The following is a 57,671-nucleotide window of genomic DNA, read 5'->3' on the forward strand; positions in this document are numbered from 1 at the left end:
TTTTGCTTCTGCCTTATTCAGGACTGGCAAATGTTGAACTGTTCTCCGCTTTCAACACGTTCGGGCGGGACTCGCGAAATTCCGAAGGAATGAGCAATTCCCGTCGCTACCCTTTTTGCTTCTGCCTTATTCAGGACTGGCAAATGTTGAACTGTTCTCCGCTTTCAACACGTTCGGGCGGGACTCGCGAGGCTGCAAGCCGAGCAATTCCCGTCACACCATCAAAACCTGGATATTCCTTTTCAACTACGGGCGGTACTCACAGAGTCGCAGGTAAGGTAATTCCCGTCGCTGCCCTTTTTGCTTCTGCCTTACTCAGGACTGGTAAATGTTGAACTGTTCTCCGCTTTCAACACGTTCGGGCGGGACTCGCGAGGCTGCAAGCCGAGCAATTCCCGTAACACCACCCCACAGCGCGTCTACTGCTGGCTTTTCAGGTACTCCTGATACCGTTGGCGCATCTCATCCGGGGGCAGCTTCCAATATTCGATGAGGGGATTGGATTTGACCCGCGCCTTGTAATCCTCAATGTAATGCTCGTTTAGCGCATCATTGTCTTCGTATTTTACCCGCAACGCCTCAAGTTCCGTGTGCAGTTCTTCCTGTATGGCCGCGTATGCCTGTTCTCCGTATATGTTATGAAGTTCGCTCGGGTCCTTCTCCAGGTCGTACAACTCCCATCTATCCAAGTCGTAATAAAAGTGAATGAGCTTATACCTGGCCGTGGTAATTCCATAATGCCGGCGCACGTCGTGCTCCGAAGGGTGTTCGTAATAGTGGTAATAATGTGCCTGACGCCAATCTTCCGGCGTATGGCCTTCCAAAACAGGGACCAGGCTTTTCCCCTGCATATCCCTGGGGATTTCCGTTTGGGCCAAATCCAGGAAGGTTTCTGCAAAATCCAGGTTGGAAACCAAGTCGTTATTGACCGTTCCGGGCTTTATTTTCCCAGGCCACTTCACAATAAGGGGGGTCCGCAAGGATTCCTTATACATCCACCGTTTATCGAACCACCCGTGCTCACCTAAATAAAAGCCCTGGTCGGAGGTATAAATCACAATGGTATTTTCATCGAGGCCTGCTTCCTTTAAATAATCCAACACTTTTCCAACCCCTTTATCCACCCCGGCAATACAGGCCAGATAGTCCCGCATATACCGCTGGTACTTAAAGCGCGTGAGGTCGTCTCCTGAAAGATTAGATGCTTTGAATTCTTCGTAAATCGGTCCGTAAACCGAGTCCCAGCGCCTTTGTTGCTCCCCGGTAAACCCGGCTTGCGGCTGGTCCGTCATTTTCAGGTCCTGTGCCATCCTCATGGCATCCGAAATGGACATATAGTTCATGGCGGCCACCTCCCGGTTTCCCGAATAATCGTCAAACAACGTTTCCGGTTCGGGAATTTCCACGCCTTCGTACATGCCCAGTTCATCCGGACCGGGCTGCCAGGCCCTGTGGGGAGATTTATGCCCCAGAAACAACATAAAGGGTTGCTCCCCGGTTTTAACCGAATCTACCCAGGCAATGGCTTTATCCGTAATGATATCGGTGGTATAACCCTCCATCTGATATTGCCCTTCCCTATTGATAAACGTAGGATTGTAGTATGCCCCCTGGCCGGGGAGAATATCCACATAGTCAAAGCCTTTGGTAGGGGTCTGACCCAGGTGGAGTTTGCCCAAAACCCCGGTAGTGTAGCCTGCCTGTTGCAGGAGTTCCCCAAAGGTTTGCTGGTCAAAATTAAATTTGGAGCCGAAGGTGTTGTCTATAAACCCGTTTTTATGGCTGTACTTCCCGGTAAGGATTGCCGCCCGGGACGGCCCGCAAATGGAATTGGTTACCAGGCAATGATTGAACAGCATGCCTTCCGCAGCCAGCCTGTCGATATTGGGCGTAGGCGCCACCTCAGCCAACCTCCCCCCATACGCGCTAATGGCCTGATAGGCATGATCATCACTGATAATAAAAAGGATATTCGGCCTTTTTTGGCTGGTTTGCCCCGGCTGAACCTGTTCCTGGACGACCCTCTCCCCGCAGGAAGCCAGCAGGCAACCCGCAATAAGGGTATAAATTAGATATTTCATATTGGGTCGGTTTGACGGGGCCCTCTTAACCGCTCTAAGTCGGTTTAACCTGGCCAGGAAACGATACGGGTCCTCACAACCCAATGCTGCGAATTACGCTCCCCCGAAGCGTTTCCTCTGATTTAAAATGATTTATTAGTTCTAAATATAACCATAATTGATTCTTATCCTTCATCACGTTTAACCCAGGTGGGCGGGATTCGTGGGGCACCCAAATAACACGCCTTTCCAGCCCGGTTTTGAATACCTGGCTTATCTGCATTTTAAAACGTTCCAACAACTCCCTGCCTTTAAGGAAGCTTGTTTTCCAACGCATTAAAAAATTCCCTAACTTCCCTGAAAACCAACCCACCAAGTAACCATGGATATCAAAAAATCCCTGATCAAACTCGCAATCTCCCTGATCGCTTCTCCGATTGTAGTCTATATTATTTTGCTCCTTGCAGGGGCCGCCGGATCCAGCTATGAAATGAGCCACGGTGAAACCTGGATCATCTGGCTGCTGATGGCCATTGTCATCAACCTTTCCCTGACGCCCAAAAAATAAAGTCTCAGGCAGGCTGCGCTTTCAGGCAGCCAAGGCCCAGGAAACCGGAGACGTTGTTTTCGAATCATAAGGCAACCCAACCGGAACGGTTCAGTGCGGCAAGGCCCGATGCCTGAGATGCCCTTCCGAAATTCATTCAAGCCGCACTCGGAAAAGATCAATAATAAACCGATGCGCTCCTTATTAGGCCCGATTCCCATTTGTATTGCCGCCCTTTCGCAGAAAAACAGGTATGGATTGATCTCCCTTACCCTTCTGATATCGCAATTCGCATGCGCCCAACTGGTCAACATCGAAACCCGAAGAATGCAGACGGATTCCGTTCGCGTGGCTGCTGTGGCAGACACCTGGTTCAACTACTCCAAACAAAATGAGGACTACGTAGTCTCGGCCAGCCTTAATGGCACGGTACAGCTAAAATCCCGGGACCTGAAAAGCATCTTCTTCCTGCTGGGGAATTACAGCCTGGTGAGCACCCAAAACCAGGATTACCGGAATGCCTGGCTCGTACATTTGCGGTTCAATCGGAAACTCAGCCAGCTGTTGCGCGCCGAAGCTTTTTTACAACACCAGCGCAACAAACTCCTGGTTATTGATACCCGCTTTCTGGCGGGGGCCGGGATCCGGCTCAAGGTGCTGGATGGATCATATTTGAGTGCGTACCTCGGGCAATCCGCCATGTACGAGATCGAAAGCAGTACGGATTTTGACCAGCAATCCCATAACTGGCGGCACAACGCCTATGCCTCCCTTTCCTTTAGCCCTGCCGGCGGGAAGGTGGTATTGACCAACACCTTGTACTTTCAGCCCTTGTACCGGGCTCTGGGCAACCACCGCATCCTGGAGCAGTTCAAACTGGAGGTGCCTGTCTCCAGGGTCATCAGCCTGTCGGGCTCTTACGACTATTACCTGCTAAGCGTTACCCCTTCGGGCGCTCGGGATATGGCCTCCAACCTGTATTTTGGGCTGAGTTTTTCGCTCTAGGCTCCTGCCGCCTGGGGCCGCCCCACCCCCACCCAACTACAAGTTAACACCTAATCCTGCACCTCCCCATCAGTCCAAACCGCCAGCCAGGGCTGGATTCCAGGCGTCGCTCTAAATGACTTCGCGCGCGTACACCAACCCGAAAACCATACTACTGCCAGCAACCTGTTTTGGTTGCCGTATTTCGCGATAAAGTTCAATTGTAGGAATTTTCATAATTATTAACAATTCCTTAAGATTGTTAGAATTTTAACTATATTCCCGAACAATTGTTTAATTCTAATCATTAATTACAACTGATTCCTATGAGAAAAACACTGAGAACAGGCCTGGGTATCTCCGCAATGGCGGCCCTGGCGTTTATGGCATCCTGTGAAAATGGCGGTAACGACGCCGTTTTTGAAACCCTCGAAAACCAGAATGCCCTGTTGGTGGAACTCAATTACCAGGTGATTCCCGGCCAGTACGTAGTGACCTTCGAGCCCGGGACCCTTAATTCCCCCAAAACCTCAAAAGGCGCCACTGCTTACAAGGGCGTCCTGCAAACCAGTAAAAACCAGATCCTCTCCGAATTTTCGAAGGCTGCCCTGAGTGCAGAAGCCATTGAAGCGGTTTACGCCTATTCGGTAGAAGGCTTCAGCGGCCGGCTGACCGACGAGCAGCTGGTTACCCTCAGCAACGACCCCAGGGTGAAAAGCATCGAGCAGGATTACCTGATCATCCTGGCGCCTCCCCCCGGAAAAGGCCCCGGAGGCGGTGGCGGTGGAACGGCTACCGAGGAAATTCCCTATGGCATTACCCGCGTTGGTGGCGGGCAGACCTACACCGGAACCGGGAAAGCCTATATCCTGGATACCGGGATAGACCTGGACCACGAAGATCTGAATGTAGACGCAGGTGCAGGCTTTAACGCGTTCACCAGCGGAAAAGACGGGCGCGACCTGGACGACGGCAACGGACATGGCACCCACGTGGCCGGAACCGTAGCGGCAATTGACAATGAAGTGGGCGTGGTAGGTGTAGCTGCCGGTGCTACTGTAGTTCCCGTTAAAGTTCTGGGCGCCCGTGGCAGCGGATCCTATTCCGGGGTAATCTCCGGGGTGGACTTTGTAGGCGCTAGTGCCGGCAACGGCGATGTAGCCAACATGAGTCTGGGCGGGCCCATTTCCACGGCCCTGGATGCAGCTGTTGAAGCCGCTGCCCAGGGAGGGGTGAAATTTGCTCTGGCTGCCGGGAATGAGAGCGACGATGCCAATAACCATTCCCCGGCACGTGCCAACGGCAACAACATCTATACGGTTTCCGCCATGGACAGCAACGATAATTTTGCATCCTTCTCCAACTACGGCAACCCGCCCGTAGATTACTGCGCCCCGGGCGTAGCCATCAAGTCTACCTGGAAGGATGGCGGATACAACACCATTTCCGGAACCTCCATGGCCTCGCCCCACGTATGCGGGCTGCTGCTGTGGGGGAACATCCAGACCAGCGGAACGGTAAACGGAGATCCGGACGGCAATGCCGACCCGATCGCTTCCCGTTAATCCACAAGGCTTAACACGACTAAAACCGGGACCCCACGGGTTCCGGTTTTTTTTATTTCATCCCTGCGCCAGAGCCCGTTTTTTCGATGATTTTTGTCATAGGTTGGTCCTGGTTGCGGCGGTACCTTTCGGGCACAATCAACACCCTCGATTTCCTTCGGACAGGTTGGGCCCACCCTAGCTTGCAATCTGAAAAACTGTATATCATGAAAATCCTGAGCACATTTCTATTCATCTTTTGTTGCGTTCCCTGGGCCTATTCGCAGGCCGGGCATATCATGCAGGGGGTTGGCGCAGTAAACATGTCGATGGGGGGCGCAGCCACGGCCCAGCCCCTGGACATTTCCGGCGCCCTCCACTGGAACCCCGCCACCCTCACCACTTTTGACCAGGGAGCTGTAGGGTTGGATATTGGCCTGTTCTTCTCTTCTCCCGAATTGCGTTCCACCGTCCCGGAAGTGGATGGCAATGGACAGCCTACCGGCAACTTCATCAGCGGGCTTACCGAAGACGACCGCGGGGTATCTCCCTTGCCGGCACTATCCTATGTGCCTGCAGCCGGGGAAAGCAAGCACCACTTTGGCTTCTCGGCCTTCGGGATCAGCGGCTTTGGCGTTACCTTTCCCGAGAGCAACTCCAACCCCATAAACATGCCGCAGAACATGGGCGGTTTTGGCCGGATTGAATCCGACTACAGCCTACTGCAGTTTGGTGTGGCCTGGGCCTATGAGCTTTCCGAAACCTTCTCCATAGGTATCCAGCCCAACCTGAATTACGCCAGCCTGGAACTCCTGCCCAACCCTACGGGCAACCCTACCGGGGCAGGCTACCCAAGGTCTGACCGCGCCAGCGCCATGGGTTTTGGCGCCCAGATCGGAATTTTTTACGACAGTGGTTCCGGGTTCAAAGCCGGCACCTCCTATAAAACCAAACAGCATTTCGGGGCTTTTGAATTCAACAACACCTATCTGGACAATTCGGAAGGCACCAACGAGTTTACCCTGGACTACCCGGCTATCTGGTCCCTGGGGCTTGGATACTCCCTAGGAAACCTGGACCTGGCCCTGGATTATCGCCTGGTGAATTATGAAAACACCGAAAGTTTTGACACCACCGGCTGGAGCCCCACCTTTACCATTTCCGGGTTTGGGTGGAAGAATGTAAACATTATATCCGCAGGCCTGCAGTATAAGGGCATCCACAAAATGCCTATCCGGCTGGGATATACCTACAGTTCCAACCCTATAACTTCGGAAACCGCCTTCTTTAACATCCCCGCCACAGCTATCATCAAGAATGCTTTCCAACTCGGGCTGGGGCTGAAAGCCAGTGACCATTTTGAGCTTAACGGCGTATTCCATTATGGCTTTAGTGGCGATGCCACAGCAGGGCCCATGTACAATCCCCAATTCATACAGGACAACCCACCCTACGGAGCCGTTCCGGGAAGTGAGGTCTCTTATGAAATGACTACCTCCATGCTTATGTTTGGCGCCCGGTACAGCTGGTAATTCCAGCCCGGTTGCCGGCATTGAGGAATCCCCTGCTCCCCACAGGGGATTCCCTCTTTTAAGGGGGTTCGTGAACCCGAAATGTGTACCTTTATAGCATAGCAACCGCCGCTATGAAAAGGAAATGGATCAAACGCCTGGGCTTGCTGGCCCTGGTTCCCCTGGCCGTAATTACCACCTGCCACCTGCTGATTGAATGGCACGCCCGGGGGAAGACCTATTCGGACCCCGGAGAAATCTCCTACCAGAAGGTTGGGCTGGTGCTGGGCACGGCCCGCCACCGGCCGGAAGGCGGCATTAACCCCTATTACCAGTATCGTATTGACGCCGCCCTGGCCTTGTATAAAGCTGGCAAAATTGCCTTTGTGCTGGTAAGCGGGGACAACGGCAGCATCTACTACAACGAACCGGATACCATGAAAAAGGACCTGGTGGCCGGCGGCATTCCCGAAAACCGGATATACCTGGACTACGCAGGTTTCCGCACCCTGGACTCCATGGTGCGGGCCAAGATCGTTTTTGGCCTGGATTCCGTGACGGTGATTTCCCAGGAATTCCACAACGAAAGGGCCCTGTATATTGCCGGCAAGAAAGGCCTGCACGCCATTGGCTTCAATGCCCGGGCGGTAGAGGGCTCGGAAGGGGTAAAGGTGCAGTTGCGGGAATACCTGGCCCGGGTAAAAGTATTCCTGGACCTCACCTTTAACACCCAACCCCGTTTTTACGGGAATCACATCTCCATAGAATAGTGCAGGCAGAATTCGTATTTTAGGGCGAATTCCAACCTATGAACCGACTAAGAACCCTGCTGATTAACCTGGGGCCGGGACTCCTCTTTGCGAGTATGGCCATCGGGACCTCCCACCTGGTGCTTTCCACCAAGGCCGGGGCCACCTACGGGTGGGTCATGATTGTACCCATCCTGCTGGCCAACCTCCTGAAATACCCCTTTTTTGAATTCGGGATCCGGTACACCAACGTTACGGGCCGTAGCCTGATTGAGGGGTATTCCCGCCGGGGCAAAGCCTATATGTGGGTTTATGCCGGCATAACCCTGGTCACCACCTTTACCATCCTGGCGGCCCTCTATATCGTAACGGCAGGGTTGCTGGCCAACCTCTTTAACCTCTCCGACATCCCGGTGAGCTGGATTGCCCTGGGGCTTTTTGCTTTTATCAGTGGTGCGCTCATCATTGGCCGGTACAGCCTGCTGGAAACCACCCTTAAATTTGTGGTCACCATCCTGTTTGCCGCCTTGCTGGTGACCACCCTGCTGGTCCTTTTCAAGCCAGCCGTTACTGCGCAGCCCGGATTTGTGCGCCCACCCCTGCTGGATTCGGTTGGGGTGCTGTTCCTGATCAGCCTGATCGGGTGGATGCCCACAGCCGTGGAAGCCAGCAGCTGGATCAGTCTCTGGAGCCTGGAAAAGTACAAGCGACTGGGTCGGAAACCCTCTCTGAAGGAAGCCCTTGACGAATTCAACAGCGGCTACATCACCACGGCCCTGCTGGCTGTATTTTTCCTGGTAATCGGGATCCGTACCCTGTACGGCACGGGTACGGAACTCAGCGGGAATGCGGTTACCTTTGCAGACCAGGTGGTACAGCTCTTTACCACCCATATTGGGGATTGGGCCTATATTTTTATCGCCGTTTCGGCCTTTGCCACCATGTTCAGCACCTGTATGACCGCCCACGACGCCATTGCCCGGGTGAGTATAGACGTTTTGGAATACCTGCAGCCCAAACGCAAGCGATATACCCAAAAATGGCATTATGCAGCTGCCATCCTCCTGCTAACGGGCGTAAATTATCTGGTACTTACCGCCCTGAGTGCTAACATGGGGCACTTGGTAGCCCTGGCCACTTTCATCTCCTTTGTCCTGGCCCCACTGGTGGGGTATATGAACCTGAAAAACGTGCAGAGCGAAGACCTACCGGAAGAAGCGCGCCCGGGGCCTGCCCTGCGGTGGCTCACCTATGCGGGGATTCTTTTCCTCTCCCTGTTTGCGGGGTATTACATGTGGCTTATGCTCTAGATTACACCGGGGGGGAGGGGGGCAGGGGTGCCCTAACAAAGGTTTAACACGCTAAACTTGACATTGGGCCCTGTATTTAGGAGCTTTGCACCCTTATGAAAACCATGAAGTTGATCCGCGTTTCGCGCAGCACCAAACAAGAAGTACGATTCCACAAGAACATGGGAAGCCTGCAAACCAGGGTGACCTACATCCGAAAACTCCTCTTCGGTATTCCCATTAAAACCCTGCATAAATACCGGGACACCTACTACGGCGAGGTAAAGGCCTGCGCAGATTGTGAGCTGAGGGCTTAGATTTCCGTTTATTTTCCCGGGGCATTCAGCACGATCAGCAGATAGCGTTCGTTCTGCTTGTGCAGTACCTCCAGGCAATACACCCCATCCGTACAATTATTAAGGATACGGCTTTCGCCTAACCCTTCTACTTCCACAATCTGTTCCGGGAGAGCCCCCTGAGACACCAGGTAATCCCGGATGGCCCGGGCCCGCCGTTCGGATAAACTCTGATTGAGGGCTTTGCTGCCGCGGCTGTCCGTATGGGCTTCAATGCGGATGCGCAGGTCCGGGAAGGCGCGCAAGGCCTCCACGGCCTGGCGAAGCCCGGAGGTGATGTCAGTGCCCATGCGCACACCACCCCGGGGGAAGTAAAAGCGGTCGCTTTTCAGGAAGGTACGCCCCTCCCTTTCCACCAGGAAGTCACTTATTGGGGTCAGGCCTACCGAGAGCGGTTTTCCGGCCTGTACGGCGCCGTTACCGCCCCCAAGAGAGCCGAGATCAACGGCGGTGAACTCTGGCTTATCCACCTGTACATGAACCCCATCCTGCCAGGGAATTTCCAGGAAGAAGGTCCCGTCTTCGCGGCTATAGCCTTCTTTCAAGACCTGCCCGCCTGCATCCATCAACCGCACCCGGGCCTTTTCCAGGCCCCGGGTATTGCGCTCGTTAAATACCGTACCCCGCACCACCAGGGTGCGCAGGCCCGGCAGGCGGCTTACGCGAAAACCGTAAAGGTCGTCGCTCCCCATACCGCCCGGGCGGTTGGAGGTAAAGTAACCGCTGTAGGCACCTGTAGCGCCCTGCCTCAGGATAAACCCGAATTCGTCGTGTGAGGTATTGAGTTCCGGCCCCAGGTTAACCGGGCTGCTGAACTGCCCGTCCTCAAATTCCGTAGCTTTATAAATGTCCATTCCCCCTAGGCCGTAGAATACATCGGAGGCAAAATACAACTGGTCCCCCACAATAAATGGGGCTATTTCATTTCCGGGCGTATTGATACGCGGGCCCAGGTTTATGGGAGCAGACATAATCTGCCCGTCGTTGGTCACTACATAATAAATATCCGTACCCCCATAACCCTGCGGAAAATCTGCGGCAAAATAGAGGCGCCCGCGCGGGGCGTCGTAAAAGGGGTAATAAAACGAAGTGCTGGGGTCGCGAAGCAGATAGGCATCCTGCCCGTTGCGGCCGGCCAGGGCAACAGCAAGGGCATTCTTGCCCCGGGCATCGAATAGCATCTCCCCGTTTTCTTCATTGCTGCGCACATAGAGGATCCCATTCAGGGCTTCGCTGTAAAATGGGGTGGACTGGTGGTAGTCCGACTCGGGCAGCCAGTTGATGGGTTCCGGGTTACGCACCTGCCCGTCCGGGTCCATGACCCCGACAAAAACAGAGAGGTAGGCCTCCCCGGAGGGAAAATAGTCTTCCTTTTCGGACGGCCTGGAGGAGCTGAACAGCAAGCGGTCTTCCCCATAGAAACTGGGCGACAGGTCCATCTGTACACTGTTGGAATTCAACCGGAAGATGGCATAATCCGCACTGTCGCGGATGGATTGTTCCAGCAGCTCGAAATTGAAATCGGCGTTTTCCACCAACTCATTGGAGAGGGCATTGCTGCGGGTCCTGAGGAAGGCCTTCACCCGCTCCTGCCCGGAAATCTTGCCCAGGGCCTGCAACAGGTTGTTAAAATGGGTATTAGCCATCAGGCTGTCTTCCCGGAAGAGCTCCAGGTACTGGTCCTGGGCCTTTACATATTGACGGGTCTTAAAATAGGATTCGGCCAGGTTCAGGCGCTGCTGCAGACTTAAGGCCCCCGCCCGACCCAGGATTTCATATTCGGAAATGGCCCCCGGATAGTCGTATTCAAAAAAAAGGCGGTCCGCACGGGGGGTTTTCTGCGCCCCGGCCGAGAGGCCCATGCACATCAAACAAACACAAATTAACCGCTGCCATGCCATATCAGAAAAATCTTGGACTGTCGATCTGTTTTCCCTTGGGTTTATCTTCGTCCCGGTCCGAATCCGAAGGGCGCCGAAACCCGCCGCGGCCCAGGTAGAATTTCAATACCACCTCATGAGAGCCACTGTTGTAGCCCCCTAGGCCATTGGTGTTGTAATCGTAGGCATACCCCAGGTACAGGGATGGGGTAACCTGGAAGCCGGCCAGGGTGCTTACGGCATTGTCAAAGCGGTAGGCCATCCCTAACGTAAGGACATCATTCCAGAGAAAATTCGCCGACCCGTTAACCGTGGCCGGTGCCCCGCTGATGTAATTTACCAAAAATGCCGGTTTGAAACGCAGCTTCTGGGAGAGGTTAAAAACATACCCCCCGATGAAATTGAATTGAAGCCGGTCTTCCACAATCTGGGCTACCTCGTTGCTGTATAGGGCATCGGTCAGGAAGTTGGGCACGGATGCCCCCAGGTACCAGTGTTCCTGGTACATAAATATCCCAGCGCCCACGGTGGGGTAAAAGGCATTAACCGTTTGCTGGTCCAGAATGGGCTCCCCCGGGTTTTCAAAAGATCCCTTGGAAAAATCCGTATTCAGGAAACTCCCCCCGGCATCCAGGCCAAAGGAAAGGTAGGCGTCCTCGCTCAGGTTCACCTGGAAGGAATAGGAAACATCCACAAAGGCCTGGGTGGTCGGGCCCAGCTGGTCGCTCACCGCGTTAAAGCCCAACCCGTGCTGTTCCCCCACCGGCATATTGATCCCGAAACGCAGGGTGCGCGGCGCCCCGGGCAGGTCAATCCACTGGGCGCGGTAGAGCAGGGAAATATCCGTGTTTTCCACGCTGCCCACATAGGCCGGGTTAAAGCTCCCGATATTGTACATATACTGGGTGTAGAGGGGTTCCCGCTGGGCCAAAGCCCCGAGCACCCAAAAGCAAAAGCCCAGCAACAGTATGCTTTTTAGGCGTGCAGCAGCCCGCACCTGATTATGTGCGTGTTTCCCCTTCATCGAATAATCTGTATCCATCCTTTAAGGGGTTCCCCCTGGGCTTCCAGGGTCAGGAGATAAAAATACGTGCCTGCCGGAACGGCTTCCCCTTTGTAGGTACCGTCCCAGACATTGTCGTCCGTCATGTTTTCATCCCGGAATACCAATTGGCCGTACCGGTTGTAGATTTCCAGGGTAGTATTGGCAAACCCGGCAACGTTGCGGATTACCAAGTAATCGTTCGTCCCGTCCCCATTAGGGGAAAACTGGTTGAAGACAAAGCCGTCGTCCACCTCGGAGCGTTCGCTCACCACCACCAGGACTTCATCCTCATTATTTCCGGGATTTCCATCTATGGGCCCGGAGCCCAGGTAACGGGCTATATTGGTGTAGCGGCCGGGGTTGGGCACCAGCACGGTGATTTCCAGCTCCGCTTGTGCCCCCAGGGCCAGTTGGGGAATCCGCCAGAGGCCGGTGGACAGGTCATAGCTGCCGGCGGTAGCCACATGCTCCAGGTACCGGAAGCCGGTTTGTATCCAGGGTTCCAGCTGGTCTTCAATCCGGACGTTGCCCAGGTCGTTTTCCCGGGACGCATTGGTGACACGCAGCAAAAAGGTAACCTGCTGGTCTTCAAAGGGCGAAATCCGGTCGCGCTGGTAGGCACCATCTTCCACCCGGGCGAATTTTTCAAGGACCAGGTCTACCCCTTCGGCAAAGAGGGGGGTGATTTCCACCACGGCGGTGTTATTGTCCGGGGTATTGTCTTCCGGGAAGGAATCAAAGAGCTCTGCCGTATTGGAATACGGGCCTACGGCCTGCACTTCCGTGACAATTTCAAGGCGTGCGCCGGCCCGGGCCGCCAGGGCAGGCACCGTCCATACCCCGAGCAAGGGGTCGTATTCCCCAAGAGAAGGGTTATCCGAGAGGTAGGCAAAGCCGTCCTCCAAAAGGTCGCCCACCCGGATATCACTGGCCGGGCGGTTGCTCAGGTTGTTCAGCAGGATGGTAAAAACCACCTCTCCCCCAACGTAGGCCTCGCCCACATTGGCGCTTTTCAGGATTTCCAGGTCTATGGGTGCTGTCTCACAGTCCGGGGTCAGGAAGGGGTCGCAGGCATCAAAAGGGTCGGAGCCATTGGCAATCTCCTCCGCATCGCTCAGGCCATCCCCATCCGAATCGCAGAAGTTGTTGTTGTTTTCCGGGATACAGGGGTTGTCATTGGCCGGGTCCTGCTGGTCATTAACCCCATCCTGGTCCGTATCCAGGGTGTTGGAGTCCAAGGCATCTATGATGCCGTCCCCGTCCTCGTCCAGGGGGCTGTCCGGGCTCCCCACCTCGGTGCCGTCGTCAATGCCGTCCCCATCCGTATCTGTATTGTTCGGGTCCGTGCCCAGGGAGGCCTCTACCCCATCCAGCAAGCCATCCCCATCCGTATCCGAATCGCAGGTGGTCACATCAATATCCAGGGTAACCGATGCATTGGTACAGGGGGCTTCGGCATTGGTGGTGGTATAGCGGAAGGTATAGATGCCGGAAGGCAGGCCGTCAAAATTCACCAGGTTGCCGGGCTCTATGCTCAGGATACCCTGGGACGGATCGGTTTCCACCGTCCATACCCCCGGGTCGGCATTGGCCAGCAGGTCATCCAGATCACGCAGGCTGGGACCGTTGGCCGGTACGGAACAGGCAAACGAATTGGTGGGCGTCCCGGGGTTAACCACAGGAGAAACCGTCAGTACAATTTCTTCCCGGGCCGAAACGCATCCGTTCGCCACGGCCTCCACAAAATAGGAGGTGGTAGCCGAGAGCACCGGGGTTTCGTAATTGGGCAGGGTACTCACCAGGGTCCCCTGGGCGTCATACCAGTTAAAATCGGGCAGGGTGGCGCTATTGGGCACGCTGCCGGTTGCTTCCAGCACAAAGGAGGATGGCCCGCAACTCTCTGCAAAGCCGTCCGTATTTGCTGCGGTTACGCTTTCTACTACCGGGGTGGGGTTGCGGATGATGGTAATTTCCAATAACGGGCTGGCGCAATTGTTGGCCTCGTCGTAAAAGAAGCCGTAATAGGTTCCGGGTACGGGATTGGCAATCTCGGCAGGAGTGAGGTGGCCGCTGGTTACCAGGGGGTCCTGGTTCAAACTCCACACAAAGGTGGTCCCCGCCGGAGGGGTACTGGAGGAATACGCATCCAGGCTTGGGATTACCTCCCCTTCGCAAAACAGCAGGGGGACGTCCGTATTCAGAACAGGGGCCTCAGTCCCGGCATTACACTGCCCGTATGCGGAGGTCGAGAAGGTCATAAAAACCAACAGGAACACCCCCAAAAAGCAAAACGGGTTTCTCAGGAGAACAGGGTTGGGAATCCGGGCCATAGCAATGATTCAATTCTGCGGCCGGACGCAGGGCGGGACCGGGCAGCAGCCCCTTTTTTCGGGGGGACTCCAATATTACTAAAAAAAGGAGGCTTCCCTTTAAATTAGCAGTTAAAATCAGTGTTTTTCGGACAAACGGCTTACCCCAGGGCGGCAGAACTTACCTCAGCCTCCGGATGGATTTTTCGCACAAGCCCCTGCAGGACCTTGCCAGGGCCTACCTCGATAAACTCGGAAGCCCCATCCGCAACCATTTGCTGCACGCTTTGGGTCCATTTCACCGGGGCCGTGAGCTGGGCAATCAGGTTCTTACGGATCTGGTCCGTATCGGTTACCGCGGTGGTGGTTACGTTCTGGTATACCGGGCAGGTCGGGGTAGAAAAAGTGGTTTGTTCAATCGCCGCAGCCAGCTCTTCGCGGGCGGGCTCCATTAAGGGCGAGTGGAAGGCACCGCCCACCGGCAGGACCAGGGCCCGCCGGGCCCCTGCGGCTTTCAGGCTTTCACAGGCTGCATGGATGGCGGCCACTTCCCCGGAAATCACGAGTTGCCCGGGGCAGTTGTAGTTTGCCGCTACCACAACACCGGGGGTCTGCGCACAGACCTCTTCCACCACCTGGTCTTCCAGGCCCAATACGGCCGCCATGGTGCTCTCCTGCATCTCGCAGGCTTTCTGCATAGCCGTGGCTCGCTGGGAAACGAGTTTCAGGCCGTCCTCGAAGGTGAGGGCGCCATTGGCCACCAGGGCGGAGAATTCGCCCAGGGAGTGGCCGGCCACCATATCCGGTTTAAAGGCATCCCCAAGGACCTGGCTCAGCACCACGGAGTGGAGGAAGATGGCGGGTTGGGTAACCCGGGTTTGTTTCAGGTCTTCGGCAGACCCTTCAAACATGATGTCCGTAATGGAAAAACCGAGGATGTCGTTGGCCGTCTCAAAAAGTTCCTGGGCTTTGGCGGAGGCCTCGTAGAGGTCCTTACCCATACCGCTGAACTGGGCCCCCTGGCCCGGGAAAATATATGCTTTCATCTGCTATGCCGTTTAGGTGTGGCAAAGGTAAGGAAAGCCGCATCCGGGCCCAAAAAAGAATGTGATGCCCCCGGGGTTTTTACCCCGGGGGGCGCTGATTAAACAAAGCGGATGCCCTGGCGGGCACAGATTTCTGCCACCTTTTCAAAGTTGGGTGGCCCGGGGGGCAAAGCGGCCAGTTCCGCAAACATATGTTCAATACCTGCCGGAAAAGCGCTGGTGATCATCCGGGCCTTTTCCGTTCCCACAACCTTCCACGAATGGGGTACGTCCTTAGGGGCAAAAGCGGTGTCCCCGGCCTTAAGCAAGTGGGTTACCCCGTCTATGGTAATTTCCACCTCGCCCCAAATTACCCGGAATACTTCGTCTTCACGGGTGTGTACATGGGGTGGAATACCCACACCTGGATCTACATTATCCACCCATTCCACCAATTGATTATAGGTGTCACTGCCAGCCAGTTTATGGGTCTGGATATCTCCAATTACATTAAGGACCTGTCCCTCCTGGTCCCGGACTAATTTAGGATCCGGATTTAAGAGGGATGTAAGGCCCGATTTCAGGTTTCGGGCAAAGCCCATGGAGGGTAAAAAGGTACACCCGGCCCCCAGAGTTGCGGCCTGTAAAAATGTTTTTCTATTCATTGCTTCTAGGTTTGCCAGCAAGATATAGGCCGGCAAGGGCAAGCTTTATTGGAATATTTCGGGGATTTCTTAGAATTTGGGAAATCCTACCCGTTTCGGATCATACTCGGCGTCTTACCTGTATGTTTCTTCAGAAAATAACTGAAGTAATCCTGGGAGGAAAACCCCAGGGTGAAACTGATTTCTTTAATGGAAAGGTCTGAAAACTTCAGCAAATGACGGGATCTTAGAATGCGCATTTCGTCAATCAGGTGCTTGGCAGTCACCCCAAGAACTTCCCGCGTACAGGTATTGAGGTGTTTGGCAGAAATATGAAGCATTTTTGCGTAATCCCCCACTTCATGGATTTCTGTACCATACTGATCAATAAGTTTCTTGAAACGGAAGACCAGATGCTTTCCAGCGTTGTTTTCACAGAGGGTAGAGCGGATATTGCATTGCCCGTCCGTATACACAAATAGGGTTTTAACCAGGGAGGCAATGGCTTCGTCCTTATGGTTCAGAGCAGAACCAGCCAGCTCGTCTAACATCTCCAGGATGCTTTGAACGCGTTTGGCAATACCCGGTGCCAGGGTAACCTTTTGGACTTGTTGGTGTGCAAGCAGGCGCACTTCGCTAATATGAAGGTTTTTAAGCGTAGGGTGTTCCATCAGGGACACAGGCAACTTCATCACATATCCGGAAAGGACCGGCTCCGCCTTGTGGAGGATCCGCCAGGGTGTTCTGCCATCAATAAAATACAAGGCATTGGATACATCATTTTCAACAATTCCATCAATTTCCACTGCCCGGACTCCCTCCTGAATCCAGAGCAGGTAATTGCCCTGAAACCCTTCCGTTGAAAAGAGGTCCCTGTGAATTGGGATAATACTCAGTTGTTCCATGGCCATAGGCAAATATTAATATTTACCACCCCAATTTAAATATTCTGATGGGAACAGATCCGGACCGCCGGAAAGGAGGCGCCGGAAGTTTTTCGAAAACATGGGGGCCCCGCCCCCCTCCTTCAAGATCGGCACTAACCCTGCAAAACCCTTGCAAAACAGTTAAGATTTCATCATTTCCCGGAATTTCCCCCGGGATTTGCGGATGCGTACCGCCACTACCTTGTATTCCGGGCACATGGCCTCGGAGTCGTGTACATCCCCGGTAATGGTGTTGATCATGATCTCGGGGAAATGAAAGGTGGTGCTCAGCACCCCGGGTTTCACCTCATCGGTTACCCGGGCTTTCACATCCACCTTGCCACGGGCAGATTCCAGACAGACGTAATCCCCGTCCGCAATGGCATTAGCCCTGGCATCGTCCGGGTGGATCATCAGGTAATCGCTGCCGAGCAGCTGCTCGTTAGCGGTGCGGCGCGTCATGGCCCCGCAGTTGTAATGTTCCAGCTCCCGGTTGGTGGTCAGGATGTAAGGATAATCCTTGCCGTGGGCGGTGAGTTCGCGGGTTTCTTCCCACCCGTGGAATTCGAAATACCCCTGCCCGCGCTTAAAGGATTCCTGGTGGAGGATTTTGGTATCCGTCCCGTCCGGGGCTACCGGCCATTGCAGGCCATTGTTGCCCAGCCTGTCCCAGCGGATGCCCGCAAAGAAGGGGACAATCTGTGAAATCTCCTCCAGCATCCCCTCCGGGGTGTAGGGCGGCTGGTCGTATCCCATGCGGTTCATCAGCTCTACGATGATCTGCCCGTCCGGGCGGGTACCCGGGATGGGATCCACCACCCGGCGAACGGCCTGTACCCGCCGTTCCCCATTGGTAAAGGTGCCGCTTTTTTCCAGGAAAGAGGCCCCGGGCAGGATCACGTCCGCATATTTGGCCGTTTCCGTCATAAACAGTTCCTGTACAATAACCAGGTCTGTGGCTTCCAGGGCACGGATTACCTTCAGGGTATTCGGGTCGGTCTGCACCACATCCTCCCCGATAATCCAAAGGGCCTTGAGCTTGCCCTGAAGGGCAGCATCAAACATCTCCGGGATCTTGTAGCCTATATGTGTAGGCACCTGCCCCCCATAGAAGGCGTTGTAGCGTTGGTTGATTTCCGGGTCCGTCACATCCAGGTACCCGGCCCCCTGGTGGGGCTGCACCCCCATGTCCGCGCTGCCCTGCACATTGTTCTGGCCGCGCAACGGGTTTACCCCTACCCCCTTGCGGCCAATGTTGCCGGTTAGCAGGGCCAGGTCTGCGATCTGCATCACGGTGAACGTTCCCTGAGAGTGTTCAGTAACCCCCAGCCCGTGGAAGGACATGGCATTGGGGGCGCCGGCATAGGCCAGGGCAGCCGCCTTCACCTGCTCCCGGGGTACGCCGCAAACTTCCTCCATGCGGTCCAGGTCCAAAGCCATCAATTGCGCCTTAAAGTCTTCATAACCCTCCGTACGCCGCTCCACAAAAGCGTTATCCACCATGCCGGCCTCCACAATGTAATACATCATCATATTGAGCAGGGCCACGTTGGTGCCGGGACGCAGAGCCAGGTGGTGGGTGGCGTAGCGTGCCAGTTCGGTGCGCCTCGGGTCGATTACAATACTCACCTTGTCGGACTTCATGGCGAACTGCTTGAACTTGGCCCCGGTAACCGGGTGGGCATCCGTAGGATTGGCCCCAATCACCAAGATGCAATCCGTATGGGCCAGGTCGGCAATGGAATTCGTAGCCGCTCCTGTCCCAAAGGTGCGCTGCATCCCCAGGGCTGTGGGCGAATGGCATACCCGGGCACACCCGTCAATATTGTTGGTCTGCAGCACAACCCGGAAAAATTTCTGCATCAGGTAGTTCTCCTCGTTGGTACAGCGGGAAGAGGAGATCCCGGCCAGACTGTCCGGGCCAAAGGTGGTTTTGTAGTGGGTAAAGCGCTCCGCAATGTAGTCGTAGACCTCGTCCCAGGTCACTTTCTCGAAACCATCCCCGCGGCGGATCATAGGGGAATCCAGACGTTCCGGGTGGTTGTAGAACTTAAAGGCATACCGCCCTTTCAGGCAGGTGTGCCCCTGATTTACTTCGGCATCATACGGGGCAGTTATGCTTAGAATCTCCCCGCCGTTGGAGGCCACTTCCAGGTTACAGCCCACCCCGCAATACGTGCATACGGTACGCGTCATTTCGGTGGCCTGTACGGATTTGGACTGGAAGACATCCGAAATGGCAGAGGTGGGGCAGGCCTGGGAACAGGCCCCGCAGCTTACACAGTCGGAAGACATAAAATCCTGGTCCAGCCCTTTCACGATATGGGCATCAAACCCCCGCCCGGCCATGCTCAATACAAACTGCCCCTGCACCTCATCGCAGGCCCTGACGCAGCGGTAACAATTGATGCACTTACTCAGGTCCGAGGTCATATACGGGTGGGACAGGTCCTTTTCCCGATCCAGATGGGTCTCCCCCTGGGGGTATCGCACTTCCCGCACCCCTACCCGGGCGGCCACGGTCTGCAGTTCGCAATTCCCGTTTACCTCACAGGTAAGGCAGTCCAGGGGGTGGTCCGTCAGGATCAGCTCCACGATATTGCGCCGAAGCTTTTGAACGGAAGGGGTACTGGTATAGACATATTGCCCGGCCGATACCGGCGTATGGCAGGAGGCCACCGTCTTCAGGGGACCACCAGCTTTCATCCCCACTTCCACGCTGCAGACCCGGCAGGCCCCGAAGGGCTCCAGGTTGGGGGCATCGCACAAGGTCGGTACGGGGTCTTGGCCCATATGGCGGCGAATGAATGCCAGCAGGGTTTCCCCGGGTTGAACGGCGTAGGGGACATCGTTGATATAGGCGGTTTCCATAGGCTTCAGTTAAAAAAGGCGGTGAGTTCGGCTTCGAAGTGCTGCAGGATGTTGCGTACCGGCAGGGGAATCCCGCCCCCGTGGGCGCATAGGGACCCCTGCTGCAGGGTCGTGAGCAGGTCTTCAAACAGATTCCGATCCAGGGTGATTTCCCCCTCGGCGGCCTGCCGGACCATCTCATGGCCCCTTTTGGTGCCCAGGCGGCAGGGAAAGCACTTTCCGCAGCTCTCATAGGCTGCAAAATCGAGTAAATGTTCTATGTAGCGGATCATGGGGAAGCCTTCCGGAATGCTAACCACGGAGGCATGCCCCAGCAGGAATCCGGCTTCGGAAAAGGATTCAAAATCCACGGTGAGTTTCCCAAAAGCGGCCTCAGGAACCACACCGCCCAGGGGCCCGCCAATCTGCAGGGCTTTTACCGGCACCCGGAACCCCCCGCCCAGGTCTTCAATAACGGTCTTCAGGGGCGTGCCCATCTCCACTTCGTATACGCCCGGACGGTTAAAAAAGCTGTCCAGGCAGACCAGCTTGATGCCGGTAGACTGTTCAGTGCCCAGCGCTTTCCAGGCATCCGGGCCTTCACTGAGGATATAGTGCAGAGCGGCCAGGGTCTCTACGTTATTCACCACCGTGGGCTTGTTAAACAACCCCCGCTGGGCCGGATACGGCGGGCGCACCCGCACCTCCGGCCGCTGGCCTTCAATAGAGTTGATCAGGGCGGTTTCCTCCCCGCAGATGTAGGAACCCTGCGCCTGTATGATTTTAAATTCGAAATGGAAGCCGCTGCCCAGGATATCCTGCCCGGCTAAGCCCAGTTCCACGAGTTCAGCCACGGCATTTTGCACCACCTGTACCGCTTCCGGATATTCGCCCCGGATGTAGACCACCCCGTAGTGGGCCCCGGTAACATAGCCGCTCACCAGCATCCCGAAAAGCACGGTATGAGGGCGATGCTCCAGCAGGTAGCGGTCCGAGTAGGCCCCGGGGTCCCCTTCGTCCGCATTGCAAATGATAAATTTTACATCGCCAGGGGCCTGCCGGCAGAATTCGAGTTTCTGCCCCATGGGGAAACCGGCCCCGCCCCTGCCGCGAAGGCCGGAGGCCAGGATTTGGGCACCAATGTGCTCGGGCGGGCTGCCCAGCAGGTCCTTCCAGGGTTGGTAAAACGCCTGGATATCCGAAATGGGCCGGGTAAGGATGGGGGTATGGCTGGCGCCCACATGATAGCGGTCAGGCCCCGGCTGCTTTGTTCCTTTCAGGAGCTCCGGGAGGTTATCAATATCTGCCCCGGAATAATTCCTGCCGTTGTAATGGAAGGCGGCATTCTCATGACAACGGCCCAGGCAGGTCATATGCCCGATCTGTTCCGCCCCCAAATGTACAGCCAGTTTCTCGTGAACGGCCTCCTGCGTACCGGCACAGGTACATGCCGTGCCGTTACACACATAGGCCTGCTTGCCCTTATTCTCCGGTTTGAGGAAATCGTAGAAGGTGGCAGCGCCATAGGTATTGGCAGTCCCGACCAGAAAGGCATCTGCCAACCGGTCCAGTTCGGCCGGGTCGGGCGTACCCGTTTCCCGGGCCGCCCGGCCCAGTTGTTCGAAGAGGTTTTCCCGCAATCCCTTGCGGCCCAGGAGTTCACTTAGGTTTTCGGACATCAGTTGTTTTTATTTCGGTTCAGGGGCTGCCATAAGGGGGTCGGCAATACGGTGCGAATGGGAATAACAGGTAGCCCGTCCTTCCCGGCAAAAGCCCAGCAAGGTAATTCCCAGTTCCTTGGCATAATCCACTGCCAGGGAGGAAGGCGCAGATACGGCTGCCAGAAAGGGAATTCCGGCCTTAAAGGCTTTGATCACAATTTCATAAGAAATACGGCCGCTTACGGTCATGGCCCGGGCCTCTTTCAGCCTGCCATCCAGCAACAGCCTGCCCACGGCCTTGTCTACCGCATTGTGTCGCCCGATGTCTTCCCGGGCTACCATCAGGGTACCCGAGGCATCGAATACGGCGGCCGCATGCGTGCCGCCGGATTGCATAAAATCTGCCTGCCGGCGGTTCATCTGTTCAAACATCCCGGAGAAAAGGGCGGGCTGGAAGGCGGCGACTCCTTCCAGGGCAGCGCCTGTAAACCCCTGCTGGTCCAGTTCCGTCTTCCCGCAGATGCCGCAGGAGGATACCGAAAGCAGGCTGCGCGTATTGGCGTATCCCGAGCCCAGATAGGCCTCCGGGATCTCCAGGTCCACCGCCGTGATGATCCCCGCTTCGTTTTCCTTCTGCAGGGCAATCCTGGGATGGAAGCCCGTGGAATTAAGGACGGCTTCGGCGTGTAACATCCCGCGAATGAGCTCCGGATCTGCCCCCGGGGTGCGCATAGTGAGGGTAAACGCCTTGCCGTTGATGCGGATCTGAAGGGCTTCCTCTATGGTAAGGGGGTCCGACACCAGGGTCACCCCCTGCTGGTCGTATTTCATTCCCTCGTACTTCCGGACGGCCATAGGTCTTTTTTTGCCAACCGCCCCGAAGGCGATCTTCAATTAAAGATACTGGATTTTCGGTAAACCCAGCGAGGCGACTTAGGACCCTCAGGCACAATCCCTGCCAATGGGATGGGCCCTTATTCCTTAAACCACCCGGAATAGGTAACGTAGGCTTCGGCAATGCGCAGGATTTCGCCTTCTTTCAGGTCCGGGCTCACTTCCCCAATCTTCCGGGCCGGGACCCCGGCGTAGATACTGCCTTCGGGCACTTCGGTTCCCTTGGTCACCACGGCCCCGGCAGCGATGATGCTCCCGGAACCCACCACGCAATGGTCCATCACAATGCTCCCCATCCCGATGAGCACGTTGTCCCGAACGGTACATCCGTGCACGATAGCATTGTGCCCGATGGAAACATTATTCCCGATCTCCGTGGGGGCTTTCTGGTAGGTGCAGTGGATCACTGCCCCGTCCTGCACGTTCACCTGGTTGCCCATGCGGATGTAATGCACATCTCCGCGCACCACGGCATTGTACCAGATGCTGCAACGGTCGCCCATATGCACGTCGCCCAGCAGGGTGGCGTTTTCGGCTATAAAACAATCGGCTCCGATCTGCGGGGTCTTGCCCCTTACTGTTTTGATGATGGCCATAGGTTGGGTTTATTCAAAATAACTGAGGAGTTGTTTTTTACGGGAGGGGGCTACCAGGATTTCCTTGCCGCTGGCCAGTACCACGCTCCCGCCCTTACCCCTGCGGTAGCGCACCACCTCGCCCACATTCACGATGTAGCTTTTGTGCACCCGCACAAAGGGGTATTCCTGCAGGGCTTCCTCAAAGTACTTCAGGGTTTTACTCACCACAATCCGTCGTTTTTCCAGGTGGATTTCGGTATAGTTGTCGTCCGCCTTGCAATAGTGAATATCCGAGACGTCCAGCACCTCGAACCCATCCTGCTGGGGCAGGGTAATCTTGCCTTCTACCCGTTGTACCCCCTTCAGTACCCGGTCGTGCAGGCGGTCTTCCTTGCCCTTGATTTCCCGCACATACTCTACGGCGGCTACCAGGGCGTCAATGGAAATGGGCTTCATCAGGTAGTAAGCCGCATGGCTGTTCAGGGCCTCCATGGCGTATTGCTGGTAGGCCGTTACAAAGATGGTCTCGAAGGCCCGGTCCGGGAGTTGTTCCAGCAGGTCGAAGGCATTGCCAAAGGGCATTTCCACATCCAGGAAAACCAGGTCCGGCTGTTGCTCGCGGATCACGGCCACTCCCTGGGTCACATCGGCAGCCTCCCCTTTTACTGCTACTTCCGGGCAGTATTTCTCCAGGTAATTCCGGAGGATTTCCCGGCTTTGGGCCTCGTCGTCAATCAGTACTGCGCGTAATTCCATAGGCTATTTCTTTCTCAGGATAAGCACCACCCGGGTCCCGCTGCCGTCCGGTTTCCCATCATAGACCGAAACGGTAATGCGGTCGCCGTACATGCGGTTGAGGATCTCGATCCGCCTGCGGATATTGCCCATCCCTTTGGATTTCTGTTTTTTCTGGTTTTTAGTCTTCAGGGCCGCGGAGCGTTTTCGCCCCACCCCGTCGTCCGTAATACTGACCTGCAGCACCCCTTGCGAAAGGGGCTTCACCTCCAGTTCCAGCAAACCCTTTTCTGCCTTATACCGCAGTCCGTGCCAAACGGCATTCTCCAGGTAGGGTTGCAGGAGCATGGGCGGGATGGTAAAAGTATCCGGGTCTACTTCCGGGTCTACGGCAATACGGTAGTCGAATTTATCCGGGAAGCGGGTATGCTCCAGCTTCAGGTAAAGCTCCAGCAGTTCCAGCTCTTCGCTTAAGGGGATAAAGTCCTTTTCGGAATTTTCCAGGACGGTGCGCATCAGCAGGGAAAAATCGCTCAGGTAGCGGTTGGCGCTGCGTTCGTCGTTTCGCGCTATGTAATGGTTTACCGAATTCAGGGCGTTAAAGATAAAATGCGGGTTCATCTGGGTGCGCAACCCCTTCAGGGCCAACAGGTGGTTGGCCAGTTCCTTTTGCCGGTTGCTGCGGTAGTAGAAAAAGGCCGCCAGCCCGGTAAGCAGGATCCCGAAAACCAGGGAATAGATAATGAATTTCTGCCGTTTGTTGATCTCGCGGGTCAGGCGTTGTTCGGCCAGGGCCAGGTCGTATTTGCTCTGGCTTAACTGCCGTTCCTGCTCCAGGGAACTGATGCGGTTCTGCCGGCTGCTAAGCTCGCGGGTAAAGCGGGCGGCCCGGGCCAGTTCCTGTTCCTTGCGGATGTAGAGGGTATCTACCAGGGCCACGTATTGCTGGTAAAAATCCAGGGCTTTTTCAAAGTCGCCCCGGTTGCGGTAAAGCTCGGAAAGCTTCCGGGTGGCATCCTTTTGCACCACCAGGTCGCCCTGGGTGTTGGCCTCCTTCATGCTTTCGGAGAGGAAGGGGATGGCTTCTTCGTACCGGGCCTGGGCAATGTAGGCACGCCCGATCTTATAATTCAGGCCCTGGGTGGTAATGGAGTCGGAGTCGCCCTGCAACTGCTCTACGGGCAGGTCCAGCGCTTTGAGCTTTTCCAGGCTTTCCTTCCGCAGGGCAATTTCCTCGGGGTAGCGGCTGCGCTTGCTGTAGAAATCCGCCACCTTCTCGCTTTCCTGTACGGCCCGTACCGGGTTCTGGCTGGCGGCTTCCCTCAGGGAGTTATCGTAGTAGGCCTCGGCTTCCAGGGTGCGATCTGCAGCATCATAGGCATCGGCAATCTTGGAATTCAAATCCGGGACCTTGGGGGCAATCTGGTTCTTTTCGGCAATGGCCAGGGCCTGCTGGTAATAGGATACGGCCGGGGCCGTCTTACCCTGCCCGCGGTAGGCATCGCCCAGGGTTTCGTAGAGCTCCAGCCGCTGATAGGGCACCAGGCCGGTACGGCCCACCTCCCGCTCCAGCAGGGTTATGGCCTGGTCGTGGGCCCCGCTCAACACATAGGCTTTACCCAGCAATAAAAGGGTCTGGAAGGTTTCAAAAGTATCCAGGGCTTCCCGGTAGTTGGAGATAGCCAGGTCGTACTGGCGGTGGTACTGGTATACCTCGCCCAGGGTAGTCAGGGAGCGGGCCAGTTCCCTGCGGCTGCTGCGATCGCCCAGGATTTCGATGGATTGGGTAATAAAGTCCAGGCTTTTCCGGATGTCCGTCCGTTTATAGTAATTGGCCGAATCGAGCAGCTGCCGGTGCCGCTGGGACCACCCGGGTTGGTTCTTGCTGCTGCTAAAGGCTTCCGGTTCAGGATCCCCCTGCACCACGATCTTGATATCGTCCCGGCTGCGGATGCGGTAACGCACGGTCTGGATGTCGGGCCCGCGGACAATCAGCACATCCCCCTCGGCCGCGCGAATGCGGAATTCCCCCAGGGCATCGGTGCGCACTACCGGACCCCGGTCCGTACCCACCTCAATTCCGGGGATGGGGGTTTCTGAGGCCTCGGACACCACCCGCCCCTTCAGGTCGAATTCTTCCCGCATAACCGGGTCCTGCGCCCACAGGCTGCAACCGAGCATCAGGAAGGGTAACAGAAGGAGGTATCTCAGGGGCATGCCAGCGGGTTTACTTCCGATAAACATAGTCCATTTCCCTCATATTAAAAAACGCCCTGCCGCCCGAAACGGCCATTTTCCGGGCTATTCTGACGGGTTGGCTAACAGAGGGGGGCGGCAGGCTAATCCATCAGGGCCGTTGCCTCATTCCGGGTTTTTTTTCGCTAGAGCCCACCTTAAGTTGGCGGTATAATCTAAAAAAAACGCTATGATACGATCCCTCACCCTGGCCCTGATGCTGACCCTTGGGGGGCAGGTCCTCTTCCCTGCAACCGCCCCGCATGCAGAGGCACCCGAATCCAGTAAGATCCAGATTGCCCTGTTGCTGGATACCAGCAACTCCATGGATGGCCTGATCAACCAGGCCAAGGCCACGCTCTGGGATCTGGTCAATGAATTCACCTACGTCCGCTGCGGCACGGATCGGACCCCCCGCCTGGAAATTGCCCTCTATGAATACGGCAATGACAACCTGAGCGCTGGCGAAGGCTACATCCGGCAGGTACTGCCCTTCAGCAACGACCTGGATGAGGTCTCGGCCAAATTGTTTTCCCTCCAGACCCGGGGCGGGGAAGAGTATTGCGGGCAGGTCATCGGGACCGCCATGCAGCAATTGCAATGGAGCCGGAAGGCCGAAGACCTGAAAATGGTCTTCATTGCCGGAAACGAACCTTTTAACCAGGGCCGCACCCCCTATCCGTCGGTCCTGGAACAGGCCCGGGAACGGGACGTGGTGGTCAATACCATTTTTTGCGGGGACTACCAGCTGGGTATCCGCACCCTCTGGGCGGACGGGGCCCATCTGGGGGGCGGGCAATACACCGCCATAGACCACAACCAGGCTATCGTACACGTCCCTACCCCTTACGACGAAGTCATTATCCGCCTCAACCGGGGCTTGAACCAAACCTATATCGGGTATGGGAGCCGGGGCGCCGAAAAGAAGCGCGCCCAGGCCGTACAGGACGTGAATGCCATGGAAATGGAGGAAGGGGTCATGGTGGCACGTGCGGTAAGCAAGAGCTCCGGTTATTATCAGAACAGCAGCTGGGACCTGGTGGATGCCTATGCCCAGGAAAAGGTAGACCTGGAACGCCTGGAAGCCGACCAGCTCCCGGATTCGCTCCGGCACCTGCAGCCCAAAGCCCTGAAGGCCCTGCTGGAAAAACAATTGTCGCAGCGCCAGCAAATCCAGGAGGCCATCCGCCAGGCCAATGCCGACCGGGAGGCCTTCCTGAAGGCCCAGGGCGGGGAAAAATCCCCTACCCTGCAGCAAGCCTTACTGGAGGCGGTAAAAAAACAGGCCGGGGCCAAGAATTTTCATTGGATCCGATAAAACAAAGCTGGATGGTGTCGTTGGAGAGAAGTCCGGGTTGCGGGGAACCGCAGGCCGGGCTTTTCATTTAAAAGTTTTCCTTTAATAGTTGGCAGCCGGGCAGAAGCAGTCGTAGCGGTTTTCCCGGGTCGGGCCAAAATCGTACCCCAGGGTGATCTGGTGGAAACCGCCATTATCCAGGCGTATATCCCCGGACTGGTAGGAGTAGTTATAGGAGAACATAAAACGGTTCACGTTCACCCCGATAATGGGGGTAAACAATTGTAGGCGTTGCTCCCCGAACTCACCCCCGGTTAGGTACTGGGCCCCGTCAAAACTCCGGCGGTAGGAAAGCCCGCCCCAAAGGGTCCCGAAACCGGTGTCCTTATAGACCTTGGCGTTTACGTCTATGGTCTTCTCCCGTGTAAACTCCGTCATCTGCAACAGCACCGAGGGTTCCAGGCGAAGGCTGCTTTTTCCGAAAATGTAGCCTACCGAGAAAAGGTAGCGCCTCAGGTTGTCGATCACAGGTACGTTATTAGGGTCTGCCCGCCCGATGCGGTACAGTTCCCTGCGGCTTTCCAGCAAGTTCAGGATGGTAGCATGGGCATAGAATTCCATATAGGAATAGGACATCCCCAGGTCCACATTGAAATAGGTGGCGCTAATGCGCGAACCGGTAACGGCAGGGTCGGGGACCACGGAACGGAATTCGGTCTCGTCCAGGCTGCTCTGCAGAATAGTCGGGCTTAGCCCGAAACTGAGCTGGTTCAGGATACGGATATCGTCCCCGAAGGGCAGGTGGTGGGCATAGGTAAACTTCATGCCGGTCTGGGCATGGTAGCCATTGGCGTCATTGAAGAGGATCACCCCAAGCCCGCTGCGGGTCTGGGGTATGCGGTAGTGCGCATTGAGGGTCTGCATATTGGGAGCCTCCTCCACGCTAAACCACTGCTTGCGGGCCGTGAGCCGGATCTTGCCGCCCTCCCCGATGCCCGCCATGGACGGGTGCACCAGGTAATAGTTGTCCGACAGGTAGTCGAAATACACCGGGATGCCCTCCTGGGCGGCCCCGAAAAACGGGAGCCAGACAAGCAGGTAAAGGAAATTCGGGAATCGCTTCATGCGGCAGGTGTGGGGCGGTATCGTTATGGGCCTAAATATAGTGTATAACGGGAGAACCCCTATATTATTATCCCTGTGCATCCACCTAAAATGCCGTATTTTTGTACAGCAAAACCCATGCTATGAGCGAATACGTGATCACCGTCAAGACAACGAATAACCCGGCCATCCTGAAGTTCGAGGCCAACCAGCCCCTGGTGCACCAGGGCAATTATGAATACGGCAACATCGACGAGGCCAAGGATTCACCCCTGGCCCGGCAGCTCTTTTACCTGCCTTTCATCAAAACGGTATACATCTCCGGCAACTTCATTGCCATGGAGCGCTTTGACATTGTGCAGTGGGAAGACGTTAAGGATGCCGTGGCCCAGCAACTGGTGGAATACCTCAATGCCGGAGAGCCTGTGGTGAATGAACCCGAAAAGCCCTCGCGCCTGCCCGTAACCGTCTATGCGGAGGTCACGCCCAACCCGGGGGTGATGAAGTTTGTAGCCAACAAGAAGCTGGTTCCCGGGGTTTTTGAATTCAAGGACATCGACCAGGCCGCCCCCTCCCCCCTGGCCCGTAAACTCTTTGAATTTCCCTTTGTAAAGGAGGTATTTATGGACCTGAACTATATCTCGGTAACCAAATACGAGGTGGCGGAGTGGGATGCGGTTAGCATGGAACTCCGGGAGTTTATCCGGGAATACCTGGCCCAGGGCGGGGAGGTAATCTCCGAGGCGGCCTTACAGGAAACAGCCCATGCGGCCCAGGCAGGGCCCGCGGAAGACCCGAATCTGGACGAAACCTCGCGCGAGATTGTGGGGATTCTGGAAGAGTATGTGAAACCCGCCGTAGCCAGCGACGGGGGCAATATCGTTTTCCAATCCTACGAACCGGAAACCCGGCGCGTTCACGTGGTGCTGCAGGGTGCCTGCAGCGGGTGCCCCTCTTCTACCTTCACCCTGAAAAACGGCATACAGAGCATGCTGCAGAACATGATGGGCGACAAGGTATCCGAAGTGGTGGCCATTAATGGGTAATGCCCCCGAAGCGCTTGTGATTTAACCCCGGATTTCGTAACTTAATGCTGAACCATTAACATCTATGCAATATGGCAGTATTAAAAGTTATTGAAGTCCTGGCCAATTCAGACAAGAGCTGGGAAGATGCCGCGCAAAAGGCGCTGGCACAAGCCTCCAGATCCGTAGAACACATCCGCAGTGTCTACATCAACGAACAAAGCGCCACGGTAAAAGACGGCAAGATCGATCAGTACCGGGTGAACGTTAAGATCACTTTCGAAGTGAAATAACGCCCCTTGTTCCCAATATCGGAAGCGCCCCGTCGGGGGCGCTTTTTTTACCCCCCAACAGAACCCTCCTATGGAACCCCACACCCCCAATGCCCTGATCCGGGAAAGCAGCCCCTATCTGCTGCAACATGCCTACAACCCGGTACAATGGCTCCCCTGGAATGAGGAAACCCTGGCAAAGGCTCGGGCCGAAAACAAACCCCTGCTGATCAGTATAGGCTATGCCGCCTGCCACTGGTGCCATGTCATGGAACGGGAGTGCTTTGAAGAAAACGAAGTAGCCGAGGTCATGAACGCCCATTTTATCCCGGTGAAGGTAGACCGGGAAGAACGGCCGGATGTGGACCAGATCTACATGGATGCCCTGCAGATTATGACGGGTTCCGGGGGCTGGCCCCTGAACGTGGTGGCCCTGCCGGATGGAAGGCCCTTCTGGGGCGCTACTTACCTGCCCCGGGAGCAGTGGATCAGCGCCCTGGTGCAGTTGCATCGCCTGTTCCGGGACCAGCCTGAGAAGGTGGTGGGCTATGCCGCAGACCTTACGGATGCCGTACACAAGATCAATGTGCCCCTCCCGGACCCGGGTGCGCAACTGCCAAACACGGATGTCCTGGCACAATGGATTGAGGGGTGGAAAGGCCGGTTTGATCCCGAATATGGAGGATCTCGCGGCGCCCCGAAATTTATGATGCCCGTAACCCTGCGCTGCCTGCTCCACTGGGACCACCTGCATCCGGACCCGGCGGTGGAAGCCCACCTGAGGCGTTCCCTCACCCGGATGGCCCGGGGCGGTCTGTACGACCAGTTGGGTGGCGGGTTTTCCCGCTATTCGGTGGATGCCCGCTGGCATGTACCCCACTTCGAGAAAATGCTATACGATAACGCCCAACTTATGACGCTCTACAGCGAGGCCTACGCCCGCTACGGCGATCCCTATTACCGGGAGGTGGTGGCCGGCACCCTGGAATTTGTACAGGCCTCCCTCAAGGCGCCGGAAGGCGGATATTACGCCTCCCTGGATGCGGACAGCGAAGACCCGGAGGGTCGCCTGACTGAAGGGGCCTTCTACCGGTGGCGCTTAGACGAATTACAGGAAGTGCTGGGCGGGGATTATGCCCTCTTTGAGCGGGTCTTCCACCTGGGGGCCGAGGGGCACTGGGAAGACGGATATTACGTGCTGATGCGCACCGGGGCCGACGCAGAAAGCCTGGGAATGGATTCCGATGTCTTTCAAACCTGGCTGGAGCGCTGCCGCAAAGTCCTGCTGGCCCGGAGGGAAGAGCGACCGGCACCCCGACTGGACCACAAGGTACTGCTCTCCTGGAACGGGCTGCTGCTGAGCGGCCTTTGTGATACATGGCGCTATGGCCAATTGGAAGGCGCACGTACCGCAGCCCTGGAGCTGGGGACTTTCCTGAGCGGGCAAATGGACACCGAGGGCCGCCTGCCCCACGGCGTGTCTGAAGGCCACCCGAAGGGCAACGGATTTCTGGAAGATTACGCCGCGGTTGCCGAAGGCTTTATCCGGCTTTTCGGGATTACCGGAAACCCACATTGGATGGAGCGGGCCAGGAACCTGGCTGCCTATGTGGAAACCCACTTCAGCGAATCCGGACAGGCCCTTTTCTATTTCAATTCCGGGCAGGACGCCCCCCTGATCCGGCGCACCCTGGAGGTAGCAGACAATGTGATTCCCGCCTCCAACTCCATTATGGCAGAAAACCTCTTTGTGCTGGGGCACTTCTACGGAAATGCCGGGCAGATCCGACGGGCGGCAGAAATGCTTGCAGCCATCGGGCCGTCTATGGAGCGATACAGCGGGCAACACGCCAACTGGCTGCGGCTGGCCCTGAAACGGGAAGCCCCCTTCCGGGAACTGGCTATTTGCGGCCCTGAAGCCTTAGGCTGGGTGGCGGAAATCGGGTTGCAGTACCTCCCCCAGGTATTTCTGGCCGGGTGCGAAGAAGCCTCTGACCTACCCCTGTTCCGGGAGCGGTACCGCCCCGGAAAAACCCGGGCCTACCTCTGCCAGGGTGGGGCCTGCCAGCAACCTGAAACTACCCTTGAAGGGGCCATCCAGGCCGTATCTTAACGATTTTTAACCCGCTATTTTTGGGCTTTGTATGTAATTTTGTTATCGTTTAAAAAACCATACACTTTTATGTTCGACCAGTTTAAAGCACAAATAGACGAATCCCAAAATTACGTGGACGATTTCCTGGATTGGTTCTGGGCCTTTCTGCCCCACCTGATTACCGCCGCCATTATCCTGGTGGTGGGGCTGTGGCTGATCCGCATCATCAACAAATGGGTGCACCGCTTTTTCCAGAAAAAGGATTATGACGAAGCCCTGGAAACCTTCCTGCAAAGCTTTATCCGCATAGGCCTGAAACTGCTCCTCTTTGTGCTGGTCATCACCCAATTGGGCGTAAAATCCTCTTCCCTGGTAGCCATGGTGGGTGCGGCCGGCCTGGCCGTGGGCCTGGCCCTGCAGGGTTCCCTCTCCAATTTTGCAGGCGGGGTGCTGATCCTGATTTTCAAACCGTTCCGGGTGGGCGATTTTATTTCCGCCCAGGGTATTGACGGCACCGTTAAGGAAATTTCCATCTTCACCACCAAGCTCAACACCTTTGGCAATCAGGTGGCCATCCTGCCCAACGGGAAACTCTCCAATGAAAACATCGTAAACTACAATGCCGAGCAAACCCGGCGCGATAAGATTGACGTGGGCATTGGTTACAGCTCCGATATCCGCAAAGCCAAGGAAATCCTGCTGGAGATCTGCAGCGAAGACGCACGAATCCTGACAGAACCCGCCCCTGAGGTCTACGTAGGTAATCTGGCCGATAGTGCCGTAGAACTGAGCCTGCGATTCTGGGCGAAAAATGAAGATTTCTGGGGGGCGCATTTCCAGGTACTCGAAACGCTGAAAGCGCGCTTTGATGCCGCAGGCATTGAGATTCCCTTTCCGCAGCGGCAGATCCACATGGCCCAACCCGCCGGGAAATAATTGCCCATGTCCTTGAAATGTAGTATCTTATAGGTTAAAATGAAGCAGATGAAAAGAGGAATTCTACCCCTGGCCCTACTCATGTGTGCCTGGGCGGGGGCACAATACAACGGCAACAAGGAGATGCGCCACCACGGCATGCTCCACATTGTGGAATACGAACTCCCGGTAAACGGCAGTCCGTACGTAGATGAGGTCTATAAAAAAGGGACCATTACCATTGACAACGCCAAGGGCACCCTGGAGGAGGAAAAACTGATGCGCTTTAACGCCTTTACCGGAGACATGGAATACATGGCCGACGGCAAGTCCAGGTCCCTGCTGAGAAGGGAAAACATCCATGTAGTGCTGGATGGCCTCCATTACGAGGTGCACCCGTACCGCATGAAGGACGAAGTCTTCCGCGCCTTCTTTAACCCGCTTAACCCCGGGGAAAAGGTAGTGCTGTACCAGCGGCCGCTAAAGCATTTTCGCAAACCCAAAATGCCGGAGCACGGCTATGAAGATGCCCGGGACCCGGAGTACTTTGATGCCTCTACCTATTACCTGCGCATAGACGGGGCCCCCATGGTAGAAGTTAAACTGACCAAAAGGGATTTACTGGATCACCTGGAAGCCCACAGGGGGGAATTGGTAACCTATATTCGGGAGAACGACCTGAACCTGCGCAAGCTGGCTGATGCCGTAGCCCTGGTCCGGTACTTCAATACCCTGGAAGCCCTGCCTTAATTTTTCCGTACCCCGGGAATAAAGTCCTTGAGGTAAAAGGGCTCAAAGTAGGCCACATCCTCAAACGCCCCGGCCCTAAACCGCTCATAGGCCATAGGCCCCATAAAGCGGGCATCCGGTAATATGTCCGGGTGCCGAACAAAAACGGGATCCGGCAGGACTTCCGCGGTTTTGGCGGCCCCGCTGCCCAGCAGGTGGATGGCAGGTTGGTCCCGGTACTGGGCAAACGAATCTGCCGACAACACCTCTGCCCGGGTTTCCCGCAAGGGTTGACCGTCCGCATTGAAGATGGCGCTGTATACCTCCATGCGGCGCGCATCCAGCATGGGAACCAAGATCCCCTCTTTAACCTCCAGCCCCCGGGCCATAATTTCCAGGGTGGAGAGGGCAATCAGGGGGATGTCCTGAGCAAAACAGAGGCCCTTGGCTGCCGAAACCCCAATGCGCAACCCGGTATAAGAACCCGGGCCTTTCCCTACGGCCACTGCATCCAGCCCTTCCGGGCCCAGGCCCGCTTCGGCCAAAACGGCCGCAATAAAGCTGTGTAACTCCTCCCCGTGGGTATACGCATCGGTGCGGTCTTCCCTCAGGGCGATCAATGCCTCCCCCTGGAAAAGGGCCACCGAACAGTTCGTGGATGCGGTTTCAATATTGAGGATGCAGGCCATGGCGCAAAGATAAAAAACCCGCCTTGGCAATGCACAGGCGGGTTTGTTCTTTTACGGGGTAAACCCCGGCCTAGTTTATAGAAATGGGCAGTCCGAAGTAGAATTCCAACACTTTGATCCGGAAAATGTAGGCGTATTTGGAGCGGATCACCTCGGCCTGGGCACTGTCCAGCCGCGCCTGGGCCTGTCCGAAGTCGAAGGCATTCATCAGCCCTACCTCGTAGCGCTCTTTGGCATAGTCGTAGGCGGTACGCCGGGCTTCAAGGGTTTTCTGGGCAGACTCATACGTAGTGGCGGCATTGGATACGTCCGCATAAACCGTATTGATGGTAGATTCCAGAGCGAGTTTGTCCTGTTCCAGCTGGATCTCGGCCTTTTTAACATCGATCTGCCGGCGCTTTACATTATTGCGGGTGGCAAAGCCATTAAAGATGGGGATGTTCACCTGGGCCCCGTAGGAGATCCCGTCGTTAAGCCACAGCTGGTCCGCAAAACTAACCTCACCCCCGGTAAGCGGGTCGCGGGTCTGGTCGGAGTACCGGGTGTTGTAGTTAAAGAAGGCCCCCAACGTAGGGAAGTAAGCCCCCTTGGCAATCTGCAGGTCTTTCTGGGCCAGATCCACCCCGGTTTCGGAGAGTTTGATGTCGTTGCGGAAGCCTACCGCCTTGTCGAAAATGACCTTAGGGCTGTATTGCAGGATATCCGAAGCAGGGATGTCGTAATCCACGGTCACCACATCAAAATTGTCATAATCGGTAATCTGCAACAGCTGGGCCAGGGAAATACGCGAGAGCATCACCTGGTTGCGGGCATTGACAATTTGCTGCTCCTGCCCGGCCGCCGTGGCCTGCACCTCCAACAGGTCGCCCCGGGGCAGTACGCCGGCTTCCACCTGTTGCTCGGTCCGTTGCAGATCCTGCTGGGTAACCAGGTACTGGGCCTCCAGGGCCTTCAGGGTCTCCTTATTGGAAAGGATCTGTAAAAAGGCCGTGGCCACATTGATGCGGATATCGTCCTTCAGGTTGTCGATGCGGTACTGGTTGGCCAGCACATTAATACGGGCACGTTGTATGCGGTACACATTGCGCAACCCGTCAAAGAGGTTCATGGTGGAGGTAGCGTTCCCCGTGGCCGTGATAATGGTAGTCGTTACCGGGGCATTGGTGGTGGGGTCGAAGGTCAGACCCGTGTTACCGCCGGTACGCAACTGGGCATTCAGGTCCGGGAGCAGCGCATTGACCGCATCGGACTCGTCCAGCAAAATGCTCTCAAAGTCCAGTTCCATTTGCTGGATGGTCAGGTTGTTCTCCACGGCGTAGGCCACACATTCCTCCAGGGTCCATTGGCGTACCTGGGCCCCCAGGGAGGCTATGGCCAGCAGGTTTACAGCAAGTAGTATTCGAAATTTCATGATGCGTTTTTTGATGAATTCAAGTCGTTTTGGCTGGTCTTGGTTTTTGCCTTCTTAGCTTTCGGCTTCGTCTTCATTTTCGGTACCGCGCTTGATCGGCTCGGTCTTGTTCCAAACCTTTACGTTGTCTTCCATGGAGAGGCCGGAAAGGATCTCTACGTTTACGCCGTCTGAAATACCGATTTCGATCTCACGACGTTCGAACTTCTGATCGCCGGTGGACACTTCCACATAGGGTTTGTCGGTTTCCTTATCGAATTGGAGCAGGGCTTCGGGGATCACCATTACGCTGTCCCGCTTCTCCAGGGTCAGGGAGGCGTTGGCGCTGTAGCCGGCGCGGATCATTACGGTATCGCTTACCTGCACGTCTCCTTCAATTTTAAACTGTACGGCTCCGGCTTCCTCGATCCCCTTGGGCGCAATAAAGCGGAGGGTCGCATCGAATTTCTGGTCTTCCAGGGCACCCAGGCTAATTTCCAGGGGCATGCCGATGCGTAGTTTTCCAACCTCGCCCTCGTCTACCTGGCCTTCAAAGATCATCTTATTCAGGTCGGCAATGGTGGCAATGGTAGTCCCGTCGTTAAAGTTGTTGGACTGGATTACCTGGTCGCCTTCTTCTACCGGAATCTCCAGGATGGTCCCGTTTACCGTGGCGCGAATGTTGGTGTTGGCGCTGGAAGAGCCCCCGGCCGAACCTTTCAGGATAATCTGGTAATCTGCACGGGAGTTATCCAGTTCTTGCCGGGCCTGGTCGTACCGGAGTTGTTGGTTGTTGAACTCCTGGTCGGAGATCACCCCCCGGTCGTGCAGGGTCTTGTTCCGGTCGAATTCCATCTGGGCATTGTTCAGGGCAATTTCGGCATTTCGCACCCGGCCGCGGGCCTGGTTCAGGGCCTGTTCGTTGGGTACTACCTTGATCACGGCAATCAGGTCGCCGGCGCGGACGTCGTCCCCTTCCTTCATATAAATCTTGTCGATAATCCCTGAAATCTGTGGCTTGATTTCCACTTCATCCTCGGGGACCACTTTTCCGGTAGCCACCGTTTTCTGCTCGATATTCGAGGTAAAGGGGGTCTGGGTTTCGTAGGTAACGGCGGATTTGCTGTTGGTCTTGATGAAATAGGTAGCGGCCCACAGGGCTCCGATCACCAGGATTCCGATTAATCCGTATTTGACAAACTTGTTCATCGCAGTAGTTGGTATTAGTAGTTTCTTTTACGTTCTTATTCTTCGCGCAACGCGTCTATGGGTTTAATGCTTACCGCCCGCTGGGCCGGAATCATCCCGATCAGGGTCCCCAGGACAACCATTACCAGCAGGGCGCCCACCACCAGAGGGATGGGGACCGTGGGGTTGGTATAGGGGAAATCTGTGGTATCCGCCGTCAGGCGGTTGATGATGCTGAGTACGCCGGCTCCTAATACAATTCCGATAACCCCGGCAATCATGGTCAGGAAGACGGATTCCAGGATGATCAGGGTACGTACCTCCCCCGGGGTAGCCCCAAGGGCACGACGGATACCGAGTTCCTTGGTCCGTTCTTTTACCGAAATCAAAAGGATGTTCCCGATGCCGATCACCCCGGCCAGGATGGTGGCCAGCCCCACAATGAGGGACAGGAAGGTAATCCCCTGGGCAAAGCCCATGATGCGGCCAAAAATCTGGCCCAGGTTAAAGGAGCCAATGGCGCGTTCGTCGTCCGGGTGCACCCGGTGAATACTTTTCAGCACCCGTTTTACATCCTGCTCCACCTGTACCACATCTGCATCGTCGTAGGCGGCAATGGTAAAGAACTGGGCAGAATCCCCGGTATTGTACAGTTTTTTAAAGGTGTTGAAAGGAATGAAAATATCCCCATCCGAACCAAAGGGGGTGGTTTGGGAGAATTTATGCACCCCGATCACCTGAAAGTATACGTTGTCGATCCGGACGTAAGACCCCACGGGCTCCTCGTCCTTCTCGAAGAGTTCCTGCTGTACGCGCTCGCCAATCACACAGACCTTGCGGGCACCTTCCATATCTTCCTCGTTAATGAAGCGGCCGCCCTTATAGATCTTCTGGGTGGCCATCTTGGCAATTTCCGGGTAATACCCATACACGGGGTAAGATCCGGATTTCAGGCCCCGTATCCCCTGGGCTGCGGCCCCGCCAAAGACCCCCTTGGTGTTGATGGGGGCAATGTATTGGATATCCGGGATGCGGTTGCGCAGGGTTTCGGCGTCGCCCACCTTCAGGGGGACCGCCCGCCCGATCTTGTACCCCCCATAGGGAATGCTGGTGCGGTTGGTCCAGGCCCAGAGGCTGTTTTTGGCCACGGTTTCGAAGTTGCGCTCAAAACCATTGTCCAGCCCCTTAGCGGCCCCGGCCAGGGCAATGTAGATAAAGATGCCCCAGAGCACCCCGATTACCGTGATAATGGTACGGGTCTTATTCTTTCCGATGGAACCGAAAATCTCCTGCCAGGTATTTTTGTCGAATAGCAATCGCATCTTACTCGTCTCTTAGGGCTACAATGGGTTTAATCCGTGCCGCCCGCCGTGCTGGCACATATCCCGCAATGCCGCCAAACACGATCAGGACCACGGTGGCAAACACGGCCACCCCGGTGCTGATGTAGGGGTTGGTGATAAAATAATCCTCCGAAAGGTTGTCGCCCAAAGAGCGCAACAGGCCAATCCCGATAAGCATGCCGGTAAAGCCGGAAATGGTGGTAATAAATACGGACTCCAGCAATATGGTGCTGATCACGTTGCGCGGAGTGGCGCCAATAGCTTTGCGGATCCCGATCTCCTTGGTCCGCTCCTTCACCACGTATACCATAATGTTACTAATCCCGATAATACCGGCAATAATGGTCCCGAAGGCCACTACGGTAACGATGAGTTGGAGGGCACCCGCAAAATCCTGGTTCTGTTTGAGCTGGTCCGTTACGTTGCGGATAAACAGGGCATTGCGGTCCTCCGGGTTAATGAATTTCTTGTCCTTGAAGAAGCGTTCCAGGTTGCGCTCCAGGGCCATGGCCCCGGTATACCCCAGCTGGGGTTTAAACTGCACCACAATCTGCTGCACCTTGTCCGTGTTCTTTTCAATAAGCTGGCGGGTGGTATAGGGAATATAGATCTGCCGCTCCTCGTTGTCGCCGCCTTCGTCCTGAAACACCCCAATAACCTTAAAGACGCTGCCCCCTAGGTCGATGAATTCCCCGATGGCATTCCCAGAGCCGAAAAGATCGATTTCCACCAGGCGGCCAATGACGGCATTACGGGTTTTCTCCTCGATATCGCGCTGGTTCAGGTAGCGCCCCTTCATCATAATGGTCTTCTCGGCAAACTGTTGCCCCCAGTCTACCCCGATGGTGGTGTAGTTGTTGGACTCCTGCTTGTATTTCACCAGGGCCGAGCGGCGGATGATGGGCGAAACGTGTTCCACGAACATGTCAAAATCCTTTTCGATGTCCTCCAGGTCCGAGTTTTCAAATTCGATGGTGCGGTTGGACTTATATCCCTTGTACGGCATGGAGGTGCGCCCCGGGAAGAGGTAGAGCACGTTGGTGGCATCCTGGGAAAAGAACTTGTCGAAGGTATTGATGAGCCCGTTGCCCATCCCGTAAAGGGTAATAAAAATCAGGATCCCCAGGGACACGGTAAAGCCCGAAAGGAAGGTCCGGAGCTTGTTTTTCCGGAGGGTGGTAAAGATTTCCCGCCAAGTATCCCTACTGAACATATTCGGAAGCTCTTACCTGCTTAATTTTCTTGTCTTCCACAATCACCCCGTCCCGCAGGTGGATGATGCGTTTGCACATATGGGCAATATCTTCCTCGTGGGTGACCACCAGGATGGTGTTCCCCCTGTCGTTGATCTGCTGGATCAGATCCATCACTTCATAGGAGGTGGTACTGTCCAGGGCCCCGGTAGGTTCGTCCGCCAGCAACACCTTGGGTTCTGCCGCCATGGCGCGGGCAATGGCCACCCGTTGCTTCTGCCCCCCGGAGAGTTCGCTGGGCAGGTGGTGGGCCCACTCCTTCAGGCCAACCTGGTCCAGGTATTTCAGGGCTTTGGCCTCCCGCTCCTTCCGGCTCACCTTCTGGTAATACAGGGGCAGGGCCACATTTTCCATGGCCGTTTTATAGTTGATCAGGTTAAAGGACTGAAAGACAAACCCCAGAAATTTGTTGCGGTAACGGGCTGCCTTGGTCTCACTCAGGTTCTCGATCCTTACCCCGTCCAGGATATACTGCCCGCTGTCTGCCTCGTCCAGCATGCCCAGGATATTCAGCAGGGTGGATTTCCCGGAACCGGAGGAACCCATAATGGCCACCAGTTCCCCTTCTTCCGCCTTAAAATTGATCCCTTTGAGCACATGCAGGGAGTTGCTCCCCATCTTGTAGGACTTGTGCAAATCTTTGATTTCAATCATGGTTGGTCTTTTCTGTTGGGCCGAACACCTGGTTAGACCGCGAAATTGCGCTTTTGTTACAGGGCCCGGTCTAAATTTTATGTTAAAGCTTAACGACCCGCTTCCGAGGGTACCAGTGCATTCCAGACCTTGATGGCCTCCCCTTCCTGCACCCCGGCCTTTACCTCCACGTAGATGCCGTCCGAGATCCCGAGTTCCAGGTCCCGGCGCTCAAATTGCTGGGGGGCCGTTTCCACTTCTACAAAGGGCTGTTTGGTATCCGCGTCGAACTGTACCAGGGCTTCTTTCAGGGCCAGGACGCTGTCCGCCCGCCCCAGGATGATGGAAGCATTGGCGGACAGCCCGGCGCGGATAAACACACTGTCTTGCTTTTTCAGGGTCCCTTTGATCTCGAACTGTATGGCCCCGTTCTCTTCATTGCCCTTGGGGGCGATGTAATCCAGTACGGCATCGAAGACCTGGTCTTCAATAGCCCCCACGGTAATCTCCAGGGGAAGGTCCTCGCGGATCTTACCCACTTCGGACTCGTCTACCTTCCCTTCAAAAATCATCTTGTCGATGTCCGCAATGGCGGCAATGGTGGTGCCTTCGTTAAAGGTGTTGGCTTCGATCACCTGGTTGCCCACTTCCACAGGCACCTCCAGGACCATCCCGCTCACGGTGGCGCGGATCATGGTATTGGCCGCACTGCTCAGGCCGCTGGTAGTCCCGGTACGCACAATGTCGTACCGTTTGTTGGCAGCCGAATACGCCTGCCGCGCCTGGTCGTGGCTTACCTGGGCCCGTTCCAGGTCTACCTGGGAAATCACCCCTTTGCGGAACAGGTTTTGCTGGCGCTCCAGATTGCGGCGCTGGTCGTCCAGGGTAATCTGGGTATCGGCAATAGCGTTCTTGGCGTCGTTCAGGGCACTCAGGTTGGGAACCACCTTGAGTTTGGCCAGCAGGTCGCCGGCCTGGACAAAATCGCCCCCTTCCACGTAGATCTCCTCGATCACCCCGGAAATGTTGGGCTTAATCAGGACTTCCTCCAGGGGGAGGATGCTGCCCGTAGCCACAGTTTTACGAACAATATTCTGGCGCGTGGGGGTCTCGGTCTGGTAGACCACCGGGTCTTCTGCGTTCTTTTGGTACAGGTAGTACATGGACCCGCCAAAGGTGATCAGGATGATGGCCAGGATCAGGATGGTTACGGATTTTTTCATGGCAGTACGTCAGTTTGTAACTTGTTTTTTTTAACAGATAAATTTTTATTCGGTACGCAAGGCGTCTATCGGTTTAACGCGGATGGCACTCTGGGCGGGGATAAAGCCCGCCAGCAGGCCGGAAACCACCAGGATACCCAGGGCGCCCGAAACTACGGCCAGGCTCACGCTGGGGCTGGTAAACATATCCACAGGGCCGCTGGCATCCAGCAGGGCATTCACCCCATAGATAAACAGGGCGCCCATGGCAATGCCGGCCATCCCGGAAATAATGGTCAGGAAAAGGGATTCCATGAGCACCTGCTTGCGGATGCTCCAGGGTTGTTCCCCTAAAGCGCGGCGGATACCGATTTCCTTGGTGCGTTCCTTCACCACAATCAGCATGATATTGCTCACGCCGATAATGCCGGAAAGCAGCACCAGAATGCCGACGAAATAGGCGATAAACCGCATGGCGCCAAAGAGGCTCTCCACCCGGTTATACTGTTCGTACAGGTCAAAATACCCGATGGCCCGCTGGTCGTCCGGGTGCACCTTATGCTTGTCTTTCAGGGTGGAGACAATCCGCTCCTTCAGGGAGGTGATGGAGGTCCCGTCCTTAGCCGTTATGGCCATCCACCCCACATTGTCCGCCCGGTTAAAGGCCTGAGAAAAGGAGGTGAAGGGGACAAAAATCTGCTTCTGCCCTTCTTCCCCATCGCCCCCGTTGGATTTCTTCTTGTAGGTGCCCACCACCATAAAGTTGACTCCCTGCACCTTGATGTAGGTCCCCAGCACGGCTTCCCCGGCATCGTAGAGTTCGCTTACCACCCCTTCGCCGATTACCGCTACTTTGCGCTTCTCGCGGATGTCGTTGTGGTTGATAAAGCGGCCACCGGTAATCCCCATGGGGTCCTGGTTTATGATCTCCGGGTAGTCCCCGTAAATATTGTAGGCCCCGGTCTTGATGCCGCGCACCACATTGTTGCCGCCCCGAAAGCCACCCAGCTGGTTGCGGGGGGAGATAAACCGGAGCTGGGGGTACTGGGAGGCCAACAATTCCCGGTCCGCTACCTTAAAACTGAAATCCCGGTCCTTGGGCAGGCCCTTATAGGCCTTGGTGGTACGGCGGGTCCAGATAAACATGGTGTTGGTGGCAATGTCGCCAAAGTCTGCCTTAATGCCATTCTCCAGGCCCTTCCCTGCCGCCAGCAGGATTATCAGGATCAGGATGCCCCAAAAAACCCCGAAGGCCGTCAGGACGGTTCGGAACCAGTTTGCGGTGAGCACCTCGATAATTTCTTTCCAGCGGTCCTTGTTAAACATAGCGCAGCAGCTTTATTCGTCCCTCAGGGCATTGATGACCCGGATGTTCGCAGCCCGCCATGCGGGAAAAAAGCCGGCTACCGTGCCAGCCAGAATCAGGACGCCTACCGTAGTCAGGGCCACATTCAGGTTCACCGATGGGTTCATGATGTAATCTACCTCTACATGGGGCCCTACCAGTTCCAGCAGGCCCATACTGAAGATCAGGCCGGCAAATCCCGAAAAGGCCGTAACAAAGATGGCTTCGTGAAGGATCATCCCCACAATGGACCAGGGCTTGGCCCCCAGGGCCTTGCGGATACCGATTTCCCGGGTGCGTTCCTTGACCACAATCAGCATGATATTGCTTACCCCCACTACCCCGGCAATGATGGTACACACCCCTACAAACCAGAAAAAGAGCTTGATGTTATTGGTCAGGCTGTAATACCGCTTGGCCTCTTCCATGGCGCTCCATACCTGGATGGCGCTTGTGTCGTCCGGGGCCACCGTATGCACCTGCTGCAGATACTGCCGCAACTGGTCTTTAAAGGCAATGGCCTGGGCCACAGCCTGGTCGAAGGTTTCGGCCGGCGGCAGGGTGTAGGCCAGGTTATTGAGGCGGTCGCCCCCGTTAAAGACTTTCTGAGCAGTCTTTAATGGAATATACAGTCGCTCTTCCTCCCGGTCTTCCTGTTCTTTATACACCCCGATCACCTTAAAGGGGATACCGGAGAATTCCACAAATTCCCCTATGGGGGTATCCAAATCGCCAAAGACATCCTTTCTAATCTTCTCGCCGATCACCACCACCTTAGCCGTTTGTTGGTGGTCCGCAGCGTTGAGGAAGCGGCCCTGGGTCATATGGGCGTTCTCGATAAACTGGAAATCCGCATCCACGCCCTGTACGCCGTACACCAGGGCTTCGTTCCCATAGGTTACGGATACCCCGCCCACAAAAATGCGGGGGCTTTCATATTCGATGCGATCGCGGTTGCCCTGGCTCCAGTGGTCAAAATTCTCGTTGCGTAACTGTATGCGGCGCCCGGGGTTCAGGCCCTTGAATTCCTTGGTTGTGGTGCCGGGCCAGACCCAGACGGAAGTGGAGGCGTCCTGTTCAAACTCGTGGGCAATCCCGTTGCGCATACCTTGCCCGAACCCCAGCAGGATTACCAGGATAAAGATACCGGAGGCCACAGAGAGCCCGGTAAGAAAGGTGCGCAGTTTGTTCTTTCGAAGGGTATCGAAGATTTCCTGCCAACGTTCCAGGTCGAACATGGGTTGGTCTATTGATTGATGAACAGCCAGACGGCTTACCTAGTAGACGGCCCGGGGCAGGAATTGTTACAGTAAAGCGGCAGAAAAATCCCAGGAGATCAGGATTTTAATTTGCGGTAGACCAGGAAAATGATGGCCCCCACCAGGACGTAGGGAATCGCCATCAGGTAAATGATGCCGTTGTTGATGCCTTCGGCTACCCCGTTGTCTCCCCCGCTTTCCAGTACGGCACGGCACATGGCACATTGGCCGTAAATGGCCGGGGCGGCCAGGAGCAATAGCAGAAAAAAGACGGCTTTCTTCATCTTCAATACGGATAATACGGGGCAATCATCAGGTATACCACCACCCCGGTTACGGCTACGTACAGCCAGATGGGAAAGGTAACCCGGGCCAGTTTCCGGTGTCCTTTAAAATCCCCCAGGTAGGCCTTGGCATAGGTACGCAGCACCAATGGGATTACGGCAATGGACAACAGGATGTGGCTGATCAAAATGGCGTAATACAGGATGCGCACCGCACCCGTGCCCCCAAAGGGCGTAGACTCCGAGGTCATGTGGTAGGCTACGTACATCACCAGAAACAACAGGGAGAGGACAATGCAGGTTACCATCAGCTTCTGGTGGGTGGCCCGCTTGCCCTGGCGGATGGCCCAGAGGGCAGCCAGCAGCAGTACGGCCGTAAGGGCATTGATGCCGGCGTAGATGGGCGGCAGGAAGCCCAGGGGTTCCGCCCCGGGGATTTTAATGCCAAAGAGGATGGCCACCACCACGGGGATCGCGATGGAAACAATCCAGATCCAACGGTTAAATTGACGCTCTTTTTGGGTAGTTTCAGGGCTCATAGGGTTCTTCCAGTAATTTTTCAATATCGGCTTTCAGCAGGCTGATTTGTTCGGTTTCGCCTGCCGCATTGGCCCCCTGGGCCTGGGTAATGGTGCCCCGGTAGTACACAATGGGGTTCCCGTATTCGTCCTTGCGGGAGCGGATATAGCCGTTTTTGTCGATCAGGGCAAAAAGCCCGGAATGCTCAAAGCCACCCGGCACATCCGGCATCTCGGCGGCAAAAATGTTGTATCCGGCATTGGCCAGCTCGTAAATACTGTCCCGCTCCCCGGTGAGCAGGTGCCAGTCCATATCCGTAATGCCATACCGCTCCGCATAGGCCTTAAGCACGCCTGGGGTATCGTAGCGGGGGTTGATCGTAAAGGAGGCCACCCCAAAGTCTTCTTTGTCTGCAAAGGTCTCCTGCAGATCCAGGAGGTTCTGGGTCATTACCGGGCAAATGGTGGGGCAGGTGGTAAAGAAGAACTCCGCCACATAGACCTTTCCGCGGTAATCGGCATCGGTAATAAGCAGGCTGTCCTGGTTCAGCAAGGCAAAGGAAGGGGCCTTCCGGCGCTCGCCATTCAGGGTAATGTACTCCAGGGGGCCTGCCTCCGTACTGATCCGGTCGTGTTGCACCACTGCCCCTGCCTGGAATCGCTCCAGGATTTCAGGTACGAAGATGATCCCGAAAACCAGGATAACGGCTCCGATCCAGATGTAGTGGTATTTTCCTTGCTTTGCCATAGGTATGCTTCAGGCGGGCCTTAGCGGGTCTCCGACTGGTTCTTTTTCAGTGCCAGGCGGTATTCGGCCAGGATGATTTTGACATCGTCCTTCATCTTGTTATTCAGGTCTGCCACCGAGGTGGCGTCGAACCCGTATTTCAACCCTTCGTCTTCGTCCTGGGAGCGCCCGCGCAGGTTCGCATCCTTGTCCACGATAAATACGTAAGGCGTGGCCCCGGATTGATCCAATTCCAGGTCTGTTCCCAGGGAGGCAAAAAAAGCCCGGATTTCCGGCAGCTCTCCGTAAACGAATTCCCAGCCCCTAAGGTCCGTAAACCCACCCAGTTCCTTTTTCAGTTCCGCAACCTGGGCTTCTGCCCCCTTGCGGACCACCATCAGTACCTGGAAGTCCCGAAATTCGTAAAAGGGTTTATAGATCTTCTGGTTCAGGTTAAAGGCATGGCCCTTCTTGGTATCTACCTCCGAACCCAGAAAGCCAAGGATGGTGATGCGTCCCTGCAATTCCCCTCCGCCTTCAAAGGCTTCCAGGGTGCCGACCGGACCCGATAAAACGGGCAGGCGGCCAAAATTGGTTACCCCGGAGGCAAAAAACAAATACACCACCAGGGGCAATACAAACAGAACAATAAGGACCAGAGTCTTTTTCATAGCCTATAGGGGTACAAAAATAAAAAAAGACGGCCGTAGGACCGTCTTGTAATGGGGTTAAATTTCCGTTAGAAATTCCAGCTGATGTAGGCGTCCTTCCAAACGTTATAGATATAATCCGCCTCAAAGAGCAGGATAAAAACCAGATAGCTCACCAGGAAAATCGGGGTCCATACAATAGCCCTGCGCAGGGAGGCCTTCTCGTCCCGCAGGTGCATGAAATCCCAGGCAATATAATAGGCCTTCACCAGGGTCAGGATGATAAAGATCCAGTTCAGGATTTTCATCCCGATAAAGGTATTGTGGGTCAGGATAGCCGGCTTGGTGATCCCCAATGCCACTTCTATCGCCGTAACGATGGACAGGAACACCAGTACCCCCCAGATCTTTTGGGTGTTGGACTTGAATTTGAGCAGGCCTCTGAAAATCTCGAGTTTATGATCGTGTGCCATGAATCTGTACTGTTATCGCTTTAGATGGATTAAACCAGGTAGAAAAAGGTGAATACGAAGACCCATACCAGGTCTACAAAGTGCCAGTAGAGCCCTACTTTCTCGACCATTTCATAATGCCCCCGGCGCTCGTAAGTACCCAGGATCACATTGAAGAAAATGATGATGTTGATCACCACCCCGGAGAACACGTGGAACCCGTGGAACCCGGTGATGAAGAAGAAGAAGTCTGCAAAGAGGCGGCTGCCGTATTCGTTGCGGATCAGGTTGGCGCCTTCCACCACCAGGCGGGCGTCCTTGATTTTTTCCAGGGTTTGCTCCCGGTTCAGGACCGTTTTATGCCCGTCTTCATTCAATTGCTCAGTGCGGATCAGGATGTTCGGGTTGGCGCGCAGACCTTCGGCCACTTCCTCCACAGAGTAGGTGGGCAGGCTGCCTTCGGACTCAAACCAAATCCCATTGCGGGATTCCTGACGCTCCCGGGTTTCGGGCAGAGTGGCCGCAAAATCGGCCAGGGCAGCGCGTTCGCCGGTATCTGCCTTCACAAATTGCAGGATACGGCCGCCACGGGTTTCCACCGCGCCGTAATCACCACGGATAAAGGTAGCCCATTCCCAGGCTTGGGACCCGACGAAGATAGCCCCTCCGATAATGGTGAGGAACATGTAGATAATCACCCGGTTTTTCATCATGCGGTGACCCGCATCCACAGCCAGTACCATGGTCACAGAAGACATGATCAGGATAAAGGTCATAAAGGCCACATAGTACATGGGGAAGTTCCCGTGGAAAAACGGGACGTGGGTGAATACCTCATCGGCAATCGGCCAGGTTTCGATGAATTTGAATCGGGAAAAGCCGTAAGAAGCGAGAAAGCCCGAGAAGGTAAGTGCATCGGAAACGATGAAAAACCACATCATCATTTTGCCGTAGCTGGCGCCGAGCGGGCGGTTTCCACCCCCCCAAACGCTGCCTTCCGTGCCGGTCGTTACCGTAGAATCCATAGATACGTTTTGGGTATTAAGAGAATTTTAGCAAAAATACATTTTTTTATCTGTTACAAAAGCCAAAATGCCATGCATTTAAAAGGCTTTGCCTACCGGTAAAAATTGAAAAAGAATACCAGGTAAAGCCAGAGCAGGTCCAGGAAATGCCAGAAGGTAATCCCGAGTTCCATCCCCAGCATACGCCCAGGGCCGTAACGCCCCCGCAGTTGTTTGTATACCACTACCAGCAGGGAAATGATTCCTGCAACCACGTGCAGAATGTGCACGGCGGCAATGAGAAAGACATAGGAAAGGGTGATGCTGCTGGTAGGGCCTGTAAAGTAATACCCGTAACTGATCATTTCCGAAAAGCCCATAAACTGGGATACGATAAAGGCAATTCCCAGCAATAGGGTAAGCCCCAGCAGGAGGCTGCCAGCCCTTTGTTGCCCGGTCCTGACGGCCCGCAACGCCAGCCAGTAGGTCAGGCTGCTGACCAGCAGGATGCCCGTACTCACCCAGAAGGCCCCGGGCAGGGTAAAGTCCTGCAACCAGTCTTCCCGGGTACTGCTCACAATATAGGCACTGGTCCAGCCCGCAAAGGTCATCAGCAGGCTCGCAATCCCGAACCACAACATCATCTTCCTTGCCCGGTCATGCCGGGTCTCTGTCGTCACTTCCATTTCCTTTTTGTTCATCCTATATATTTATCGGCAACATATACAATTTGCATCAGGCTGATGTAGGTTACGCTGCTCAGCATCAGGCTTCGGGCAGATTGCCGGTCCCGCCGCTCATAGAGCCGCAGGGCAAACCACAACATCACCAGGCCCATGGTAAAAATGAGCACGGCTGCAGGCACCGAGAGGGTGAGCCTGCCCGTAATCCCAAATACCGGTATTACTGAAATCACGATCATCCAGATGGTGTACATAATAATTTGTACAACCGTGCCTGTATCCTTTTTACCCGTGGGCAGCATTTTAAACCCGCCCCGGCGGTAGTCCTCGTCCAGCATCCAGCCCAGCGCCCAGAAATGCGGGAACTGCCAGAAGAACTGTATCATAAAAAGGGTGCCCGGTTCAATCCCGAATTGCCCGGTGGCTGCCACCCACCCCAGCATAAAAGGGATGGCCCCGGGAAAGGCCCCGGCAAAGACGGAGAGGGGTGTAATCGTTTTTAAGGGCGTATACACACAGGTATACAGGAATATAGACAATGCCCCGAATAAGGCGGTACGCGGGTTGAGCTGGTAGAGCAACACCACGCCGGCCAGGGTCATGGCCGAGGCGATCAGCAGGGCTGTTGCCACACTGATGCGGCCCGCCGGGATGGGGCGGTTTTTCGTGCGGTGCATCCGGGCGTCCAGGTCGCGCTCTATCACCTGGTTAAAGGCATTGGAAGCCCCTACCATGGCGTATCCGCCAAGGACCAGCAACAAGATGGGCTTCAGGGCAATACCCTGGGCTCCAAGCAGGTATCCGGCCACGGCAGAAAAGACCACGCTTACAGCCAGTTTGGCTTTAGTAAGGGTCTTAAAGTCTGCATAAACCAACTGTAACCTGCTGGCCTGAACAGTCCCTGCGGCGGATTTCATAGGCATTTCCTATCGGCCCGCAAAGATAAGGGTCAATTCCCTAATGTGCTAATTTGAAACGCTGTCGATTTGAAAATGAATGGCTGAGGCGGGCGTGTTTTGGTTGGGACTCGGAAATAGGGGGCCCACCCTCCCTCCCGGAGCTAAACTAACCCCCCGCCCTGCAACTTCCCAGCAGCCTGTTTCAAATCACAGCTTCTATTTCAGGACTATTGGTCCAGCACAAATTGGATAGGCACCGTATACCGCACCGCCACAGGGATGCCCTGCACCCGTGCCGGAAGCATCCGGGGCAGGCCGGAAATAATCCGTTCAGCTTCCGCCTCCAGCACCAGGGCCGGGCCGCGCAGTCGCAGCTGCCCCACCACCCCGCCCGGGTCAATCACAAATTCCACCATCACCCGTCCCTGCTGCCCGGTAGCCACTGCCGATTCCGGGTACCGGAAATTTTTGCGGATGTGGCGGGTAAGTTGCCGCTGAAAACAGGCCAGGCGCTCTTCTGGCCCCGTTTCCTCGCACCCGGGAAACACCGGCAATTCCTGAACACTTAAGACATGGTAAACGGCTGGCTCCGGATCGGATCCGGATGGAGTGGCAGCCGGCGAAAAGGGCCGGGGCAGAGATATCGGCGGGACAATATCCGGTGGGTTGGCAGCGGGGGTCTGTACCTCCAGCGGAAGTACCTGTATGGGTTTCGGACGGGGTGGGGCCTTAGGCCGGGGTGCCTGGGCCATTTCTTTAGGTGGCTCCTCCATGACAAAAAACACCGGTGCCTCCTCCAGGGATTCGGGGGGAGCCTGCCGGGGCGGCACCTCCGGCCAAACCCACTCCAGGGCGATATAAGAAATTAGCATGGCCAGGATCAGGCCAATCTGAAATCGGAGGACCCCGCTCCGGGGCAGGGACACCTCCGCTTTGGTTACACGGCGTTTGGAAGGGGTCTTGGAAGACGCAGTAGTTTTCATGATTCAAGGGTTTTAGGTTACCCTGAATCCGGCACAAAAAGCATTCCCCAGGCCTTTGCAAATACCTGCCAATGAGGGAACAGTCCCTTTGGGTGAGTCAACGAAAAACAAAAAGCCCGGCTTCAGGGCCGGGCTCTTGTTTATAAGTTGGAACCGATTATTGCAGCTTGAACATGATCGGGATACTGAAGGGTACGCGAACCGGGCGGCCGCGTTGTTTTCCCGGGGTCATCTTGGGCAGTTTTTCAATAATCCGCAGGGCTTCTGCCTCCAGGTTTTTATCCGGACCTCTCATTCGGATGTTCCCGATGCTCCCGTCCTTCTGGATGGTAAACATTACGGCAACCCGTCCCTGAATCCCCATTTCCTGGGCAATTTCGGGATAACGGAAGTTCTTCCGGATGTGCTTCTGCATCATTTCGTTGAAACACGCCTTTTTGTCGCTGGCGTTTTCACAGCCCGGGAAGACCGGTACATTTTCAATTACGGCAAAAGGCACCTCGATGTCTTCCTCGATTTCCTCCACCTCTACATCTTCGATCTCGATGATCTCTTCGTCCTGGCTGGTTTCGGTTGACTCGATAACGGTCTCTTCCACTTCCTCTTCATCCTCGACCACCTCGATTACTTCGGGGGCGGCAGGGGGCGGAGGGGGCGGAGGGGTTTTGATCTGTTCGGTCATCGGGACCTCTTCATCCAGCAGTTCCTCAACATCCATGGAGATGTCGTAATCATTCGCCTTGTCATAGGTTTTCCATTCCAGCGCCACGTAAACCAGCGCCATCACTACGGCCAGACCGAGCACGAAGTACAGGCTGCTGTTCTTCCTCAGGTCGGCTTTCGGACTCTTTTTCAGTTCCATGTTATCGATAATTTGATGCTTGCTAAAATAACCAATCTTTTATGAATTATGCAATTAATGCTTCCAATTTAGCCACCGCAATGCGTGAAACACCACTTTGGCTGAGGCAAGTCCCCCTGTTAAACCCAGGGTATTGGCCACTACATCCATGGCCTGGGCGGTACGCCCCATATGCATAACGGCCTGTAGTCCTTCAATACTCAGGCCATACAGGAACAGCACCCCAAAGGCCCACAAAGCGGCCTTTTTAAAAGGGATTCGGGCAGAAACCCGTTCCCAAAGGGCCAGCATGGCCAGCAGCATCGCCCCCGCATAAAAGATAAAATGGGCGCCCTTATCCCCGAAAGGCAGATACACGCCGTCCAGGTCTACCCCCTGGAGTGAAAGCAGGGAGGAAGCCGTAACCAGGGTCAGCCACAGGATAAAAAGAAAGGTAAACACCCATCTACGCACCTACCAGGGCCTTGTAGTCGTCGGCGCTGAGCAGGTCGTCCACTTCTGAAGCATCCGTCATCTTCAGGCGGATCATCCATCCTTCCCCGTATGGGTCGGAATTCACTTTTTCCGGTTCCTCCTCCAGGGCCTCGTTAAAAGCCACAATCTCCCCACTGAGTGGCAGGAACAGGTCGGAAACCGTCTTAACGGCCTCCACAGTGCCAAAAACCTCCTCGCGGTCCAGGGTTTCGTCCAGGGTATCTACCTCCACGTAGACAATGTCCCCCAGCTCGCCCTGGGCAAAATCGGTGATGCCGACAGTGGCGGTATCCCCTTCAATGCGGACCCATTCGTGGTCCTTGGTGTACTTGAGTTCGGATGGAATATTCATTCGGGTATCGGGATTAGTCAGTCCCGCAAATGTAACGTATTCGGCCCGGACACGCCAAACCCCCCAACGCAAAAATGATTGGGCTGCACAGCCGCCGTCCGGCTTCTTAGTTGCCGAAGTTATACCGCAGGGTAAACCCGGTATTGATCGTGGTCTGGGGGAAGGCGGTAGATACCGCAAACTGGGAAAAGGAGTGATCGTAGAAGAACAGGGCGTTCAGGTTCTTGCTCAGGGCGTAGTCCGCCGTGAATTTTACCGAGAACAGGTTCTGCCCGGAAGTAATCTGGTTGTTGTCAATATCCAGGTTGCGGATCAGGGTGATGTTATCCCTCAGGCTGAAGTCCGCCTTCAGGTTCAGGTCGCCCTTCAACCGGGTGCGTTCCCCTCCAATACGGGTTACGAACTGTACATCTTTGAAGCGGTAGCCCAGGCCCACGGTGTATTCCTTCCCGTTGATCTCGGTGAGCAGGTTATTGTCAAAACTCAGGGAGAGGGCGCGGTCCATACGTACCTCCGCCAGCACGCTCAGGGAATTCTGCATCTCGAAATCCACGCGTACCAGGGGGTTGAAGGCATCGGCCAGCACCACGTTGTTGATGACGTTCTCGGGCATCAGGTCCAGGGTCTCTGCTTCTATCGGACGGGTACCCTCCCGCAGCAACTGGTAGCGCTCCAGGTTGGTCTGGAAGCTGTTGATGGTATAGGCCGCCCGGTAGCTGTGGCTCAGGGAGAACCGCTTGAACTGTTTTTTAAACCACTTGTTCTTCATCAGGCCGGTGTACTTCAGGTTCCAGTTGGGAATGGGAATTTCCCGGAAGGCGTCCAGGTTTACCCGGTTCACATCCTGCCCGGTGTAGGCCGCAAAGAATGCCGGCAACAACACCTCCTGGTGGGTCTTGCCGTAACGGATCGGGAAGCCATCGGCATCCACGCCCTCATCGGCCCCGCTGCGGTCCGACAGCAGCCGCTGAGCTATGGTCAGGCGGTTGGCCTTGAAGGTCTCGAAGGTCTCCGAATTGAATTCGTCGCTACGGCTCAGGGCCGTACCCAGCATCATGGTCGAAATACTGAAGTTGCCGTAGGTATTGGGGGCCTGGGGGATGTACTCCCCGGCGGTAATATCAAAATTCTCCTGCAGGGTTTCGGCATACTGGCGGTCAGCAATCAGGTCTATGGTAAGCTCCGGCACAGGCTGGGCCGTGGCGGTGAGGTTCAGCTGCTGGTTGGTGCGCCGCACAAACTGCTCATTGAATTCGTTAAAGGTGGTGATCCACCCGTTACGGGCTGCCAGGTAACGGATATCGGACTGGCTGCCGAATACAAAGCCCAGGGTGGGGCGGGTGGTCCCGATAAACCCGATGGACTGGGTATAGCCAGGCAGGACCGAGCCGCTGTTTTCACTGTAATTGATGTTCACCCGCTTCACCATGGTCAGGAAATCCACCAGTGCATTAACTCCCTTGCCGGATTTGCCGCTGCCTGCGGTATTCCCGCCCCGGGTATTTCCGCCTTTATCGGTACGTGGGGGTGCAATACCGGTGGTGGGTTTCCCGCTGCGCCGCTTCAGGCCCAGGCGGTCGTAAAGGCGCTGCATACTCAGGGCAGCAGTGAGGGTATGGGTGCCGGCGTTCTGCACGGTGTTAATGGTGGGCAATACCTGTTGGTCGTCCGGGATGCCCGGGTTCTGCGCCTTGGCCACGGCCAGGTTCAGGGCGTCCCCGCCCCGCTGCCATTCAAAATTGCTGGTGTAGGTATACTGGGCATTCACAAAATCCAGGAGGGGGATCTTGGACAGCGGCAACTCGTAGTTGAGGGTCATCTGCTGGCTGTGGCGGTTGGGTTCCCCGATGTTGAAGAAGCCATCCCAGAGGGTCCGGTCCTGCACGATGGTCGAGAAGGGGTTACCCAACTCCTCGTAATAATTCCGGATTATGTTGTTGTTGGACCCGGTCAGCTGCACCCGCAGGGCCTGGGTAAGGGCGTAATTCAGGTTGTACTGCCAGTTGAACTGGTAGTTCCGCTGTTGCAGCAGGGGCAGCTCCAGGGCATCCACCCCGGGTTCCAGCACGTCCCGGAAGCGCTGCTGGTTAAATTGCCGGTTAATGTTGGACTGAAGCGAAATGCTGGTGGGCAGCAGGTTGATGTTGAAATCCTTCAGCCACTTCAGGTAACTGCCCCGCAACAGGGAATCGTTTTTGGCAAAGGGCGCCAGGGGGGCCGGTTTGAAATTGTGGTTGTATACCACCCCGGCCTGCACGTTCTGGTCCCTCAGGCTGGCCACCTCAAAATCCCGGTGGTTGGTCTCATTATAGGAGTAGTTGAAGGTGAAGTTCTCCACGTCGAAGAAATTGGCCTCGGCTTCCTCTCCCCGGTTCTTCCGCACCCCGATGAAGTTGACGCTGGTGCGCCGGGTGTAATCTTCCGCCTGCTCCCGGATCTCATCGGCCTCCTGGGTGCTGGCGGCCGCATCAATGCGGTCCTGCAGCCTGAGATCGTCGTATACCGGGTCGAATTCCGGGGTGATCAGCTGTTCGGAAATCCCGTAGTTGAAGGGCAATTGCAGCTTCCAGTTCTTGGGGAACAGCATCCCGAGTTCCACGTTGGTCACCACATCGTAGGAAATCGCATCTTCCCGGGCCCGCTCGTTGGGCATCTGGTCAATGGCCCCGAAACCGGAGGTGCTGGTGCTGGCCGTGGCAGAAACATTGGCAAAGTCCGCCATGTTTGCATCCAGGGCAGCCACCGCGGCCCACCCGCCCTGGTTGTCCAGGCCGGCAAGGCGCAATTCGTTAAACCAGACTTCGGAGCGCAAGGGGATGTTGTCGATGTTCTTGACCCCCACCATCATGCTGCGGATGCTCCCCAGGGATGGGTTCCCCCGCAACCCGATGCGTATCTGCCCGGGCTGGCGGGGTGCAAATTCAGCTACCTCCACGGCCTGCCCGTCCACCACCTCGTAATAGGTGGTCTGCCCCAGGGTTTGGTTGGCTATGCCCTGGGATTTTACCTTGTTCAGGTCGTCCAGGGCAATTTCCAGTTCATTTACGGCCGGCCAGACCTGCTCCGGCGTGGCTGCGCTAAACGGGGTGTACTCCAGGGGGACTTCGATCTGGTAATAGTTTTCTGAAAAGTCCGTCCCGATCCTCAAAAAGCCCACCAGGGACTGCCCGTCCTGGTAGGGATCGGATTCCACAATTTTTTCGGCGTGCATAAACATGCGGATGCGCTCGTACTGCCGCATATCCATATTCACGTTCTTGAATACGCCACGGGAATCCTGGGGCTCCAGGTTTTCCACCACGAAAGAGAGGGACTGCTCGTTCTGGCGCACAATGGTGTTGTTGTTGTTCAGCTGCTCGCGGAACACCCCCGGGGGCAGCACATAGGGAATGGGGAGGCGGGCATTGTTCTCCTCGATGTTCACTGCATTCACATCTACCAGGGTGCCGTCGTCCGCCGGGTTGTCGTTACCGGTCTGCAAGGTTTTGGTATAGGTACGCCAGTCGCCGCGTACCAGGTCCAGGGTGGCAAAGCGCAGCACCACGGGGTCCGAAAAGCCGGTGAGGTACATCCGCATAAAGCTTACGGAGCGAAAATCCGTAATCCCGCCTATGGCATCGGTGAAATCGCTGAGCGGGATCTTGTACTGGATCCAGCGCCGGTTCAGCTGGGCCCCGTTAGGCAGGTTTGGGGTCACCCCCTCCTTGATGTCGGTTACATAGCGGTCATCCACCGAAATCCCGGGGCGGATCGGGATGCGGTATTCAAAATAGCTGTTTACCGTGTTCATGGTGAGATCGCGGTCTACGTCTTCCACGTCCGGCAGGGTGGTGCTGCCGCGGTCCGTATTGGTCACACTCACGGGGGAGTTCCCCTGGGGGTTGTTGAAATCCCGGTACCGCTGCAGGATGTCGCCATCCCGGTTCAGGTAATAGGTGTAGTTGTCCAGGGCCGGGTCTTCTGCCGGGCCATTATACCCCTGGGCGGCTTCGGCCGTATCGTCCAGGCCGTCAAACCCAAGGTCCTGCAAGCTGCGGTTGGCCTCGTTGGCATCAAAGGCATATACCAGAGCCTGGGTAGCGGGCACGGTCCCCCAGGGGGTGTCCGTGGTCAGGTCGTTGGAACCCTGCCCGGGCAGGCCGTTTTCGTATTGTTTGCGGCCATCCGCCAGCACATCTTCGCTGATGTTCCCCAAATTAATAACCAGCTCGCCGGGCCCGGTGGCCTGTCCGTCCACATAAGGGTCCAGCACCCAGAACTGGATGAATTCCACGTTGGATTGCTCAAAGTTGGTACTGGTGAGCGGGCGCATGATCCCGGCCCAGCGGTCCGTGACAGGCTCGGCGTCAAAGTTTGGGTTGGCGTTATAAGGCCCCTTCTGGTTGGGGTAATACACCATGTCCAGGGTGTTTTGCACCGTGGTCTGCCCCTGGGCGATATCGATACGCGGAAAGACCTCATCGATGAAAATGCGCCGGGTGGCGTTCAGGGAAATATCGTTGTCCGTTACCCCGGATGGGCGCTGGTTGGTGTAGAAGATCGGGTCGATGGTGTACCAGGCCATCTTGGCGCGTTCGTAACCGGTCTGCAGGTCGTCTTCCCCCTCGTCCAGGAATTCCAGGGGGGTACTGGCCAGGGTCCACCCCAGGGAGGAGCGGATGTCGATCAGGGCCTGGGCCCCTTCAAAATCGTCCAGGTAGGAGGTGGTTTCGCCCCGGAAATCGGCATTCTTAGGGGAGCCCGGGCTCAGGACGGCCACCTCCCCCCTCAGGGAAACATTGGAGGGTACGTCCGTGTCCACATTGGGCAGGGCATTGGCCAGACGGGTCAAAAAGGGCACTTCGGTGGAAAAAATCCCGTTCAGGCCAAAGATGGTATTGTTTACAGGCTCCACCCCGAAATTGGCTTTCTGGGTGAGCGGGCGTTCGTTCAGGTTCAGCAGGGTACCGCCCAGGATAAACTTATCGCTGATCCGGTGCTCCACGTTCACCCCGGAAAACCGGCGGGTCTGCTGCCCGAATACGGCGTTGTTCTCTACCGAGATGTTGATGGGGGTATTGGAAGCCTGCAGGCTGGGGTCCAGGATCTGCACCGTCCCGGCCTGGTAATTCACCGTGTAATCGATCCCCTCCTGCAGGGTGCGGCCCCCGGCCGTAACCCGCACAGACCCGCGGGGTACGTTAAAGGCCCCTATGGGGATGCCGTTCCCGGTTTCGGATTTGTAGCGCCCTTTCAGGCGGAAGCGGTTCTTTTCGGCATCTTCCAGGGAAGCGGCCTTAGTCTGGGTATAGAGGTTGCGGAAAACGTACTTCTGCTGGTTCACATTATATCCCTGGTCGTCAGCCACGTCGTAGGTCCCCCCGCCCATCAGGTCAAAAAGGAATTCCCCGAACGGCTCTACTTTGGGAAAGATAATGAGTCCGTTCTGGGTGTTTACGGTAATGCCCGGCACAAAATCAAAAAAGCCGTCCCCGCCCGGCTGCACATCGTTGTATACATTCAGTCGGTCCAGGTTAAAAACATCCAGCAGGATGCGTTCCTGCAGCAGTTTGGGGGTGTTTGGCCAGCCCGTGTTGGGGTCTACCGGGGAGATGTAGTTCCGTGGGGTAGGGTCGGAATAGAGGATGTTCAGCTTAAAATCTTCCTGGCTCAGCTGGAAGGCCCCCGTAGCGTAGATGTTCTTCATCATCAGGTCCCAGATGGGATCCGTAACGTTGGTGATGTTGCTTTTGAGCAGCTTCAGCACCAGGGCGTTGTTGTTGATCTCTACCTGGGCCCCGGGGCTCACGGTGGTGGCATCCAGCCCGCCGTTGGCAAACTCCCCTACCTGATAGACCTGCCCGTTGTAGGTGTACTGGAAGGCCACGGCCAAAACCTCGTCGTTGCTCAGGCGCTGGTTCAGGGAAATGTAGCCCAGTTGGGTGTTCAGGGTGTAATCCCGGGAAGGTTCCAGCTTGCGGGCGTTTTCCAGGATGGCATAGTCAAAGCCCTGGTTGGCCGCATAGCCCCCGGGAATCTGGAAACCGTTGTCCACCGTTGCAATGTCGCGGATGGCCTGGGTAAGTACGCCCCCGTTGCCGATCAGGTTAGGGTCGTAGTCGTTGGCCCCGTTGCGCGGCAGGTTGCCGGCCGCCGCAGACGGGTTAAAAAAGCCGGCCGGGTCTCCCCCCACCCGTCCGATGCGGGTTTGATCCGGGATGGCTTCCCCCAGATCCTGGATCC

49 protein-coding genes (1 of these 49 running past the window's edge) are annotated in these 57,671 nt (G+C 55.9%); 13 read left to right on the forward strand and 36 right to left on the reverse strand.

Annotated elements, in window-relative coordinates; genetic code table 11:
* Window positions 1-419 precede the first annotated feature (419 nt).
* A complete protein-coding gene (locus OZ410_RS01440; RefSeq protein WP_277706130.1) occupies window positions 420-2,081 on the reverse strand; it encodes a sulfatase family protein in 1,662 nt (553 codons plus the stop codon).
* A 361-nt stretch (window positions 2,082-2,442) separates the two neighbouring features.
* Between OZ410_RS01440 and OZ410_RS01445 the strand changes: the two genes are divergently transcribed.
* The 7 genes from OZ410_RS01445 to OZ410_RS01475 all read left to right on the forward strand — a co-directional run bounded on the left by OZ410_RS01445 (window position 2,443) and on the right by OZ410_RS01475 (window position 9,001).
* A complete protein-coding gene (locus OZ410_RS01445; RefSeq protein WP_277706131.1) occupies window positions 2,443-2,628 on the forward strand; it encodes a hypothetical protein in 186 nt (61 codons plus the stop codon).
* Window positions 2,629-2,934: 306 nt separating this feature from the next.
* Window positions 2,935-3,612 (forward strand): DUF481 domain-containing protein, encoded by a 678-nt coding sequence (locus tag OZ410_RS01450; protein ID WP_277706132.1) that lies wholly within the window; start codon window positions 2,935-2,937, stop codon window positions 3,610-3,612.
* A 305-nt stretch (window positions 3,613-3,917) separates the two neighbouring features.
* Window positions 3,918-5,156: a S8 family serine peptidase gene (locus OZ410_RS01455; protein ID WP_277706133.1), complete on the forward strand. Its 1,239-nt coding sequence runs from the start codon at window positions 3,918-3,920 to the stop codon at window positions 5,154-5,156.
* 206 nt (window positions 5,157-5,362) lie between these two features.
* Complete coding sequence (locus OZ410_RS01460) at window positions 5,363-6,667, forward strand: OmpP1/FadL family transporter (RefSeq protein WP_277706134.1); 1,305 nt, start codon at window positions 5,363-5,365, stop codon at window positions 6,665-6,667.
* A 113-nt stretch (window positions 6,668-6,780) separates the two neighbouring features.
* Window positions 6,781-7,416: a SanA/YdcF family protein gene (locus tag OZ410_RS01465; protein ID WP_277706135.1), complete on the forward strand. Its 636-nt coding sequence runs from the start codon at window positions 6,781-6,783 to the stop codon at window positions 7,414-7,416.
* Window positions 7,417-7,454: 38 nt separating this feature from the next.
* Entirely contained in the window at window positions 7,455-8,705 is a 1,251-nt protein-coding gene (locus OZ410_RS01470) for an NRAMP family divalent metal transporter (RefSeq protein ID WP_277706136.1), read from the forward strand.
* Between the two features lie 104 nt (window positions 8,706-8,809).
* Window positions 8,810-9,001, forward strand: coding sequence for a hypothetical protein (locus tag OZ410_RS01475; protein WP_277706137.1), 192 nt, complete (start codon window positions 8,810-8,812; stop codon window positions 8,999-9,001).
* Between the two features lie 8 nt (window positions 9,002-9,009).
* Here the strand turns inward: OZ410_RS01475 and OZ410_RS01480 are convergent, their stop codons facing one another.
* From OZ410_RS01480 to OZ410_RS01535, 12 genes are all read right to left on the reverse strand, one after another.
* Complete coding sequence (locus tag OZ410_RS01480) at window positions 9,010-10,908, reverse strand: OmpA family protein (RefSeq protein ID WP_277707156.1); 1,899 nt, start codon at window positions 10,906-10,908, stop codon at window positions 9,010-9,012.
* A 34-nt stretch (window positions 10,909-10,942) separates the two neighbouring features.
* On the reverse strand, window positions 10,943-11,962 hold the full coding sequence (locus tag OZ410_RS01485; RefSeq protein WP_277706138.1) for a PorP/SprF family type IX secretion system membrane protein: 1,020 nt from the start codon (window positions 11,960-11,962) through the stop codon (window positions 10,943-10,945).
* Window positions 11,941-14,241: a T9SS type B sorting domain-containing protein gene (locus tag OZ410_RS01490; protein WP_277707157.1), complete on the reverse strand. Its 2,301-nt coding sequence runs from the start codon at window positions 14,239-14,241 to the stop codon at window positions 11,941-11,943. Before OZ410_RS01490 ends, OZ410_RS01485 begins: the two co-directional genes overlap by 22 nt.
* A 194-nt stretch (window positions 14,242-14,435) precedes the next feature.
* Window positions 14,436-15,320 carry an ACP S-malonyltransferase gene (gene fabD / locus OZ410_RS01495; RefSeq protein WP_277706139.1) on the reverse strand — a complete coding sequence of 295 codons (885 nt, stop codon included), beginning with the start codon at window positions 15,318-15,320 and terminating at the stop codon, window positions 14,436-14,438.
* 98 nt (window positions 15,321-15,418) lie between these two features.
* A complete protein-coding gene (locus OZ410_RS01500) occupies window positions 15,419-15,964 on the reverse strand; it encodes a cupin domain-containing protein (protein WP_277706140.1) in 546 nt (181 codons plus the stop codon).
* Window positions 15,965-16,050: 86 nt separating this feature from the next.
* The gene (locus OZ410_RS01505) at window positions 16,051-16,854 is read right to left on the reverse strand and encodes an AraC family transcriptional regulator (protein ID WP_277706141.1); all 804 of its coding nucleotides are present in this window, start codon (window positions 16,852-16,854) and stop codon (window positions 16,051-16,053) included.
* Window positions 16,855-17,010: 156 nt separating this feature from the next.
* Complete coding sequence (gene fdhF / locus OZ410_RS01510; RefSeq protein WP_277706142.1) at window positions 17,011-19,740, reverse strand: formate dehydrogenase subunit alpha; 2,730 nt, start codon at window positions 19,738-19,740, stop codon at window positions 17,011-17,013.
* A 5-nt stretch (window positions 19,741-19,745) separates the two neighbouring features.
* A complete protein-coding gene (locus tag OZ410_RS01515) occupies window positions 19,746-21,398 on the reverse strand; it encodes an NADH-ubiquinone oxidoreductase-F iron-sulfur binding region domain-containing protein (RefSeq protein WP_277706143.1) in 1,653 nt (550 codons plus the stop codon).
* Window positions 21,399-21,407: 9 nt separating this feature from the next.
* The gene (fdhD, locus tag OZ410_RS01520) at window positions 21,408-22,235 is read right to left on the reverse strand and encodes a formate dehydrogenase accessory sulfurtransferase FdhD (protein ID WP_277706144.1); all 828 of its coding nucleotides are present in this window, start codon (window positions 22,233-22,235) and stop codon (window positions 21,408-21,410) included.
* 119 nt (window positions 22,236-22,354) lie between these two features.
* On the reverse strand, window positions 22,355-22,870 hold the full coding sequence (locus tag OZ410_RS01525) for a gamma carbonic anhydrase family protein (RefSeq protein WP_277706145.1): 516 nt from the start codon (window positions 22,868-22,870) through the stop codon (window positions 22,355-22,357).
* A 9-nt stretch (window positions 22,871-22,879) separates the two neighbouring features.
* The gene (locus OZ410_RS01530; RefSeq protein WP_277706146.1) at window positions 22,880-23,608 is read right to left on the reverse strand and encodes a LytR/AlgR family response regulator transcription factor; all 729 of its coding nucleotides are present in this window, start codon (window positions 23,606-23,608) and stop codon (window positions 22,880-22,882) included.
* Between the two features lie 3 nt (window positions 23,609-23,611).
* On the reverse strand, window positions 23,612-25,804 hold the full coding sequence (locus tag OZ410_RS01535; protein WP_277706147.1) for a tetratricopeptide repeat protein: 2,193 nt from the start codon (window positions 25,802-25,804) through the stop codon (window positions 23,612-23,614).
* A gap of 208 nt (window positions 25,805-26,012) precedes the next feature.
* On the opposite strand from OZ410_RS01535, the gene OZ410_RS01540 reads away from it, so the two are divergent.
* Window positions 26,013-27,140: a vWA domain-containing protein gene (locus tag OZ410_RS01540; protein ID WP_277706148.1), complete on the forward strand. Its 1,128-nt coding sequence runs from the start codon at window positions 26,013-26,015 to the stop codon at window positions 27,138-27,140.
* An 81-nt stretch (window positions 27,141-27,221) separates the two neighbouring features.
* On the opposite strand, the gene OZ410_RS01545 is transcribed toward OZ410_RS01540, so the two are convergent.
* Complete coding sequence (locus OZ410_RS01545; protein WP_277706149.1) at window positions 27,222-28,244, reverse strand: PorP/SprF family type IX secretion system membrane protein; 1,023 nt, start codon at window positions 28,242-28,244, stop codon at window positions 27,222-27,224.
* Window positions 28,245-28,366: 122 nt separating this feature from the next.
* Here OZ410_RS01545 and OZ410_RS01550 point away from each other — a divergent pair, with 122 nt between their 5' ends.
* The 5 genes from OZ410_RS01550 to OZ410_RS01570 all read left to right on the forward strand — a co-directional run bounded on the left by OZ410_RS01550 (window position 28,367) and on the right by OZ410_RS01570 (window position 33,280).
* Window positions 28,367-29,269, forward strand: coding sequence for a NifU family protein (locus OZ410_RS01550; RefSeq protein WP_277706150.1), 903 nt, complete (start codon window positions 28,367-28,369; stop codon window positions 29,267-29,269).
* A 71-nt stretch (window positions 29,270-29,340) separates the two neighbouring features.
* Window positions 29,341-29,541, forward strand: coding sequence for a dodecin family protein (locus OZ410_RS01555; protein WP_088340497.1), 201 nt, complete (start codon window positions 29,341-29,343; stop codon window positions 29,539-29,541).
* A gap of 70 nt (window positions 29,542-29,611) precedes the next feature.
* Window positions 29,612-31,633 carry a thioredoxin domain-containing protein gene (locus tag OZ410_RS01560; RefSeq protein WP_277706151.1) on the forward strand — a complete coding sequence of 674 codons (2,022 nt, stop codon included), beginning with the start codon at window positions 29,612-29,614 and terminating at the stop codon, window positions 31,631-31,633.
* 69 nt (window positions 31,634-31,702) lie between these two features.
* Window positions 31,703-32,551: a mechanosensitive ion channel family protein gene (locus OZ410_RS01565; protein WP_277706152.1), complete on the forward strand. Its 849-nt coding sequence runs from the start codon at window positions 31,703-31,705 to the stop codon at window positions 32,549-32,551.
* Window positions 32,552-32,599: 48 nt separating this feature from the next.
* On the forward strand, window positions 32,600-33,280 hold the full coding sequence (locus OZ410_RS01570; protein ID WP_277706153.1) for a hypothetical protein: 681 nt from the start codon (window positions 32,600-32,602) through the stop codon (window positions 33,278-33,280).
* Here the strand turns inward: OZ410_RS01570 and tsaB are convergent.
* The 22 genes from tsaB to sov form a co-directional block, all read right to left on the reverse strand.
* The gene (gene tsaB, locus OZ410_RS01575) at window positions 33,277-33,948 is read right to left on the reverse strand and encodes a tRNA (adenosine(37)-N6)-threonylcarbamoyltransferase complex dimerization subunit type 1 TsaB (protein WP_277706154.1); all 672 of its coding nucleotides are present in this window, start codon (window positions 33,946-33,948) and stop codon (window positions 33,277-33,279) included. The genes OZ410_RS01570 and tsaB overlap by 4 nt on opposite strands.
* A gap of 70 nt (window positions 33,949-34,018) precedes the next feature.
* On the reverse strand, window positions 34,019-35,359 hold the full coding sequence (locus OZ410_RS01580; protein ID WP_277706155.1) for a TolC family protein: 1,341 nt from the start codon (window positions 35,357-35,359) through the stop codon (window positions 34,019-34,021).
* Between the two features lie 54 nt (window positions 35,360-35,413).
* Window positions 35,414-36,547, reverse strand: coding sequence for an efflux RND transporter periplasmic adaptor subunit (locus tag OZ410_RS01585; RefSeq protein ID WP_277706156.1), 1,134 nt, complete (start codon window positions 36,545-36,547; stop codon window positions 35,414-35,416).
* 35 nt (window positions 36,548-36,582) lie between these two features.
* Window positions 36,583-37,848, reverse strand: a complete 1,266-nt coding sequence (locus OZ410_RS01590; RefSeq protein WP_277706157.1) for an ABC transporter permease — start codon at window positions 37,846-37,848, stop codon at window positions 36,583-36,585.
* Between the two features lies 1 nt (window position 37,849).
* The gene (locus OZ410_RS01595; RefSeq protein WP_277706158.1) at window positions 37,850-39,082 is read right to left on the reverse strand and encodes an ABC transporter permease; all 1,233 of its coding nucleotides are present in this window, start codon (window positions 39,080-39,082) and stop codon (window positions 37,850-37,852) included.
* Window positions 39,072-39,776 (reverse strand): ABC transporter ATP-binding protein, encoded by a 705-nt coding sequence (locus OZ410_RS01600; RefSeq protein WP_277706159.1) that lies wholly within the window; start codon window positions 39,774-39,776, stop codon window positions 39,072-39,074. The genes OZ410_RS01595 and OZ410_RS01600 overlap by 11 nt, the downstream gene beginning before the upstream one ends.
* Before the next feature lie 89 nt (window positions 39,777-39,865).
* Complete coding sequence (locus tag OZ410_RS01605) at window positions 39,866-40,978, reverse strand: efflux RND transporter periplasmic adaptor subunit (RefSeq protein ID WP_277706160.1); 1,113 nt, start codon at window positions 40,976-40,978, stop codon at window positions 39,866-39,868.
* 45 nt (window positions 40,979-41,023) lie between these two features.
* On the reverse strand, window positions 41,024-42,283 hold the full coding sequence (locus OZ410_RS01610) for an ABC transporter permease (protein ID WP_277706161.1): 1,260 nt from the start codon (window positions 42,281-42,283) through the stop codon (window positions 41,024-41,026).
* A 12-nt stretch (window positions 42,284-42,295) separates the two neighbouring features.
* Window positions 42,296-43,540 carry an ABC transporter permease gene (locus OZ410_RS01615; protein ID WP_277706162.1) on the reverse strand — a complete coding sequence of 415 codons (1,245 nt, stop codon included), beginning with the start codon at window positions 43,538-43,540 and terminating at the stop codon, window positions 42,296-42,298.
* Window positions 43,541-43,638: 98 nt separating this feature from the next.
* On the reverse strand, window positions 43,639-43,845 hold the full coding sequence (locus tag OZ410_RS01620; protein ID WP_277706163.1) for a hypothetical protein: 207 nt from the start codon (window positions 43,843-43,845) through the stop codon (window positions 43,639-43,641).
* A 2-nt stretch (window positions 43,846-43,847) separates the two neighbouring features.
* Window positions 43,848-44,384: a DUF420 domain-containing protein gene (locus OZ410_RS01625; RefSeq protein ID WP_277706164.1), complete on the reverse strand. Its 537-nt coding sequence runs from the start codon at window positions 44,382-44,384 to the stop codon at window positions 43,848-43,850.
* The gene (locus OZ410_RS01630; protein WP_277706165.1) at window positions 44,374-45,111 is read right to left on the reverse strand and encodes an SCO family protein; all 738 of its coding nucleotides are present in this window, start codon (window positions 45,109-45,111) and stop codon (window positions 44,374-44,376) included. The genes OZ410_RS01625 and OZ410_RS01630 overlap by 11 nt, the downstream gene beginning before the upstream one ends.
* Window positions 45,112-45,131: 20 nt before the next feature.
* Window positions 45,132-45,761: a hypothetical protein gene (locus OZ410_RS01635; RefSeq protein ID WP_277706166.1), complete on the reverse strand. Its 630-nt coding sequence runs from the start codon at window positions 45,759-45,761 to the stop codon at window positions 45,132-45,134.
* A gap of 68 nt (window positions 45,762-45,829) precedes the next feature.
* Window positions 45,830-46,213: a cytochrome C oxidase subunit IV family protein gene (locus OZ410_RS01640; protein WP_277706167.1), complete on the reverse strand. Its 384-nt coding sequence runs from the start codon at window positions 46,211-46,213 to the stop codon at window positions 45,830-45,832.
* A 29-nt stretch (window positions 46,214-46,242) separates the two neighbouring features.
* Entirely contained in the window at window positions 46,243-47,217 is a 975-nt protein-coding gene (locus OZ410_RS01645; RefSeq protein ID WP_277706168.1) for a cytochrome c oxidase subunit 3, read from the reverse strand.
* Window positions 47,218-47,309: 92 nt separating this feature from the next.
* Window positions 47,310-47,897, reverse strand: coding sequence for a cytochrome c oxidase subunit 3 (locus tag OZ410_RS01650; RefSeq protein ID WP_420917739.1), 588 nt, complete (start codon window positions 47,895-47,897; stop codon window positions 47,310-47,312).
* Window positions 47,894-48,796 carry a heme o synthase gene (gene cyoE, locus OZ410_RS01655; protein ID WP_277706169.1) on the reverse strand — a complete coding sequence of 301 codons (903 nt, stop codon included), beginning with the start codon at window positions 48,794-48,796 and terminating at the stop codon, window positions 47,894-47,896. Before cyoE ends, OZ410_RS01650 begins: the two co-directional genes overlap by 4 nt.
* Before the next feature lie 209 nt (window positions 48,797-49,005).
* On the reverse strand, window positions 49,006-49,761 hold the full coding sequence (locus OZ410_RS01660; protein ID WP_277706170.1) for an energy transducer TonB: 756 nt from the start codon (window positions 49,759-49,761) through the stop codon (window positions 49,006-49,008).
* 157 nt (window positions 49,762-49,918) lie between these two features.
* On the reverse strand, window positions 49,919-50,623 hold the full coding sequence (locus OZ410_RS01665) for an energy transducer TonB (protein ID WP_277706171.1): 705 nt from the start codon (window positions 50,621-50,623) through the stop codon (window positions 49,919-49,921).
* Between the two features lie 54 nt (window positions 50,624-50,677).
* A complete protein-coding gene (locus tag OZ410_RS01670) occupies window positions 50,678-51,076 on the reverse strand; it encodes a VanZ family protein (protein ID WP_277706172.1) in 399 nt (132 codons plus the stop codon).
* The gene (gene gcvH / locus OZ410_RS01675) at window positions 51,069-51,449 is read right to left on the reverse strand and encodes a glycine cleavage system protein GcvH (protein WP_277706173.1); all 381 of its coding nucleotides are present in this window, start codon (window positions 51,447-51,449) and stop codon (window positions 51,069-51,071) included. Before gcvH ends, OZ410_RS01670 begins: the two co-directional genes overlap by 8 nt.
* Window positions 51,450-51,555: 106 nt before the next feature.
* Window positions 51,556-57,671, reverse strand: partial view of a T9SS outer membrane translocon Sov/SprA gene (gene sov / locus OZ410_RS01680; RefSeq protein ID WP_277706174.1) — the 3' portion only. Its footprint extends 1,054 nt past the window's final position; only the last 6,116 of its 7,170 coding nucleotides appear in the window; its start codon lies beyond the right edge, outside the window — the gene reads right to left on this strand; the stop codon is at window positions 51,556-51,558.

The organism is Robiginitalea aestuariiviva (genome assembly GCF_029537735.1).
Taxonomy (GTDB): Bacteria; Bacteroidota; Bacteroidia; order Flavobacteriales; family Flavobacteriaceae; genus Robiginitalea; species Robiginitalea aestuariiviva.

Bases quoted from the DNA above. Each gene is read 5' to 3' on its own strand.
- tsaB (WP_277706154.1), bottom strand. From the start codon at position 33,948: ATGGCCTGCATCCTCAATATTGAAACCGCATCCACGAACTGTTCGGTG.
- OZ410_RS01440 (WP_277706130.1), bottom strand. From the start codon at position 2,081: ATGAAATATCTAATTTATACCCTTATTGCGGGTTGCCTGCTGGCTTCC.
- OZ410_RS01600 (WP_277706159.1), bottom strand. From the start codon at position 39,776: ATGATTGAAATCAAAGATTTGCACAAGTCCTACAAGATGGGGAGCAAC.
- OZ410_RS01530 (WP_277706146.1), bottom strand. From the start codon at position 23,608: ATGGAATTACGCGCAGTACTGATTGACGACGAGGCCCAAAGCCGGGAA.
- OZ410_RS01505 (WP_277706141.1), bottom strand. From the start codon at position 16,854: ATGGCCATGGAACAACTGAGTATTATCCCAATTCACAGGGACCTCTTT.
- OZ410_RS01605 (WP_277706160.1), bottom strand. From the start codon at position 40,978: ATGAAAAAATCCGTAACCATCCTGATCCTGGCCATCATCCTGATCACC.
- OZ410_RS01475 (WP_277706137.1), top strand. From the start codon at position 8,810: ATGAAGTTGATCCGCGTTTCGCGCAGCACCAAACAAGAAGTACGATTC.
- OZ410_RS01625 (WP_277706164.1), bottom strand. From the start codon at position 44,384: ATGAGCCCTGAAACTACCCAAAAAGAGCGTCAATTTAACCGTTGGATC.
- OZ410_RS01570 (WP_277706153.1), top strand. From the start codon at position 32,600: ATGAAAAGAGGAATTCTACCCCTGGCCCTACTCATGTGTGCCTGGGCG.
- OZ410_RS01630 (WP_277706165.1), bottom strand. From the start codon at position 45,111: ATGGCAAAGCAAGGAAAATACCACTACATCTGGATCGGAGCCGTTATC.
- OZ410_RS01550 (WP_277706150.1), top strand. From the start codon at position 28,367: ATGAGCGAATACGTGATCACCGTCAAGACAACGAATAACCCGGCCATC.
- OZ410_RS01460 (WP_277706134.1), top strand. From the start codon at position 5,363: ATGAAAATCCTGAGCACATTTCTATTCATCTTTTGTTGCGTTCCCTGG.
- OZ410_RS01525 (WP_277706145.1), bottom strand. From the start codon at position 22,870: ATGGCCATCATCAAAACAGTAAGGGGCAAGACCCCGCAGATCGGAGCC.
- OZ410_RS01470 (WP_277706136.1), top strand. From the start codon at position 7,455: ATGAACCGACTAAGAACCCTGCTGATTAACCTGGGGCCGGGACTCCTC.
- OZ410_RS01535 (WP_277706147.1), bottom strand. From the start codon at position 25,804: ATGCCCCTGAGATACCTCCTTCTGTTACCCTTCCTGATGCTCGGTTGC.
- OZ410_RS01650 (WP_420917739.1), bottom strand. From the start codon at position 47,897: ATGAACAAAAAGGAAATGGAAGTGACGACAGAGACCCGGCATGACCGG.
- OZ410_RS01445 (WP_277706131.1), top strand. From the start codon at position 2,443: ATGGATATCAAAAAATCCCTGATCAAACTCGCAATCTCCCTGATCGCT.
- OZ410_RS01660 (WP_277706170.1), bottom strand. From the start codon at position 49,761: ATGAAAACTACTGCGTCTTCCAAGACCCCTTCCAAACGCCGTGTAACC.
- OZ410_RS01540 (WP_277706148.1), top strand. From the start codon at position 26,013: ATGATACGATCCCTCACCCTGGCCCTGATGCTGACCCTTGGGGGGCAG.
- OZ410_RS01620 (WP_277706163.1), bottom strand. From the start codon at position 43,845: ATGAAGAAAGCCGTCTTTTTTCTGCTATTGCTCCTGGCCGCCCCGGCC.
- OZ410_RS01545 (WP_277706149.1), bottom strand. From the start codon at position 28,244: ATGAAGCGATTCCCGAATTTCCTTTACCTGCTTGTCTGGCTCCCGTTT.
- cyoE (WP_277706169.1), bottom strand. From the start codon at position 48,796: ATGAAATCCGCCGCAGGGACTGTTCAGGCCAGCAGGTTACAGTTGGTT.
- OZ410_RS01455 (WP_277706133.1), top strand. From the start codon at position 3,918: ATGAGAAAAACACTGAGAACAGGCCTGGGTATCTCCGCAATGGCGGCC.
- OZ410_RS01635 (WP_277706166.1), bottom strand. From the start codon at position 45,761: ATGAAAAAGACTCTGGTCCTTATTGTTCTGTTTGTATTGCCCCTGGTG.
- OZ410_RS01555 (WP_088340497.1), top strand. From the start codon at position 29,341: ATGGCAGTATTAAAAGTTATTGAAGTCCTGGCCAATTCAGACAAGAGC.
- OZ410_RS01580 (WP_277706155.1), bottom strand. From the start codon at position 35,359: ATGAAATTTCGAATACTACTTGCTGTAAACCTGCTGGCCATAGCCTCC.
- OZ410_RS01465 (WP_277706135.1), top strand. From the start codon at position 6,781: ATGAAAAGGAAATGGATCAAACGCCTGGGCTTGCTGGCCCTGGTTCCC.
- OZ410_RS01645 (WP_277706168.1), bottom strand. From the start codon at position 47,217: ATGGATTCTACGGTAACGACCGGCACGGAAGGCAGCGTTTGGGGGGGT.
- fdhD (WP_277706144.1), bottom strand. From the start codon at position 22,235: ATGGCCGTCCGGAAGTACGAGGGAATGAAATACGACCAGCAGGGGGTG.
- OZ410_RS01480 (WP_277707156.1), bottom strand. From the start codon at position 10,908: ATGTGCATGGGCCTCTCGGCCGGGGCGCAGAAAACCCCCCGTGCGGAC.
- OZ410_RS01610 (WP_277706161.1), bottom strand. From the start codon at position 42,283: ATGTTTAACAAGGACCGCTGGAAAGAAATTATCGAGGTGCTCACCGCA.
- OZ410_RS01485 (WP_277706138.1), bottom strand. From the start codon at position 11,962: ATGGATACAGATTATTCGATGAAGGGGAAACACGCACATAATCAGGTG.
- OZ410_RS01595 (WP_277706158.1), bottom strand. From the start codon at position 39,082: ATGTTCAGTAGGGATACTTGGCGGGAAATCTTTACCACCCTCCGGAAA.
- OZ410_RS01565 (WP_277706152.1), top strand. From the start codon at position 31,703: ATGTTCGACCAGTTTAAAGCACAAATAGACGAATCCCAAAATTACGTG.
- OZ410_RS01500 (WP_277706140.1), bottom strand. From the start codon at position 15,964: ATGAATAGAAAAACATTTTTACAGGCCGCAACTCTGGGGGCCGGGTGT.
- OZ410_RS01515 (WP_277706143.1), bottom strand. From the start codon at position 21,398: ATGTCCGAAAACCTAAGTGAACTCCTGGGCCGCAAGGGATTGCGGGAA.
- OZ410_RS01615 (WP_277706162.1), bottom strand. From the start codon at position 43,540: ATGTTCGACCTGGAACGTTGGCAGGAAATCTTCGATACCCTTCGAAAG.
- fabD (WP_277706139.1), bottom strand. From the start codon at position 15,320: ATGAAAGCATATATTTTCCCGGGCCAGGGGGCCCAGTTCAGCGGTATG.
- OZ410_RS01590 (WP_277706157.1), bottom strand. From the start codon at position 37,848: ATGCGATTGCTATTCGACAAAAATACCTGGCAGGAGATTTTCGGTTCC.
- gcvH (WP_277706173.1), bottom strand. From the start codon at position 51,449: ATGAATATTCCATCCGAACTCAAGTACACCAAGGACCACGAATGGGTC.
- OZ410_RS01560 (WP_277706151.1), top strand. From the start codon at position 29,612: ATGGAACCCCACACCCCCAATGCCCTGATCCGGGAAAGCAGCCCCTAT.
- fdhF (WP_277706142.1), bottom strand. From the start codon at position 19,740: ATGGAAACCGCCTATATCAACGATGTCCCCTACGCCGTTCAACCCGGG.
- OZ410_RS01640 (WP_277706167.1), bottom strand. From the start codon at position 46,213: ATGGCACACGATCATAAACTCGAGATTTTCAGAGGCCTGCTCAAATTC.
- OZ410_RS01450 (WP_277706132.1), top strand. From the start codon at position 2,935: ATGCAGACGGATTCCGTTCGCGTGGCTGCTGTGGCAGACACCTGGTTC.
- OZ410_RS01585 (WP_277706156.1), bottom strand. From the start codon at position 36,547: ATGAACAAGTTTGTCAAATACGGATTAATCGGAATCCTGGTGATCGGA.
- OZ410_RS01665 (WP_277706171.1), bottom strand. From the start codon at position 50,623: ATGGAACTGAAAAAGAGTCCGAAAGCCGACCTGAGGAAGAACAGCAGC.